Origin of the sequence: Acinetobacter tjernbergiae DSM 14971 = CIP 107465, assembly GCF_000374425.1 — a bacterium.
In the GTDB taxonomy this organism is placed as follows: domain Bacteria; phylum Pseudomonadota; class Gammaproteobacteria; order Pseudomonadales; family Moraxellaceae; genus Acinetobacter; species Acinetobacter tjernbergiae.
Window position 1 is genome coordinate 1 of record NZ_KB894375.1, and the last position, 57,671, is coordinate 57,671.

General features: G+C 38.1%; 57 protein-coding genes and 1 pseudogene (1 of these 58 running past the window's edge). 34 read left to right on the top strand and 24 right to left on the bottom strand.

Features of this window, described 5'->3' with window-relative positions; translation table 11 throughout:
* Nucleotides 1-11: 11 nt before the first annotated feature.
* From tuf to rimI, 4 genes are all read left to right on the top strand, one after another.
* Entirely contained in the window at nucleotides 12-1,202 is a 1,191-nt protein-coding gene (gene tuf / locus C502_RS0115150; protein WP_018679175.1) for an elongation factor Tu, read from the top strand.
* A 203-nt stretch (nucleotides 1,203-1,405) separates the two neighbouring features.
* Nucleotides 1,406-2,287: a metal-dependent hydrolase gene (locus C502_RS0115155; RefSeq protein ID WP_018679643.1), complete on the top strand. Its 882-nt coding sequence runs from the start codon at nucleotides 1,406-1,408 to the stop codon at nucleotides 2,285-2,287.
* Between the two features lie 223 nt (nucleotides 2,288-2,510).
* On the top strand, nucleotides 2,511-3,395 hold the full coding sequence (locus C502_RS0115160; protein WP_018679644.1) for a metal-dependent hydrolase: 885 nt from the start codon (nucleotides 2,511-2,513) through the stop codon (nucleotides 3,393-3,395).
* Between the two features lie 94 nt (nucleotides 3,396-3,489).
* On the top strand, nucleotides 3,490-3,951 hold the full coding sequence (gene rimI / locus C502_RS0115165; protein WP_171067641.1) for a ribosomal protein S18-alanine N-acetyltransferase: 462 nt from the start codon (nucleotides 3,490-3,492) through the stop codon (nucleotides 3,949-3,951).
* On the opposite strand, the gene C502_RS0115170 is transcribed toward rimI, so the two are convergent.
* The 3 genes from C502_RS0115170 to trxB all read right to left on the bottom strand — a co-directional run bounded on the left by C502_RS0115170 (nucleotide 3,937) and on the right by trxB (nucleotide 6,556).
* A complete protein-coding gene (locus tag C502_RS0115170; RefSeq protein WP_018679646.1) occupies nucleotides 3,937-4,752 on the bottom strand; it encodes an arginyltransferase in 816 nt (271 codons plus the stop codon). The genes rimI and C502_RS0115170 overlap by 15 nt on opposite strands.
* Nucleotides 4,753-4,780: 28 nt before the next feature.
* On the bottom strand, nucleotides 4,781-5,512 hold the full coding sequence (gene aat / locus C502_RS0115175) for a leucyl/phenylalanyl-tRNA--protein transferase (protein WP_018679647.1): 732 nt from the start codon (nucleotides 5,510-5,512) through the stop codon (nucleotides 4,781-4,783).
* Between the two features lie 93 nt (nucleotides 5,513-5,605).
* The gene (gene trxB, locus C502_RS0115180; protein WP_018679648.1) at nucleotides 5,606-6,556 is read right to left on the bottom strand and encodes a thioredoxin-disulfide reductase; all 951 of its coding nucleotides are present in this window, start codon (nucleotides 6,554-6,556) and stop codon (nucleotides 5,606-5,608) included.
* Between the two features lie 281 nt (nucleotides 6,557-6,837).
* Here trxB and C502_RS0115185 point away from each other — a divergent pair, with 281 nt between their 5' ends.
* From C502_RS0115185 to C502_RS18980, 3 genes and pseudogenes are all read left to right on the top strand, one after another.
* Complete coding sequence (locus C502_RS0115185) at nucleotides 6,838-9,909, top strand: DNA translocase FtsK (protein WP_018679649.1); 3,072 nt, start codon at nucleotides 6,838-6,840, stop codon at nucleotides 9,907-9,909.
* A 22-nt stretch (nucleotides 9,910-9,931) separates the two neighbouring features.
* The gene (locus C502_RS0115190; protein WP_018679650.1) at nucleotides 9,932-11,143 is read left to right on the top strand and encodes a hypothetical protein; all 1,212 of its coding nucleotides are present in this window, start codon (nucleotides 9,932-9,934) and stop codon (nucleotides 11,141-11,143) included.
* A 109-nt stretch (nucleotides 11,144-11,252) separates the two neighbouring features.
* Nucleotides 11,253-11,570, top strand: a pseudogene (locus tag C502_RS18980) (LysE family transporter).
* A gap of 43 nt (nucleotides 11,571-11,613) precedes the next feature.
* Here the strand turns inward: C502_RS18980 and C502_RS0115195 are convergent.
* The 6 genes from C502_RS0115195 to C502_RS0115220 form a co-directional block, all read right to left on the bottom strand.
* Nucleotides 11,614-11,901 carry a PA4642 family protein gene (locus C502_RS0115195; RefSeq protein WP_018679651.1) on the bottom strand — a complete coding sequence of 96 codons (288 nt, stop codon included), beginning with the start codon at nucleotides 11,899-11,901 and terminating at the stop codon, nucleotides 11,614-11,616.
* Nucleotides 11,902-12,026: 125 nt separating this feature from the next.
* Complete coding sequence (gene minE, locus C502_RS0115200; protein ID WP_018679652.1) at nucleotides 12,027-12,299, bottom strand: cell division topological specificity factor MinE; 273 nt, start codon at nucleotides 12,297-12,299, stop codon at nucleotides 12,027-12,029.
* Nucleotides 12,300-12,301: 2 nt separating this feature from the next.
* Nucleotides 12,302-13,114 carry a septum site-determining protein MinD gene (gene minD, locus C502_RS0115205; protein WP_018679653.1) on the bottom strand — a complete coding sequence of 271 codons (813 nt, stop codon included), beginning with the start codon at nucleotides 13,112-13,114 and terminating at the stop codon, nucleotides 12,302-12,304.
* 65 nt (nucleotides 13,115-13,179) lie between these two features.
* Nucleotides 13,180-13,914, bottom strand: coding sequence for a septum site-determining protein MinC (gene minC / locus C502_RS0115210; RefSeq protein WP_018679654.1), 735 nt, complete (start codon nucleotides 13,912-13,914; stop codon nucleotides 13,180-13,182).
* 118 nt (nucleotides 13,915-14,032) lie between these two features.
* Nucleotides 14,033-15,091, bottom strand: a complete 1,059-nt coding sequence (locus C502_RS0115215) for a hypothetical protein (protein ID WP_018679655.1) — start codon at nucleotides 15,089-15,091, stop codon at nucleotides 14,033-14,035.
* 24 nt (nucleotides 15,092-15,115) lie between these two features.
* Nucleotides 15,116-16,033, bottom strand: a complete 918-nt coding sequence (locus C502_RS0115220) for an acyltransferase (RefSeq protein ID WP_018679656.1) — start codon at nucleotides 16,031-16,033, stop codon at nucleotides 15,116-15,118.
* A 391-nt stretch (nucleotides 16,034-16,424) separates the two neighbouring features.
* On the opposite strand from C502_RS0115220, the gene C502_RS0115225 reads away from it, so the two are divergent.
* From C502_RS0115225 to C502_RS0115270, 10 genes are all read left to right on the top strand, one after another.
* Nucleotides 16,425-17,078: an OmpA family protein gene (locus C502_RS0115225; protein WP_018679657.1), complete on the top strand. Its 654-nt coding sequence runs from the start codon at nucleotides 16,425-16,427 to the stop codon at nucleotides 17,076-17,078.
* 182 nt (nucleotides 17,079-17,260) lie between these two features.
* Complete coding sequence (locus tag C502_RS0115230) at nucleotides 17,261-19,300, top strand: UvrD-helicase domain-containing protein (RefSeq protein WP_018679658.1); 2,040 nt, start codon at nucleotides 17,261-17,263, stop codon at nucleotides 19,298-19,300.
* A 23-nt stretch (nucleotides 19,301-19,323) separates the two neighbouring features.
* Complete coding sequence (gene dut, locus C502_RS0115235; protein WP_018679659.1) at nucleotides 19,324-19,776, top strand: dUTP diphosphatase; 453 nt, start codon at nucleotides 19,324-19,326, stop codon at nucleotides 19,774-19,776.
* Nucleotides 19,777-19,972: 196 nt separating this feature from the next.
* Nucleotides 19,973-21,394 carry a phosphomannomutase/phosphoglucomutase gene (locus C502_RS0115240; RefSeq protein ID WP_018679660.1) on the top strand — a complete coding sequence of 474 codons (1,422 nt, stop codon included), beginning with the start codon at nucleotides 19,973-19,975 and terminating at the stop codon, nucleotides 21,392-21,394.
* A 13-nt stretch (nucleotides 21,395-21,407) separates the two neighbouring features.
* The gene (gene argB / locus C502_RS0115245) at nucleotides 21,408-22,307 is read left to right on the top strand and encodes an acetylglutamate kinase (RefSeq protein ID WP_005056478.1); all 900 of its coding nucleotides are present in this window, start codon (nucleotides 21,408-21,410) and stop codon (nucleotides 22,305-22,307) included.
* A gap of 275 nt (nucleotides 22,308-22,582) precedes the next feature.
* On the top strand, nucleotides 22,583-23,359 hold the full coding sequence (locus C502_RS0115250) for a GNAT family N-acetyltransferase (RefSeq protein ID WP_018679661.1): 777 nt from the start codon (nucleotides 22,583-22,585) through the stop codon (nucleotides 23,357-23,359).
* 97 nt (nucleotides 23,360-23,456) lie between these two features.
* A complete protein-coding gene (locus tag C502_RS0115255; RefSeq protein ID WP_026315817.1) occupies nucleotides 23,457-24,305 on the top strand; it encodes a class II glutamine amidotransferase in 849 nt (282 codons plus the stop codon).
* 276 nt (nucleotides 24,306-24,581) lie between these two features.
* Nucleotides 24,582-25,037 (top strand): bacteriohemerythrin, encoded by a 456-nt coding sequence (locus tag C502_RS0115260; RefSeq protein ID WP_026315818.1) that lies wholly within the window; start codon nucleotides 24,582-24,584, stop codon nucleotides 25,035-25,037.
* A gap of 245 nt (nucleotides 25,038-25,282) precedes the next feature.
* A complete protein-coding gene (locus tag C502_RS0115265; protein WP_018679664.1) occupies nucleotides 25,283-26,365 on the top strand; it encodes a membrane protein in 1,083 nt (360 codons plus the stop codon).
* Entirely contained in the window at nucleotides 26,365-26,688 is a 324-nt protein-coding gene (locus C502_RS0115270; protein WP_018679665.1) for an RnfH family protein, read from the top strand. The genes C502_RS0115265 and C502_RS0115270 overlap by 1 nt, the downstream gene beginning before the upstream one ends.
* Before the next feature lie 53 nt (nucleotides 26,689-26,741).
* Here the strand turns inward: C502_RS0115270 and C502_RS0115275 are convergent, their stop codons facing one another.
* Nucleotides 26,742-27,140: an outer membrane protein assembly factor BamE gene (locus C502_RS0115275; RefSeq protein WP_018679666.1), complete on the bottom strand. Its 399-nt coding sequence runs from the start codon at nucleotides 27,138-27,140 to the stop codon at nucleotides 26,742-26,744.
* A gap of 111 nt (nucleotides 27,141-27,251) precedes the next feature.
* Here C502_RS0115275 and fur point away from each other — a divergent pair, with 111 nt between their 5' ends.
* Nucleotides 27,252-27,689, top strand: coding sequence for a ferric iron uptake transcriptional regulator (gene fur, locus C502_RS0115280; protein WP_004663428.1), 438 nt, complete (start codon nucleotides 27,252-27,254; stop codon nucleotides 27,687-27,689).
* Between the two features lie 96 nt (nucleotides 27,690-27,785).
* Here fur and C502_RS0115285 read toward each other — a convergent pair whose 3' ends face one another.
* Together C502_RS0115285 and C502_RS0115290 are read right to left on the bottom strand one after the other, a co-directional pair.
* Entirely contained in the window at nucleotides 27,786-28,904 is a 1,119-nt protein-coding gene (locus C502_RS0115285; RefSeq protein ID WP_018679667.1) for a PilT/PilU family type 4a pilus ATPase, read from the bottom strand.
* A gap of 24 nt (nucleotides 28,905-28,928) precedes the next feature.
* Nucleotides 28,929-29,966: a type IV pilus twitching motility protein PilT gene (locus C502_RS0115290; protein WP_018679668.1), complete on the bottom strand. Its 1,038-nt coding sequence runs from the start codon at nucleotides 29,964-29,966 to the stop codon at nucleotides 28,929-28,931.
* A 124-nt stretch (nucleotides 29,967-30,090) separates the two neighbouring features.
* On the opposite strand from C502_RS0115290, the gene C502_RS0115295 reads away from it, so the two are divergent.
* Together C502_RS0115295 and C502_RS0115300 are read left to right on the top strand one after the other, a co-directional pair.
* Nucleotides 30,091-30,780: a YggS family pyridoxal phosphate-dependent enzyme gene (locus C502_RS0115295; protein ID WP_018679669.1), complete on the top strand. Its 690-nt coding sequence runs from the start codon at nucleotides 30,091-30,093 to the stop codon at nucleotides 30,778-30,780.
* A gap of 186 nt (nucleotides 30,781-30,966) precedes the next feature.
* Complete coding sequence (locus tag C502_RS0115300) at nucleotides 30,967-31,689, top strand: putative periplasmic lipoprotein (protein ID WP_018679670.1); 723 nt, start codon at nucleotides 30,967-30,969, stop codon at nucleotides 31,687-31,689.
* A gap of 25 nt (nucleotides 31,690-31,714) precedes the next feature.
* Here C502_RS0115300 and C502_RS0115305 read toward each other — a convergent pair whose 3' ends face one another.
* The 5 genes from C502_RS0115305 to C502_RS0115325 all read right to left on the bottom strand — a co-directional run bounded on the left by C502_RS0115305 (nucleotide 31,715) and on the right by C502_RS0115325 (nucleotide 38,506).
* Nucleotides 31,715-32,287 (bottom strand): hypothetical protein, encoded by a 573-nt coding sequence (locus C502_RS0115305; RefSeq protein ID WP_018679671.1) that lies wholly within the window; start codon nucleotides 32,285-32,287, stop codon nucleotides 31,715-31,717.
* A gap of 238 nt (nucleotides 32,288-32,525) precedes the next feature.
* Nucleotides 32,526-32,771 (bottom strand): hypothetical protein, encoded by a 246-nt coding sequence (locus C502_RS0115310; RefSeq protein ID WP_018679672.1) that lies wholly within the window; start codon nucleotides 32,769-32,771, stop codon nucleotides 32,526-32,528.
* A gap of 59 nt (nucleotides 32,772-32,830) precedes the next feature.
* Nucleotides 32,831-36,421, bottom strand: coding sequence for an AAA family ATPase (locus C502_RS0115315; protein WP_018679673.1), 3,591 nt, complete (start codon nucleotides 36,419-36,421; stop codon nucleotides 32,831-32,833).
* A gap of 9 nt (nucleotides 36,422-36,430) precedes the next feature.
* The gene (locus tag C502_RS0115320; RefSeq protein WP_018679674.1) at nucleotides 36,431-37,681 is read right to left on the bottom strand and encodes an exonuclease SbcCD subunit D; all 1,251 of its coding nucleotides are present in this window, start codon (nucleotides 37,679-37,681) and stop codon (nucleotides 36,431-36,433) included.
* Nucleotides 37,682-37,783: 102 nt separating this feature from the next.
* A complete protein-coding gene (locus tag C502_RS0115325; RefSeq protein WP_018679675.1) occupies nucleotides 37,784-38,506 on the bottom strand; it encodes a DUF1963 domain-containing protein in 723 nt (240 codons plus the stop codon).
* A 276-nt stretch (nucleotides 38,507-38,782) separates the two neighbouring features.
* On the opposite strand from C502_RS0115325, the gene C502_RS0115330 reads away from it, so the two are divergent.
* Complete coding sequence (locus tag C502_RS0115330; RefSeq protein WP_018679676.1) at nucleotides 38,783-39,565, top strand: crotonase/enoyl-CoA hydratase family protein; 783 nt, start codon at nucleotides 38,783-38,785, stop codon at nucleotides 39,563-39,565.
* 65 nt (nucleotides 39,566-39,630) lie between these two features.
* Here the strand turns inward: C502_RS0115330 and C502_RS0115335 are convergent, their stop codons facing one another.
* The 4 genes from C502_RS0115335 to C502_RS19165 form a co-directional block, all read right to left on the bottom strand.
* Nucleotides 39,631-40,026, bottom strand: a complete 396-nt coding sequence (locus C502_RS0115335) for an SMI1/KNR4 family protein (RefSeq protein ID WP_018679677.1) — start codon at nucleotides 40,024-40,026, stop codon at nucleotides 39,631-39,633.
* A 3-nt stretch (nucleotides 40,027-40,029) separates the two neighbouring features.
* Nucleotides 40,030-40,683, bottom strand: coding sequence for a hypothetical protein (locus tag C502_RS0115340; protein WP_023274742.1), 654 nt, complete (start codon nucleotides 40,681-40,683; stop codon nucleotides 40,030-40,032).
* Between the two features lie 49 nt (nucleotides 40,684-40,732).
* Nucleotides 40,733-40,954, bottom strand: coding sequence for a hypothetical protein (locus C502_RS18420; RefSeq protein WP_023274741.1), 222 nt, complete (start codon nucleotides 40,952-40,954; stop codon nucleotides 40,733-40,735).
* Nucleotides 40,955-41,120: 166 nt separating this feature from the next.
* Entirely contained in the window at nucleotides 41,121-41,330 is a 210-nt protein-coding gene (locus tag C502_RS19165; RefSeq protein WP_026315819.1) for a hypothetical protein, read from the bottom strand.
* 68 nt (nucleotides 41,331-41,398) lie between these two features.
* Between C502_RS19165 and C502_RS0115355 the strand changes: the two genes are divergently transcribed.
* Together C502_RS0115355 and C502_RS0115360 are read left to right on the top strand one after the other, a co-directional pair.
* Complete coding sequence (locus tag C502_RS0115355) at nucleotides 41,399-41,848, top strand: ABZJ_00895 family protein (protein ID WP_023274740.1); 450 nt, start codon at nucleotides 41,399-41,401, stop codon at nucleotides 41,846-41,848.
* Between the two features lie 72 nt (nucleotides 41,849-41,920).
* Nucleotides 41,921-42,826, top strand: coding sequence for a TIGR01777 family oxidoreductase (locus tag C502_RS0115360; protein ID WP_018679682.1), 906 nt, complete (start codon nucleotides 41,921-41,923; stop codon nucleotides 42,824-42,826).
* On the opposite strand, the gene thiO is transcribed toward C502_RS0115360, so the two are convergent.
* Complete coding sequence (thiO, locus tag C502_RS0115365; RefSeq protein ID WP_018679683.1) at nucleotides 42,812-43,933, bottom strand: glycine oxidase ThiO; 1,122 nt, start codon at nucleotides 43,931-43,933, stop codon at nucleotides 42,812-42,814. The genes C502_RS0115360 and thiO overlap by 15 nt on opposite strands.
* A 305-nt stretch (nucleotides 43,934-44,238) precedes the next feature.
* On the bottom strand, nucleotides 44,239-45,252 hold the full coding sequence (gene hemB, locus C502_RS0115370) for a porphobilinogen synthase (protein ID WP_018679684.1): 1,014 nt from the start codon (nucleotides 45,250-45,252) through the stop codon (nucleotides 44,239-44,241).
* Nucleotides 45,253-45,423: 171 nt separating this feature from the next.
* Here hemB and C502_RS0115375 point away from each other — a divergent pair, with 171 nt between their 5' ends.
* The 5 genes from C502_RS0115375 to C502_RS0115395 all read left to right on the top strand — a co-directional run bounded on the left by C502_RS0115375 (nucleotide 45,424) and on the right by C502_RS0115395 (nucleotide 50,832).
* Nucleotides 45,424-45,921 (top strand): thioesterase family protein, encoded by a 498-nt coding sequence (locus tag C502_RS0115375; RefSeq protein ID WP_004663409.1) that lies wholly within the window; start codon nucleotides 45,424-45,426, stop codon nucleotides 45,919-45,921.
* Between the two features lie 268 nt (nucleotides 45,922-46,189).
* Complete coding sequence (locus tag C502_RS0115380; protein ID WP_018679685.1) at nucleotides 46,190-47,338, top strand: HlyD family secretion protein; 1,149 nt, start codon at nucleotides 46,190-46,192, stop codon at nucleotides 47,336-47,338.
* A gap of 6 nt (nucleotides 47,339-47,344) precedes the next feature.
* Nucleotides 47,345-48,871, top strand: coding sequence for a DHA2 family efflux MFS transporter permease subunit (locus C502_RS0115385; RefSeq protein WP_018679686.1), 1,527 nt, complete (start codon nucleotides 47,345-47,347; stop codon nucleotides 48,869-48,871).
* A 594-nt stretch (nucleotides 48,872-49,465) separates the two neighbouring features.
* Nucleotides 49,466-50,089 (top strand): MarC family protein, encoded by a 624-nt coding sequence (locus C502_RS0115390; protein WP_023274739.1) that lies wholly within the window; start codon nucleotides 49,466-49,468, stop codon nucleotides 50,087-50,089.
* Between the two features lie 218 nt (nucleotides 50,090-50,307).
* The gene (locus C502_RS0115395) at nucleotides 50,308-50,832 is read left to right on the top strand and encodes an acyl-CoA thioesterase (protein WP_018679688.1); all 525 of its coding nucleotides are present in this window, start codon (nucleotides 50,308-50,310) and stop codon (nucleotides 50,830-50,832) included.
* A gap of 120 nt (nucleotides 50,833-50,952) precedes the next feature.
* Here C502_RS0115395 and C502_RS0115400 read toward each other — a convergent pair whose 3' ends face one another.
* On the bottom strand, nucleotides 50,953-51,168 hold the full coding sequence (locus C502_RS0115400; RefSeq protein WP_018679689.1) for a hypothetical protein: 216 nt from the start codon (nucleotides 51,166-51,168) through the stop codon (nucleotides 50,953-50,955).
* Between the two features lie 470 nt (nucleotides 51,169-51,638).
* Here C502_RS0115400 and C502_RS0115405 point away from each other — a divergent pair, with 470 nt between their 5' ends.
* The 6 genes from C502_RS0115405 to pgaC all read left to right on the top strand — a co-directional run.
* Nucleotides 51,639-52,643 (top strand): CobW family GTP-binding protein, encoded by a 1,005-nt coding sequence (locus C502_RS0115405; protein WP_018679690.1) that lies wholly within the window; start codon nucleotides 51,639-51,641, stop codon nucleotides 52,641-52,643.
* Between the two features lie 87 nt (nucleotides 52,644-52,730).
* Entirely contained in the window at nucleotides 52,731-53,261 is a 531-nt protein-coding gene (locus C502_RS0115410) for a YaeQ family protein (protein ID WP_018679691.1), read from the top strand.
* A gap of 38 nt (nucleotides 53,262-53,299) precedes the next feature.
* Nucleotides 53,300-53,641 carry an FKBP-type peptidyl-prolyl cis-trans isomerase gene (locus C502_RS0115415; RefSeq protein WP_018679692.1) on the top strand — a complete coding sequence of 114 codons (342 nt, stop codon included), beginning with the start codon at nucleotides 53,300-53,302 and terminating at the stop codon, nucleotides 53,639-53,641.
* Nucleotides 53,642-54,039: 398 nt separating this feature from the next.
* Nucleotides 54,040-54,432: a hypothetical protein gene (locus C502_RS0115420; RefSeq protein WP_018679693.1), complete on the top strand. Its 393-nt coding sequence runs from the start codon at nucleotides 54,040-54,042 to the stop codon at nucleotides 54,430-54,432.
* Between the two features lie 291 nt (nucleotides 54,433-54,723).
* Nucleotides 54,724-56,673, top strand: a complete 1,950-nt coding sequence (gene pgaB / locus C502_RS0115425) for a poly-beta-1,6-N-acetyl-D-glucosamine N-deacetylase PgaB (RefSeq protein WP_228129348.1) — start codon at nucleotides 54,724-54,726, stop codon at nucleotides 56,671-56,673.
* A gap of 15 nt (nucleotides 56,674-56,688) precedes the next feature.
* On the top strand, nucleotides 56,689-57,671 hold the 5' portion of the coding sequence (pgaC, locus tag C502_RS0115430) for a poly-beta-1,6-N-acetyl-D-glucosamine synthase (protein WP_018679695.1). It continues 274 nt past the right edge of the window; only the first 983 of its 1,257 coding nucleotides appear in the window; it begins with the start codon at nucleotides 56,689-56,691; its stop codon lies off the right edge, out of view.

Genomic DNA, 57,671 nt, shown 5'->3' on the forward strand with positions numbered 1-57,671 from the left:
AGGAAAATCAAATGGCTAAGGCTAAGTTTGAACGTAATAAACCACACGTAAACGTGGGTACAATTGGTCACGTTGACCATGGTAAAACAACTTTAACTGCTGCGATTGCAACTATTTGTGCAAAAACTTACGGCGGTGAAGCGAAAGATTACTCACAAATCGACTCAGCTCCTGAAGAAAAAGCACGTGGTATTACAATTAATACTTCACACGTAGAATACGATTCTCCAATCCGTCACTACGCTCACGTAGACTGTCCTGGTCACGCCGATTATGTTAAAAACATGATTACTGGTGCTGCTCAGATGGATGGCGCGATCCTTGTATGTGCTGCGACTGATGGTCCAATGCCACAAACTCGTGAACACATCCTTCTTTCACGTCAGGTTGGTGTACCATTTATTCTTGTATTCCTTAACAAGTGTGACCTTGTTGATGATGAAGAATTACTTGAATTAGTAGAAATGGAAGTTCGTGAACTTCTTTCTACTTATGACTTCCCTGGTGATGACACTCCAATCATCCGTGGTTCAGCGCTTCAAGCATTAAACGGTAATGACGGTCCTTACGGTGAAGCATCAGTTCTTGCACTTGTTGAAGCGCTTGATACTTATATTCCAGAACCAGAACGTGCAATCGACAAAGCATTCTTAATGCCAATCGAAGATGTATTCTCTATCTCTGGTCGTGGTACTGTAGTAACAGGTCGTGTTGAATCTGGTATCGTTAAAGTTGGCGAATCAGTTGAAATCGTTGGTATCCGCGATACAGTTGTAACGACTGTAACTGGCGTAGAAATGTTCCGTAAACTTCTTGACGAAGGTCGTGCGGGCGAGAACTGTGGTGTTCTTCTTCGTGGTACTAAGCGTGAAGACGTACAACGTGGTCAAGTACTTGCTAAACCAGGTACAATCAAGCCGCACACTAAATTCGATGCAGAAGTATATGTACTTTCTAAAGAAGAAGGTGGTCGTCATACTCCATTCCTTAACGGTTACCGTCCACAGTTCTACTTCCGTACAACTGACGTAACTGGCGCAATCCAATTACAAGACGGCGTAGAAATGGTAATGCCAGGTGACAACGTTGAGATGTCAGTAGAATTAATCCACCCGATCGCAATGGATCCAGGTCTACGTTTTGCAATCCGTGAAGGTGGTCGTACTGTAGGTGCCGGTGTTGTTGCGAAAGTAACTGTATAATCGCCTAAAGTAATAAAAAAACACCCCATTGGGGTGTTTTTTTATGTCTATTGTTCGACAATCTATCTGTAATAGTGTCCTAAACTGATACCTTGCTGTCCTAAACTGCACTTAATTCATTGCAATAAAACCGTAATATAAAACATAAGAAAATGAACAAAAGTACTAAATGGAAAATATTCCATTTAAAAGGAGTCAGCAGCATGAACGCTAAAGTAAATATTTCAAACCGTGCAGGTGCAAGTTTTCCAGTACGTCGTATGAACTTTGATTTTGATCAAGTACCCGAATATTGGATGAATGGTTCTGTTGGTTTAACCCATTTTATGACAGGACTTTCGGCCTTGTTTCCAGATGGTGAAAAATTATTTATTGATTCAGTGCGTGCTGTGCGCTATCACCCAGCAATTAAAGACAATGAAGAACTACAAAAAGAAATTAGTGCATTTATTGGTCAAGAAGCTATGCATACGCAAGAGCATGTCAATTTCAATGCCTCTGCACAAAAATATGGTCATGATGTTGCAACATTAGAAAGACGAACAGGTGTTGTGATCCAAACAGGTCGTAAGTTATTTGCTAAATTAGTCAAGCCGTTTGGTATGACTCAAGAAATGGTGGATTTAACAGCGACTACGGCACTGGAACACTTTACTGCGACAATTGCTTCTGAATTACTGCGTAACCCACATATTCAAGCATTGATGCAAGATGACACCATGTCATATATGTGGTTATGGCATGCTGTAGAAGAAAATGAACATAAAGCAGTTGCTTATGATGTTTATGAAGAAATATTCGGACGAGGTGTTAAAGCTTATGCTTTACGTAATACGGCACTCGTGGTTGCAATGGTCGCAATTTTTTTAACACAATCTTCATTTGTACTTAAATTATTGAAAGATGATGGAAAGCTGAATCTGAAAGAATTAGGTATGATTTATACCTATGCATATAGCCCATCTAAAGGGATTATTGCGGGTATGGCTGGTGAAATGTTGGCTTATTTTAAACCGCGTTTTCATCCAAATGATTTAGATACAGTACAGTTACTGAAGGATTGGAAAGCAAAATTGGGTTTGTAATTTTGCATTAGATCTCTAGTCATATCGTTTTATAGAAGGGCATGAAAGTTGCCCTTTTTTATTTTTAATCTCTGATTTACCCCTATGTTTTCAGGACGATGACATGTCCTAAGATGATGCTTTTCTGACCTTATCTGCACTTATTGAATGCATTTAAAAGAGCGTATAACTAAAGAATAAATCATGATGAGTGAAACATATTCACCATAAAGGAGAACAAAGTATGAATGCGAAAGTCAATATTTCAAATCGAGCTGGTGCTAGTTTTCCTGTACGCCGAATGGATTTTGAATTTGGTGAAGTGCCACGCTATTGGGCAAATGGTGATGCTGCTTTAACACATTTCATGACCGCACTTTCAGCTTTGTTTCCAGAAGGTGAACAATTCTTTGTAAATAGTACTCGTGCAGTACGTAATGATTCGAAACTTACTGATCCTCGGTTACAGAAAGAAATTAGTGCTTTTATTGGTCAGGAAGCGATGCATTCTAAAGAGCATTTGGCATTTAATGCAGCTGCGCAGGCTTATGGTTATGATGTACGTAAATTGGAAGCAAAAACGGGTAAAGTCATTCAATATGGTGTTGCTGTAAGTGCTAGATTATTAAAGCCGTTTGGTTTTACCAAAGAAATGATTGGTTTAACGGGAACTTGTGCTTTAGAACACTTTACCTCAACCATTGCCGAAGAACTGCTGAGTAATCCTAATATTCAATCCATGTTCATGGATGAGACCATGTATCACTTATGGATGTGGCATGCCGTTGAAGAAAATGAGCATAAAGCAGTGGCTTTTGATGTGTATGAAGCGATGTATGGGCAGGGGTTTAAAGCTTATTTTATGCGTTCATTAGCTTTAGTCATTGCAATGGGCTTAATCTTTATTACGCAGTCCTATTTCACTGCAACACTGTTAAAAACCGATGGTAAATTGACATGGCGTGATACCAAATACATGCTCAACTTCATGTATGGCTATAAAGGTTTTATGACGCGTCAGATTCCAACCTTGTTGGCATTTTTAAGACCTAAATTCCATCCAAATGATGATGATACAACTGCATTATTGAATAAATGGCGTGCTGAACTGGGTTTTAATATGAGTTAATTCAAATGGGCAAGCAAAATTGCCCATTTTCTTATTCAAATTTTGTATCGAATTACTGATAATCTACAGCAATATTTTATAAGAGTAGTAGGCCGTGATTCGATTGATGCAAGAAAGCGATTTAGATAGCGTTGTTGCAATTGAGCGTTTAGTGCAAACACATCCTTGGTCGAAGCAACAGTTTCAAGAATCTTTAGCCTCGTATCAATGTACGGTGTATGAGCAAGCCAATCAGGTGGTGGGTTTCTGTATTTTGCAGCCTGTTTTGGATGAAGCAAATTTATTATTGATGGCAATTCATCCAAATCAACAGGGGAAGGGATTGGGATATATATTATTGGATCATTCAATCCAACAATTAAAGAATCATCCGATCCAGATTTTTTTAGAAGTGCGTGAAAGTAATACAGCCGCCATTGGTTTGTATGAAAAAATAGGTTTTCATCAAATTGATTTACGCAAAAACTATTATCCAAATCGTGATGGTTCAAAAGAGCATGCTGTGATTATGGTCAAAACATGCACGGATGATTTTGCAGCCTTATTTAATAATTAAATTATTCCACTCAGAAGGTAGGGTACTCATCAATGAGTTGCCGAGCTGATGGATTTCATTTTCTGAGAGCGGACGATTAAGTCGACGCCATTGCCCATCGAGCAATAATTCCAGTGGTGTATATTGCGATTTATAATTCATTTTGGCTGAATGTGGCACCCAATAGCCTAGATATAAGTAATCTAGATTGAGCGTGCGTACATATTCAATTTGTTTAAGGATCGCAAATACCCCCAATGAACGGCGTTGTTCATTTGGATCGAAAAAGGTATAAACGGCAGAGAGCCCATCATCCATTAAGTCACAGGTGGAGACGGCAATCAGTTTTTGATCATCCCAAAGTTCGATAAAAAAACTTTCAGTACAGCTATGTACAAGGAATTTTTCAAACTGATCCAGTGTCGCTGGGTACATATCACCATCGGCATGGCGCTCGTTAATATAGCGTTCATATAAATCGTAATGTTGTTGAGAGGCTTGCGAGGTTGGCAAGATACTCATTGTTAAATCTTGATTGCGTTTCCATGCCTTTTTCTGGCTGCTATTCATTTTAAATTCTTGAATCGGAACACGACAAGATAAACATTGACGACATAAATGGCATTCAGGGCGATAGACAAAATCACCGCTACGGCGGAAACCGACGCGTGAAAGTTCTGACAATGTCACCACATCAATGCGGTGAATCGGGTCTAAAAATACCATCCGAGCTGACTTGTTATCAAGATAGCTACAGTCGTGTGGCGGCGTAATATAATACTGTAAGTCATTTAAAAGGGACTTGGGTTGGTATGATTTCATGAATCTGTCCCTCCAAGGTGTTAATCCATTAACCGTCTAATTTTGCACAAAGTGCTATTGTTTTACTTGAAAATACACGTTCTTGATAACTTTTCCAATTGATAGAGGGGGCAATAATTACATCTTGTAACGATTTTAGATAGACTTGGCGAGAAAGTGTACAAGCACCTAAGCTTAAAAGATGTTCATTGACCAATTGGCAATCTATCCAAGGTAATTTATTTTCCTGACCAATCAACATCAGTGTGTAAAAAGCCATTTTAGAAACGTCGGTTTCAGTACTAAACATGGACTCACCAAAACAACCTTTTCCAATGGTTACACCATATAAACCACCAACCAATTTTTCTTGGTGCCATACTTCTACACTATAGGCATAGCCTGCTTCGAATAAGGCACAGTACCCCTGAATGATGTCTTCACTAATCCATGTTTCATTGGCATAACTACGTGGGAGTGAACATGAGCGAATGACATCTTCAAAAGCATGATTAATCGTAATGTGATAATCATACTTTTTCATATTTCGAATCAGTGATTTACTTGGTTTGTACGCATAAGGCTCAATAATACAGCGAGGCTCTGGACTCCACCAACAAATCGGCTCATCTTCGTTGAACCAAGGGAATAGACCGTGTGTGTATGCTTCAAATAAGGTAGAAGGGGAAAGATCTGCACCTATGCAAATAAAGCCATGTCCTTCTGGATCGGCTTCAATAGGATCTGGGAAAATATATTGTGATAAAGGCAGCGCTTGCATAGTTGCTAAAGTGAATAAGAATGATTCTAAATTAACGCAACTAGAGCGCGTTGACAATCTATTCTAAATTGTCAACGCAAGGGAATATAGAGATTAGTTCAAATTATCGAGATATTTTTCAGCATCCAAAGCAGCCATACAGCCTGAACCTGCTGAAGTGATTGCTTGACGATAAATACTATCTGCTACATCACCTGCAGCAAATACGCCTTCAATAGAAGCGGCTGTTGCATTGCCTGAAGTACCACTTTGAACTTGAATATACCCATCACGCAAGTTCAACTGGTTTTCAAACATGCTGGTATTTGGCTTGTGTCCAATTGCAACAAAGAGACCTTGAACTTGAATATCTTGAGTGCTTGCATCTTGTGTGGACTGAATTCGAACAGCAGTTACACCCGTTTTATCACCCAAAACTTCATCGACTTGATGATTCCAAATAATACTGATTTTGCCTTCTTTTTCTTTTGCAAAAAGATGATCTTGTAAAATCTTTTCAGAACGCAAACTATCGCGACGGTGTACTAATGTGACATGTGCAGCGATATTGGAAAGATAAAGTGCTTCTTCAACGGCAGTATTACCGCCACCAACCACCATGACATTTTGGTTTTTATAGAAGAAACCATCACAGGTTGCACAAGCACTTACACCTTGACCCATAAATGCAGTTTCAGATTCAAGACCTAAATATTGCGCAGTTGCCCCTGTTGCAATAATAAGAGCATCACAAGTGTACTCTTCCATATCACCTTTTAAGACAAATGGACGCGTTTTAAGGTCTACTTCATTGATATGGTCATAAACAATTTCTGTACCGAATCGTTCTGCATGAGCTTGCATACGCTCCATTAATACAGGACCAGTTAATCCTTCAGGGTCGCCTGGCCAGTTATCAACTTCAGTTGTCGTTGTTAATTGACCACCCAATTGCAGACCCGCAATGAGTGTTGGTTTAAGATTTGCACGCGCTGCATAAACTGCTGCGCTATAACCAGCAGGACCAGAACCCAAAATAATTAACCGTGAATGGCGAGCGCTCATTAAAGAACATCCTTTTTATATTAAAACTGTTAAAATTATACGTTAATCCACATCAAAGTGGGGTGGATAATATTGATAAACCTAATCGAATTGAGCTATATCATGGAGAGCATTTACTGATATTTCATCAATGTTTGCAACAACTATGGATGTTAACAACAACAGTAAACAATCGTGCATCTTTTTTGTAAGAACGAGTGCATAATATAAAACTTATTGATCAAGGTCAGTTAGACCTTAATCGATACCTACAAATAACAAATTGGGTTACAGGACTGTATATGGCTGCGGTGTCAAGTGTTTATGCACAACGCTTTTTAATGACATTATTTTTGATTTCTTTTGGCATTTATCTATTTCTTGCCACAGTAACCTACACACCTTTCGATCCTGGTTGGATGCATATTTCAAGTGATACGCAACAGGTCTCAAATGCAAGTGGTGTTGCTGGTGCTTGGATTGCAGATTTGTTATTTGGTTTTTTAGGCTGGGCAAGTTTATTTATTCCTCTATTCTTGTTTATGGAAGCGATTCAAGTTTGGTGGCCTAGAAGTTTTTTAAATCGTCCATTTCGTTATGCAGCTCAGTTTTTCTTGATTCTGTCTATTTCGAGTTTATTGTATTTGCATTGGAATGTCCCTGCGGATACTTTAGAAAATGCGGCAGGTGGAATCATTGGTTATGAATTAGGTCAGAGCTTGTCTCAACTTTTGACGATTTATGGCGCAACATTTTTTTTACTATCCTTTAGTATTTTATTACTGACTTTGGCTTTTGGCATTCAGTGGAACAAAACATGGGCAACATTAAAAAATATGCCAGCCTATTTACAAGATTTATTCTATAAAAATATACCGCAACATGAATCTGCATATGATCTGACTGAGCAATTGGCTGTAGCGCAAACGCCTGTTTTAAAGACCAAGTCTTCGCTACCTGCTGATGAAACAAAGACTGTAGAAACTGGGGAAATAAGTCAGAAGGTAGAACCGAGCGTTCAGCCTAAATCTACGGCAGTAGATAATGCTCATCATCAACTATTAGCAGAAAAGTTGTTTGCTGATGTCGTTGCTAAGGAACAGCAAAATGCTCAACAGCAAGACGTATTGTCAGCAGAAGACTTTGAACAAACTTTAAAACATGCCCATCAACTAGAGGCCGAGAGTCAGCGTTTAGTTCAAACAGGGGAGGTGTGGCGTGCATTACAACACGATGATGCGAGCCATAAACAAGAAATTGATGCGCTTTTAAGAGCGGCTGATGATGCCGAAACTGTTCCATTTCAATATTCACAATCAGATAGCGCATCTTTAACTCAGCGTTCGAGTCAAAGTCATGTTGATTGGAATGATGACCAAATCTTTGATGAGTTATTGGCTGCTGTGCCAAATAGTAAAACTGCAACTGATCTGCATAAACCATTTACTCAAGACTTATCATCAAATCCCCATACAGAAATAGATGAAATTGAGTTTGAAATAGATACTGAAGTAACCGTTATTGATTCTACTCCACCATCAAATGTCATTCATTCACATGCCACTGCTGTTAAGGAGATGGGACATGATGATAAACATGCTTTTGCAAGTGATGATTTCGATGATCTTTTAATTGATGATAAAGATGAAAAAACTGAGCTTCAAACGACAAGCTATGCTCAGCCTCAGACTTTTGTAAAAGCACCCATTGAAGTTGAAGCGCCTAAAGAAACATTATCAAAAGAAGCATTTATTGAGGCATGGCAAGAGACTGCGGGTAAAGTTGAAGAAAATTTTGATATTGAAGATGATTTTGACTTAGATGCACCCTTAACAGATTCATTTGGTCGCCCAATGTCTCGTGCAATGCAAGTGGCACAAAAACGTCGTGACTTGCCAACTTTACCTGGTTTAGAGTTGTTAGATAAGGTCGATCCGAATAAGAAGGTGAATTTTACTGCTGAGCAATTAGCGCGATTATCAGAACTTTTAGAAATTAAACTACAAGAATTTAATGTTAAAGCCCAAGTTGTAGAGGCTCAACCTGGTCCAGTGGTGACTCGTTTTGAACTTGATCTTGCGCCGGGTGTGAAAGCATCTAAAGTCACCAATATTTCGCGTGATTTGGCACGTTCAATGTCGATGGCATCTGTTCGTGTGGTCGAAGTTATTCCAGGCAAACCTTATATTGGCATTGAAGTTCCGAATAGTAGCCGTGAAATGGTACGCTTGATTGAGTTGTTAAAAACGCCTGCATTTGAAGATCCTGCGGGCTTGCTCTCGATGGCGATGGGGAAAGACATTTCTGGCAATCCTGTGATTACCGACCTCGGCAAAGCACCGCATATGTTGGTTGCAGGAACAACGGGTTCAGGTAAGTCAGTTGCAGTCAACTCAATGATTTTGTCGATGTTATTAAAATACACGCCTGATCAATTACGCTTAATTCTAATTGACCCAAAACAGCTTGAATTAGCCAACTACAATGATATTCCACATTTATTAACACCTGTTGTTACTGATATGAAAGATGCTGTAAGCGCATTGAATTGGTGTGTCAATGAAATGGAGCGTCGTTATAAGCTAATGTCTTTTCTTAAAATTCGTAAGTTAGCAGACTATAACCGTAAAGTGGAAGAAGCAATTGCAAATGGTGACGATCTGATTGATCCGACATGGAAAGCCAGTGATTCGGTTGTCGGTGAGCGTGCGCCGCGTTTGGCTCCATTACCATCGATTGTGATCGTTGCCGATGAATTCGCCGACATGATTATGCAGGTCGGTAAAAAAGCAGAAGAAATGATTACACGTTTAGCACAAAAATCACGTGCGGCAGGTATCCATTTACTACTAGCAACCCAACGTCCATCTGTAGATGTGATTACAGGTTTGATTAAAGCGAATATTCCAACGCGTGTTGCTTTACGTGTAAACAGTAAGATTGATTCACGAACGATCCTCGATGCAGGCGGGGCAGAAGACTTATTGGGACATGGTGACATGTTATTCTTAGGGCCAGGTAAAATTGAGCCTGAGCGTGTGCATGGTGCTTTTATTAGTGATGATGAAGTGAACCGTATTTGTGATGCATGGCGTGAACGTGGTGAACCAGATTATGTTGATGAAATCTTAACGCCATTTGATGAAGAACCAACGTCACGTGGTTTTGAAGATGGTGATGGTGACCCAAGTCGTGATGCACTTTATGATCAATGTGTTTCTTTTGTTTTAGAAACTCGTAAGGCTTCAACTTCATCGTTACAACGCAAATTTAGTCTTGGCTATAACCGTGCGGCGCGTATCATTGATCAGATGGAAGAGAATGGGATCGTGAGCTCGATGGGAGCAAACGGTAAGCGCGATATTTTAGTTTAAAATTTTTAGATATCGGATCAAAATGAAAAAGACCTTAAATTTTTTTAAAATTTCCATTTGTGTTTTTGCGGGGATTTTATTTTGTGGGTGTGATAATAGTCGTGCAAATCAGATGAAATCAGATAATTTAGAAATTGATAAGAAAAATCATGCATCTGATATTGTAGAAGTTGATGAGGAAACTCATCAATATGATGTGAGTAGAGTTAGAAATAATGAAATATTAGATAGGCAAAATTTTCAGGAAAATATTCAAGTATTGTTTGAAAATAACAAATTTGATGAGTTGAATAAAATTTATATTCAACTTTTAAAAAGTGAAGAACGGACGTCAAGTGGTTTATGGAAACTAACAGTCTTTTATGATAGTTTTGACAAAATTCTTACTGCTAAAGAGGAAGAACAGTCAAAGAAGATATGGGAGTCTCACTATAAAAAAATATCAAAATGGAGTTCAGAATACCCGAATATTGCACTGCCTGAAATTTTAAAAGCAAAATTACTTTTAGCAAGAGCTTGGCAATATCGAGGCGAAGGATATATTTCAACCGTATCAACAGAAAATTTAAAGCAATGGAATACATATCTGACTAAAGCTAATGATTATTTAAATCATAAAATACCAAGTTTATCTAATGTAGATCCTGAATGGCATGTAGTTAACTTAGATGTAAAAACTTTCTTGAATAACTCTGAGCTAGAATATAAAAGTGCATTAGAGGATGCAACTAATCGTTTTCCTTATTATTATCCAATCTATTTTAATGCAGTCGTTTCTCATTACTCTCCTAAATGGGGAGGAGACTATGAGGAAATAGAAAAATTTGCTCATTTTGCTGTATCAAAAACGAATGCTAAAGAAGGTACTGCAATCTATTCTAGAATATATTGGGTTGTTGCAGACAATATGGAAATAGATAAATTAAGAAAAGAATCATATATAGATTGGCAATATTTTCGTAAATCAGTAAGAGAAGTTTTAAAACAATACCCAGATCAATGGAATTTTACTAACTATATCTATATATCATGTCAAGTTAAAGATAAAAAATTTACATCTGAACTCTTCCAAGGAATATCATTTCATGATCTTAATAATTGGAAGAATGAGTATGCATATGAAAATTGTCTTGCTTTTGCAAAAGGTACAGAAGATGAGTTAATGAAAGAACGAGAGCAAAAGTATATGGAACAGTTGAAAAAGGATTATCCTGAATATTTCCAAGTGAATTAAGTTTTAAACAATTACGAAAAGATTACTTTAATTCTACGATAGAAATATTTTCTTTAATTTACTCTATATAAATTGTAAAAAATTTAGGCTAAGTTATGTTCGTTGCATTATGTACACTAATTTTTGTGCATTGATTACGCCAGACCTAGATTTCTTTTGGTTTCACAAACTGCAATCAGTCGCTCCCGTAAAGAAGCTGTGTTGGTTTTTTGGGTATTTGCCTAGGTGCAATGCTATGGTCTTTATTGGCATTAATGGGACTGAATATTATTTTTGAGAAAATGGCTTGCTATGGTTTTTAGTGGTGGCTTTTGTATTCTCATTACCTACATTCAGAACTGCATATCAAAATTTTGCAAAATGGATTGATGGGATCTCTGGTGGAATTTTTACCCTATTAGGGATGTATCTGATTGGAAGTCGATAACAATAATAGAGCTAAAAAAGCCTGCTTGATGCAGGCTTTTCTATTAAGCAAATTTTGCTAAAACTTCTAAGAAACCATCTTTCTGACGTGGAAATTGAGCGATCACGTCATGAATACGCTGTCCTTCAGGATTAGTTGCATTCAGGTCACGACCATCAGCTAAAAATTGAGTAATCAAGCGCTCATAATCGAAAGGGCGCATATGTTTGAATGCATGATAGAGTACATGAAAGTCAGCATTTACATCTGCGGGTGGAAGTTGGTTGAGGTAGGCAAAAACACGCTCATCTGACCATTCTTCATTGAAAGTTGCTGGCTGTGATAATGCCATGACAATCTCCTCAGTCTTAAAATAATAAAGGCAAAATACGAGACTGAATAAATAACAAAGCATCGCTTTGTCCAGTCGTAAGGTATTTTGCCTTTATTTGCGAAAAATCGCTAATGAAAAAACTTCTATCGATCTTCAGGTAAATTGATATTCATTTCTAGCATTTCGATATTTGCTTCAGAACGAACTTGCATTTGAATATGCTGTTCATCTACACCACGAACATAACGACTGACCACTTGCATGATTTCTTTTTTCATTTGGTCAATTTTGTCTTGGCTTAAACGACGGCCTAAACCTTGTTCTGATGCAACAATAACTTTCAAGCGATCTTTGGCGGTTTGCGCACTTGATGGTTTTTCATCATTGCTGAATAGTTTACTCCAGAATCCTGCCATAATTACGCTCCAAATAGTCTAGCTAACCAACCTTTTGGCTGTACTGCAATGTGTCGATAAGGACGATCTTCGCCGAGGAAACGAGCAACTAAATCATCATAGGCTTGCCCAGCTTTAGTTTCATCATAAAGAATTACGGGTTTACCTTCGTTAGATGCTTGTAGTACGCTTGGACACTCAGGAATAACACCCAAAGTCGGCACACGTAAAATATCTTTAGAAATATCATCAATCGTTAACATTTCTTGTTTGTCAGCACGTTCAGGGTTGAAACGTGTGATACAGAGATGTTTACGGATACGGCCTTCGTTGTGTTCAACTTTTTTAGTTTTACTATCAAGCATACCAATAATACGATCTGAGTCACGCACTGATGAAATCTCAGGGTTTGTCACAATGATTGCTTCATCAGCATGATACATTGCCAAGATCGCGCCACGCTCAATCCCCGCAGGTGAATCACAGATAATATAGTCAAACTCTTGAGCAAGCTCATCAATCACACGAGCAACGCCTTCATCACTCAAAGCATCTTTATCACGTGTTTGTGATGCAGGGAGAATGTACAAGTTTTCGATTTCTTTATCACGAATCAATGCTTGTTGTAAGCGAGCTTCATTATTGATGACATTCACAAAGTCATAAACGACACGGCGTTCGCAGCCCATGATCAAATCAAGATTACGTAAACCTACATCGAAATCGATCACAACAGTTTTATGACCACGTAGGGCTAAACCTGTTGCAAAAGATGCACTTGTTGTAGTTTTACCTACACCACCTTTGCCTGACGTTACGACAACAATTTTGGCCACCGAATCCACTCCTATTTATGGTCATACGCCCCTAAAAGGGCTTTTTTGGTGTTTAATAAGTTAAATTAAAACTGTAAGGCTTCAAATTCAAGCTCTTGCTTGTTATTTAAATAAATATGTACGGGTTTTTTGATCATATCCTTGGGAATATCATCTGCGACACAATACGTCCCTGCAATAGAGATCAATTCAGCTTCTAATGAATGACAAAAAACTCGAGCTGAAGTATGTCCGCCTGCACCTGCAATGACTCTACCACGAGCATTGCCATAAATGTGAATATTTCCAGATGCAATGACTTCAGAACCACTGTTCATACCTGCATTGAGGATAATATCACCTTGATCTTGTACCAAACATTGCCCAGTACGCAAAATCTCATCATGATAAGAGGTGATATGTGTGGTTGATGTTTGTTTTTGCGGTGTTTGTATTTCTGGATTTTCTGGTACTTTTTCAGCAGTCGTCTTTTCAGGGGTATGATCAACGATCTGTTCTTTCGATGCTTTGATACGTTGCAAAGGTTGGTCAGCAGGTAGGACAGGGAATTGAATGGCACGAGCCTCATCACCCAAGAGACCATCAATCACCGCCATTGGTTGTAAACCCAGATCGATGAGGAGCTGAATTAATGCAATCAGCTCTTGTTCAACAGTACTATCAATAATGACTAGAGTTCCAAGATAAGAACCTTCATTGAGTGTGCTTGAAAGTTGCTGGCGGATTGCATTATGGTCATTTGTGTCGAACGTGAGTCGACTAAAATTTACCATTCTGCCCGTAATCCGTATATCAGCCATAATTTATCCTTAAGGGCTTTTTGAAGCACTCTATTGTGTTAAAGCATGTTGTAAATAAACGCAGATGCTAGAACAAATTACAGGAATTCTCTAGCTAGATTGGTAAATTTTCTTGTAATCATTCTGCTTTTTTATCCAATTGATCATATTCATGCAAGGTTTGCTGCCATTGTTTGATTTTTACTTGTTTTCGTATGGCTGCAAGGCTCTCAAATACAACTGATTCAACCAATTCTTCTAAGTATTGATTATCAATATTTAGCTCACTGACTTTTTCTGCAATCAATTGATAATTTTCATTTGGGTTGTGCGCAGAGCCCGCTGTAAAAGGTTCAATTAAACCGATACTAATATTTTCACCTAGGCGTTGCCCAATAGTTTGAATTTGTTGTTCAATTCTTCCACCAACAAGAGGAATTAAACGTAATAACTGGGTTAGTTCAGGCGTATCTTCAATGGCTTGATTGACAATAATGCCAACTTTTTTAGTAATCATAGGTTGTTGTTCTTGCAACGTTTTTGCTAATGATTCTTGTAGTAAAGAAGATAGCGCTACGGTAAACAACTGACGATGATGGTCAACGAGATCATGAATAATTTTTTTATGACTTGAACTGGTTTCAAGTTCTTGTCGAACGCCATCTATGACCGAAATGACAACGCGATCAGAGAGTTCTTCCATGATAACACTGTAGTAAAACGCTGCTTTAATACGAACGTTGTCAGGTACAACCTTGTAACCAAGTTCATGCAGGCGATATGCAATAATGCCTGCGCGGAATAAACGAAGAAAACGTAGATGGGGAATAATGGCTAAGATTTCATACCAATGAATAAATGGGAAAAACCACCAACGAGTGTGGTGTTTATTTACAATTGCAATTGTCCAGCGGACGACAAGCTCAGTGATTAAAAAAATAATAAACCATGCTTCTGTCGTAATCACCCAAGGGTGTAAGTAACTACGATAAAACTCAAGCACATTGGGTAAATGAATTGTATTAAAAAACCATTCGCCAATATTACTCATTAAAAAAAAGTTCATGCCTAAGCAGAACAAATTAAAAACAATAATAAACACCATGAAAATGTCATAAACAAGAAACAGTTTAAAAAACTTACTGTTTGGATTTACAAGGCTATATTTAGAGTTTTGTTTTGAGTCCTGCTGAGTCATGTGGCGAGTCAATTCCTAATGAGACTATTGATAATATTTAGATTTCATTTGTGAAATCAATTGGTCTTTTTCTGTCCAGATTTGATCGACCCATTGCTGAAAACGCTCGCGGTAAATCGGATCATCTTCATAATTGCCATGAAGCAACCAATCTGGAATATCAATCTTACGCAAATCTACAGCAATACGTGAGACATCACCTAACCAAAAATCACCATAATCTGGCGCACCGTCTGGATAAACAATGGTCATATCGACTAAGGCATCGATTTTATCGCCTAAAATATTTAAAGCCAATGCTAAACCACCGGCTTTTGGTTTGAGTAGATTCTGATAAGGCGATTGCTGCTCAGCATGTTTTTCGGTAGTAAAACGTGTTCCTTCGAGATAATTAAGTAAGGTAAAAGGCTGACTTAATAATTGTTCACAGGCTTTACGTGCTTCTAGCATATCACGGTGTTTCAGCTCAGGATTTTTTGCCACTTGTGCTTTGCTATGGCGTTTCATCATTGGGAAGCCCAAAATCTTAAATGCTTGTCCAACAAAAGGAATAAAGATGAGTTCCCATTTGGTAAAGAAACGAGTGAGCGGCATACGAGTCAATCCAAAATATTGATTGACAGTTGTGTCCACCCAACTTTGATGATTACAAATCATCATATAACGACCGTCTAAATTGAGGTCAAGTGCTTTATCAATGCTTATATCCCATTTTAGATTGGGAAGAACTTTTTCAATCAACTGGTTGTTAATACCAATCCAACTATTGGCCAATTGAATATTGGTTTCATCTATTTTTTTTAGATTTTTGAATAGCTTGGTGATACCTAATGTCAGGATAGGGGGCCCATGAAAAAAAGTGTTTCCAGTAATCACTGAACCAACCGTAAGTCCTTTACCAAGCTTTTGCAGTAAGGATGCTTTTTTATTTGTGGTAGACATAAATCAAACCTTGAGTGCAGATTTTTGAAAAAAGAGGTCTTTCAACTATAAACAACAGATATTTAAATACAACTGTATATTTAGTGATGTTCACATTTTTTATATATTTTCAGCACTTTTAGATACAAATTCTAAATTAAGCCGAATTTTTCAAATCAAAGATAGCATACGTTGGCGTAATTTTTGTTCATGTGATTTTATCTCATCTTATTGGTATTCTACGAAATATAAAATATTGAAGAAAATGTGAGGATGTATTCAAGAAAAGTGCATCAAAATATTACAAAACTACAAATAAACTGTTTATTATTAACAAAATATCAATGGTCTAGCTTGATTTTCTCATTCATTATTTGTTCAGACAACAAAATACATAGACAGGAGCTACGCAATGCGTGCATTAGTAATTTCAACACTGGTCGGGGCTGGTTTGGTACTTTCAGGTTGCCAAACTACGGGTAATAATATTGGCGGCGTTGAATATGATAAAGCTGCTTTAGGTGCTTTAATTGGTGCTGCTGCGGGTTATGGTGTATCTAGAGGTAATGCTAACTCATCATCTCAAAACAACCGTGCTGCTGCTATTGGTGCAATTTTAGGTGGTGCAGGTGGTTTATATCTCGATAACAAAGAGAAAAAATTACGTGAACAAATGGCGGGTACAGGTGTTGATGTAGGTCGTAATCCAGATGGTTCTGTTCAATTAATCATGCCGGGTAGCATTACATTTGATACCAATAAATCAAATATTAAACCTAACTTCTATGGCACTTTAAACAAAGTTGCACAAGTTTTGGCTGAAGACAATAAGAGCGCGATTTTGGTAACAGGTTATACTGATAATACAGGGAATGATTCTATCAACCTCCCATTATCTCAAGCACGCGCACAGTCAGTGAAAAACTATTTGTCTAGCCAAGGTGTTTCAGGTGGTCGTATTGATGCACAAGGTCTTGGTTCTGCAAACCCTATTGCAAGCAATAGCACCGCTGCTGGACGTGAGCAAAACCGCCGTGTAGAAATTAGCATTTATGCGAAACAGTAATTTTTACTGAGTTCTAAAACCACCTTCGGGTGGTTTTTTTATCACTTTAAAAATATAGCGACAACTTATGGCGCGTTATTGAGATAAGGCATCATAATTTATACATATCCCAAGATTTACTATTGGGATTCTAAAACAGAGATGTCTATAATCATGCTCGAAAACGAGAGAGGTATTCCGAGATGTCATCTGCCAGTCAACTCAATGACAAGCAACTTGAAGCTATGAAATATGTTCAAGGGCCATTGTTGGTGCTTGCAGGTGCAGGTTCAGGTAAAACCTCCGTAATTACTCGAAAAGTTGCTTTCCTTGTACAGCAATGTGGTATTCCTGCACATCGTATTACTGCAATGACCTTTACCAATAAAGCTGCGCGTGAGATGAAAGAACGTGTAGGTAAATTATTGTCTCGTGAAGAAGCCAAAGGACTCTCAGTTTCGACTTTCCATACTTTTGGCTTGAATTTATTACGTTTAGAATTAAAAAACCTACCACTTAAAGCCAACTTCTCGATTTTAGATGCGGATGACTGCAAACGAATTCTGATGGACTTAATGCAACGTGACAATTTGTCGGGTGCAGAGAGTAAAGAACTCATCGCAAAAGCAATGAAGAAAATTTCAGATTGGAAAAATGATCTAGTCTTACCTGAGCAAGCCCATTCAACTTGTGAAACTGTTGATGATGTACAGTTGGCGCATTTGTATCAACTTTATGAACGTAACCTACGTGCCTATAATGCAGTTGATTTTGATGATTTGATTGTAATGCCAGCTCGCTTACTTCAAGAAAATGCTGAAGTCAGAGATAAATGGCAAAACCGTGTGCGCTACTTATTGGTGGATGAGTATCAGGATACCAACACGGCACAATATACTCTGGTAAAACTTCTTGTTGGCGTGATGGGGCAGTTCACCGCAGTAGGTGATGATGACCAATCGATTTATGCATGGCGTGGCGCAAAACCTGAAAATATGGCTTTGCTCAAAGAAGATTTTCATAATTTAAAAGTCATCAAACTTGAGCAAAACTACCGTTCAACGAGCCGTATTTTAAAAGCAGCAAATGCTGTGATTGAAAACAATCCACATATTTTCGATAAGAAATTGTGGAGTGACAAAGGGCATGGCGAAAATATTCGTGTGATCACGTGCCTAAATGATGATGATGAGGCCGAGCGCGTTGTCAAAGACCTCATCACGCATAAGTTGATGAATGGTAAAAATTGGAAAGACTATGCCATTTTATATCGTGGTAATTTCCAAGCGCGGGTATTAGAAACCCAACTGCGTCAAATGCAAATTCCGTATAAATTATCAGGTGGGCAATCTTTCTTTGCTCGCGCTGAGATTAAAGATGTGATGAGTTATTTACGCCTCATCATTAACCCTGAAGATGATAGTGCTTTTTTACGCATTATTAATACACCGAAACGTGCGATTGGACCTGTCACTTTAGAAAAATTAGGTTTATTTTCCCAAGAAAATACTTTGTCGTTGCTCACTGCTGCTTCTGATCAGCGTTTAGCGATGGTGTTACCCAAAAAAGCAGCGACACAATTACATGAATTTGCTGATTTTATTGCTACTTTTACACGTGAATTGTTAGATGATGATGAGCCTGTACCTAAAGTTCGTCAAATGATCAATGAAGCAGGCTATATTGATTATATCCGTGAACAAGCGGCGACTCCTGCACAAGAAAAAACCAAACTCGACAGTATTGAAAGCTTATATAGCAGCATTCAAAATCTACTGAATCGTACAGATGATGTTGATGAAAAAAATATTGAAAGTGTGATTCGTAAACTGGTATTGCTCGATATGCTGGAGCAACAGCAGGAAGAAGAAGATACTGATAAAGTCAATTTATTAACATTACATGCGGCAAAAGGTTTGGAATTTCCTTATGTGTATATGATTGGCTTAGAAGAAGAGCTATTGCCACATAAGAACTCAATTGCTTCTGAAACCATCGAAGAAGAACGCCGTTTGATGTACGTTGGTATTACTCGCGCTCGCCAAGGTTTAACTTTGACGCTTGCTGAACAACGTAAGAATGGTGGTCAAATGCGTCAAATGACACCAAGCCGTTTTTTGGATGAATTGCCACAAGATGATTTGGAATGGCATGGGCGCAAAAAGAAACTTGCGCCAAATGTTGATCCCAAAGAACAAGCTCAGCAATATCTTGCAAATTTAAAAGCATTATTGAAACGTTAAGAAATAGTCAGTAGGAAGTTGTAATGAAAGTCCAAGTTAAAGTATTAGATGCGCGTTTAGGTCAAGAGTGGGCACTGCCTTCGTATGCGACTACAGGTTCAGCAGGTTTAGATCTACGTGCATGTCTAGATGAAGCCATTGAAATTGCAGCAGGTGAAACGGTCTTAGTGAAAACTGGCTTAGCAATTTATATCGAAGATCCAAACTTTGCAGGTTTAATTTTACCGCGTTCAGGTTTAGGTCATAAGCACGGTATCGTATTAGGAAACTTGGTGGGTTTAATTGATTCTGACTATCAAGGCGAGTTGATGATTTCGGTTTGGAATCGTGGGCAGAACACCTTCCGTTTAGAGCCAGGTGAGCGTTTAGCTCAATATGTTTTAGTGCCTGTGGTACAAGCTGAGTTTGAACAAGTGAGTGAATTTGTCGCAACTGAACGTGGTGCAGGTGGCTTTGGACATACAGGTCAGCACTAAGTTTCGTTAATTATCACTTTAAATGCAATGCTTTACTGAAAAGCGTTGCATTTGTCATATTGATTGTTCCCTAGATTTGTATTAAAAAGCAGCTGATGAATTACTTTAATTTTTCTGAATAAGGGTTATTTAATTTCTTAATAGTTTCTGTTTTCTTTTTTGAATCAGCTAATGATTATAAAAATAGGGGTTTACTGTGGATATAAAACATACATTTCCTCTGAACATTTTTCGCGCTTATGATATCCGTGGAAAACTGAGCAACTTAACACCTGATGTGATTTATTCAATTGCTTATGCTTTAGCACTACAATATAAAAATGCAGGACAAGATCGCGTTGTAATTGGTTATGATGCTCGTTTAACTAGCCCTGCTTATGCCAACATCATTCAAAAAATCTTTGAGCAACAAGGTTTCGTTGTGATCAATATTGGGTGTTGCTCATCCCCCATGATGTATTACATTGCTCGTGATTCTGGTGGAAATGGAATTATGGTGACTGCAAGCCATAACCCTAAATCGGATAATGGTATTAAATGGATTTTAAATGGTGAACCCCCAACGCCAGACGTGATTCAACAGGTTGGACAACTTGCACAAGTTTCTTTGCCAAATGTTCAGCAGATGATTGATTCTGATCATGTGCTCCATCAAATTGTACCTTTGTATTGTTTGCAGTATCAGCAATCCTTATTAGATGATATTCAATTATCACGGCCTTTAAAAATTGTATTGGATGGTTTGCATGGATCAGCAGGTCGCTGTGCAAAGTTGGTTTTAGAAAAGTTAGGTTGTCAGGTTATCGCTTTACGTTGTGAAGCCAATGGGAATTTTCCTGATCATGCCCCAGATCCCTCACATGCTGAGCATTTAACAGATTTACAAGCAGCCATTCTTTTAGAAAAAGCAGATCTAGGGATTGCTTTAGACGGTGATGGTGATCGCTTGGTGTTAGTCGATGAGCATGCCCATATTATTAGTCCAGACCGCTTATTGTCTTTATTTGCACAAATCTGTTTACAACAGCATCCACGCAAAGAAATTGTATTTGATGTGAAATGTTCTCAAATGGTGGCTGATACCGTACAACGTTTGAATGGACAAGCTAAAATGATTCGTACAGGAAGTAGTTTCTTGCGAACGTATTTATCGCAGTCCAAAGGCAGTGCGGTATTTGGTGGTGAATATGCAGGTCACTATGTCTTTAATGATGGTCGCGGTTTCGGTTATGACGATGGGCTATATGCAGCATTGCGTGTGATGGAATATTTCACGCATTCAGATACGGCAAGCTTGTCTTCATTATTGGCGATATATCCTGAGCGTTATTGTACCGAAGACACATATATCAGTACCCACGATGCTAATCCAAACCAAGTTTTAAATGATATTGAAATTCTAAGTCACCGTTTAGGCGCTCGTTTAAGTAAAATAGATGGGGTAAGGCTTGATTTTGACGATGGTTTTGGCATTATTCGAGCATCTAATACAGGTGAGTATTTCACAGTTCGTTTTGATGCAGATAATCCAAATCGATTACGTGAAATTCGCCAAGAATTTGTTTCTATGATGCAAGGTCAATATCCGCAAATTGCACAAGAACTCGCACAGGCTTAATAAGGAGAGGCGCATGCCACACGAGCATATCGGCATTGATAAAGCAAAAATTTTGATTGAAGCTTTGCCGTATATTCAACGTTTTGCAGGTAAAACGTTGGTTGTAAAATATGGTGGCAATGCAATGACTGATCCAGAGCTAGAAAGCTCGTTTGCTCGCGATATCGTATTATTAAAAACAGTAGGTTTAAATCCAATCGTCGTGCATGGTGGTGGTCCACAAGTTGATTCACTGCTTAAACGTTTAGGGCAAGAGTCTGATCGTATTGATGGGATGCGAGTCACCGATCAAGCCACGATGGAAGTGGTTGAAATGGTTCTCGGTGGTAGTGTTAATAAATCGATTGTCAATCTGATTAACCAACATGGCGGTCGTGCGATTGGTTTAACAGGTAAAGATGGCAATTTACTTCGCGCACGTAAATTGCTCATGGAGAAACAAGAAGCTGATGGCTCCATTTCTCAAATTGATTTGGGCATGGTCGGTGAAGTGACAGGCGTTAAAACCGATGTATTGGAAATGTTTACCCAAGGTGATTTTATTCCTGTAATTGCGCCATTAGGTGTGGATGAAGAAGGTAACACTTATAATATCAATGCTGATCTTGTCGCTGGAAAAGTTGCAGAAGCATTGGGTGCTGAAAAACTGATTCTATTGACCAATATCACGGGTGTATTAGACGAAAACAAAAACTTACTGACTGGATTAAGCACCCAAGAAGTTGATCGTTTAATTGAAACGGGTGTGATCTATGGCGGTATGATTCCTAAAGTGGGTTGTGCATTGGATGCAGTCAAAGGCGGTGTGATTAGTGCGCATATTGTTGATGGTCGTGTACCTCATGCAACTTTATTAGAAATCTTTACTGATCATGGCGTTGGTACATTGATTACCAATCGAGCAAAGCATTAATTTTTGAAAAGTTTGCACAACCTCATGGAATGTGTAAGATCACATATCTTGTGTATAGGTATTTCTTTACTTTTCAAGGATGAAAAGTAACAAAAATCCTTTGTTTGACTGACGGCACGTCCTTGATACCGCAGTCAAACGGGCGGCATCCATGCCGCCTCCGCGATAGTTAATAGATGTTGATATTGAATTTAAGTCATGATCTGTTCATCTTTTATTCATTGAAGTGTCATTGAAGCGATTTAAGGTAACTCTAGACATAAGGAGCTTTCATTATGCTAGAAAAATTAAATCATTATCGCCAGACATTAACTTCACCTTTACGTCAAAAGCCGTCACCAAACCAATTCCGTTTTGGGTGGGTGGATAATCTAAAAGAATTACAAGAAGTACAACGTTTTAGAGCAAATCAATTCTCTCATCAATTTGGTATCTCTTTTGAAGATGGGCTAGATCAAGATCTTTATGATTTTGGTTGTGAACATGCGGTGTTACGTGAAAAATGGACGGGTGAAATTGTTGCCTATACACGTCTTAAATTGTTTCAAGGTCATGAAATTGGGCAAAGTTATAGTGCTAAAGAGTTTGATGTTGTTCCAAACTTTTCACATTTGCCAAGTATCTTGGAAATAGGGCGGACGTGTGTACATCCGCAATTCCGTTCTGGAAAAGCATTATCAATGCTGTGGTTGAATTTGGTGCCAAAGGTACTGTGGTCTATGCGTGCGAAGTATGTGATGGGATGCGTGAGTATTCATCTTGAAGATAACTTGGCGCGAGCTTATTACACCCATCGTCAAATTCAACAATTGGCTGATCATCAGATTATTGATATCCGTTCAAACCGTGCATTTGAACCAGAACGCCCTGAATATAGTTTTCCGCAAGATGAACGTATGCCAAAGCTTTTCGATACCTATCTTGGCATGCAATCCAAGCTTTCAAAACAAGCATTTTATGATGAAGATTTTAAATGTTTAGACTATTTTGTGTTCTTAGAAATTAACAAGATCGCAACTTCTTTTGTGATGAATAAAATGGTGCAACGTTAGTTATATCATTGTTAATCTAATACTGAGCACATATTGAGATTTACAAGATGTCTGTACCTCATGCACAATAGGCACAGATGTTAGATAGTTAGAAGATATGTGCCAGCTATTAGGAATGAATTGCGCGACTCCGACGGATATTACCTTTTCCTTTCGTGGATTTTCCCAACGAGCAGGGGTCACGTCTGATCATTGTGATGGTTTTGGTATAGCATTTTTTGAAGACAAAGCATGTCGTTTGTTTGTTGACAATCAATCGGCAGTTGAATCTCCGATTGCGGACTTAGTGCGTAATTATCCAATCAAATCGCGTAATGTGATTGCACATATCCGAAAAGCAACTCAGGGTAAAATTACCCTAGAAAACTCACATCCTTTTTTACGTGAGTTGTGGGGCAGACATTGGATTTTCGCACACAATGGTGATCTACACGATTTCAATCCTCGTTTGAGTGGACGTTTTGAACCTGTTGGTAATACCGATAGTGAACGTGCTTTTTGCTATTTGTTAGATCAGATGGTTGAAGCATTTGGATATACAGAGCCATGTATAGAAAAAGTTTTTTCTCTTTTAGAGCGGATTTCGCCTGAAATTGCTGAGCATGGTACGTTTAATTTTTGCTTGTCTAATGGGCAAGCATTATTCAGCTATGCAACGACCAAACTACATTGGTTAGTACGAGAATATCCATTTCAACCTGCACATTTAATTGATTTAGATGTAAAAGTTGATTTTAGTGAAGTGACCACACCACAAGATCGGGTTGCAGTCATCACGACTGAACCTTTAACACATAATGAGTCATGGACTGCCTATCAAGCTGGTGAAATGATTTTATTTCAGCATGGTCAACCCATTAAGCATGCACTCACTCGAGTTGAACGTCTCATTCGAGAAGCAGAAAATCCAAACCTAAAACGCGTGACGAGAGCGGATCAATATTAATCAGTATAATAAAAATTAATAGATGCTATATCATTTATTTATAGTATCTATTCTTAACTATTTATATTTTAATGAAATTATAATTATTTTTCTCGAATTGGTTAAAAAATACTTGAGTGTTTTAATCGGTTAAAATATTTAAATAAATATAAAACAATAGGTTAATTTATTTTATTGAAAATATTTGAAATCTGACAAAAATGCTGTGTTTTTATTTAATTGTTTAGCCGATATTATGTCCTTATTCAATAAATCACATTGGTTTTAGGGATAGAGATAGGTATGAAATGGTCTGCCGAATATAATACAGGAATAGAAGTTATCGATGATCAACATCGACGTATTCTGGATTATATTAATGAAATCGCTGATTTAAAATATTCCCATGATCGTGTCAAAATGAAGAGTGTATTAGACAATATTATTGATTATACACAGTCACATTTTACCTTTGAAGAAAGCTTGCAAGAAGAAGCAAATTATAAATATCGTGTGCCACATAAACGTGTGCATGATTTATTTATCAAAAAGATAGAGACTTATCGTGAACGTTTTGAATTAGGGCATGAAATTGATAAAGAATTGCATGAAGCACTTTCAAAATGGTTAATCAATCATATTCGGCATGATGATGCTGATTATGTAGGTGCTGTTAGAGAAAATATGGTTGGCATTATTAAAGAAAATGAAAAGAAAAAAGGCAAGAATTGGTTTTCACGGTTCTTTGCTTGACAATAAAATAATAACAATAAGACCTCTTATGGTAGAAAAATAATAAGGTGAAGATGAGTAAAAAATAAGAGGTCAGATTTATATAATAATAACTAGGCGCGGCAAGTCATCTTTATGGTGATTTGCCTTTTTCTTTGGGCATCTTTTGTTTTGATTTTCAGACGTGACAAAGGCAAAATAGATTGAATATTTCATTGTAAGCTCCATAAAGCACAATGAGTTCAAAGCTTTTTAAGGAATGCAGTATGCAGGACATAACTCTGTCACGCTGGCTTACACCAGTGATGGCGTTTTGCTTATCTTTTGTCATGATTAGCACATTAGCACCAACTGTGGGTATCCAAATTGATCGTCAATTTGATTTTTGGCTTTTGTGGTTGGGAAGCATGCTTTTATTAGCATTACCGATTGGTTATCTTGAAATTGCTTTGGCAAAACGTTCACAGACAACCGCGCTACAAGCGCTTTCTACCTTAACACGTGATGCAGATGCTTCACCAAGATGGCGCGTAGTCGGGTGGTTAGCCGTTGTTTTTGTTCCTTTCTTTGCGGGTAGTATTGTAAATACATCGGCTCATGTTGTGAGTCAGCAGCTTGGATTAAATCTTCCGACTCAAATTATTTTTGCGATTTTTGCCGTTATTGCATTGGGATTGTCTTTTATCCCTCGTCAATTTTTGATTGGTTTGACAACAGTTGGTGTTATTGCCGCTTGTATTCTTGCCAATGTAATGGGAACTCATTTAGCCGCTTGGCATTGGACGGGGATTGAGTTTAAAGAGTGGGGCAATGCCACTGTTCTTACTCTAGTCGCAAGTGGTTTAGGGCTAGGACTATATTGGCAGAGCAGCCTATCGACTTTAAGCAAACAACAATCAGCAACAACGTCAGCACTTCCTATTTGGATTGCACAATTGCTTGCGGTTATTGCTTTTGGTTTCTTCTCTGTTCAAGCACAACTTCCTGCTTTGGTCTGGGGCTTTGCTGCAACGATATCTACTGCTTTGCTTATTCAATGTGCAAAAGAACAGTTAGCACAGCGTCAACTTGCAATCGTGATTCAATGGGTTATTGTTCTTGCTGCAATTGCAGTTTGGGCTGTACCACAAGTTGAGCAAATTTTTAATACGCTATTGATGCTATGGGGATTGGCGATTTGTTTGATTTATGCCGTATTTGCAGGTTGGATTATGAAGATCAGTCATCTTCGTAAAGCCATGGGCTTTAGTAATGAACTATTTTATAACGTTTGGCGTATTGCGGTACGTTTAGTTTTACCGCTTTCAATTCTGATTGCGATTGTCGCGGTTATTGGGCAAGTGTTGTAATGGAACATGCAAAACAAGTTTGGGTTGCTTTTACAACACCTAAACAGCAATTCCATATTGCTGTCACCTTTAATGAAGGGATGAATGCGCAGCAAGCGATTGATGCAAGTGGTATCGCAGAACAGGTCACACTGCCAGAAGTTCTGAATCTTGGGGTGTTTGGTAGCAAAATTGAAGCGGATACTGTTTTGCAAGTGGGTGATCGGGTTGAAATCTATCGTGCTTTGACCATTAATCCAAAGGATATTCGACGTAAGCGAGCTGCACAGAACCCTGTTGGGCGTTTTATTAAAGGTAATCGTTTTAGATCATCAGCTCCATAAATAAAACCCCTCACGAATGACTCGATGAGGGGTTTCTTTTCTTTAGAAAGCAATTATAGTGGTGGCGCAGTCAAAATCGCTTCTTTTGATGCAGGTAAACCAGGTTGTGATTCAGGGATTGTATCTAGACCTTCTAAACGTTCAACGTTGCCATTTGCATCAAAATAAATTTTTAAATGTTGACCACGGGCTGCTGGTATTTTTGCTTTTTTCGCATAAGTACCAGGCGTATAGTTGTAGATATAGTCCCAGCGTAAAGGATTCAATGGGTCTGTAACAGTTGGGCTGCCCAGTAGGAAACGAACTTGCTGAAAGCTCATGCCGACTTGTACTTGAGATGCTTGGGCTTTGGTTAATGGTGTTCCTTGTGGAATATCAACTTTATAAACACCAAAGACTGAACAACCGCTAAGTACTGAAGTGACGAATAACGCCAGCATGATTTTTTGCATTTTGCTACACTATCCTGATAAATGATGATGCATTTGATTCAAGGATAGATCATACTGCATCTAAACTCTATTGCCTATTCCAACTTAAGATTTGTTGAGAGACCTTTTTACATGCCTATTTCCAATCAAGACTTACGCAAAGCTGGACTTAAAGTCACCCTTCCTCGTATTAAGATTTTGGAATTGTTAGAAAATTCAAAGCAACATCATTTAAGTGCTGAAGATATTTATAAAACTTTGCTTGAGCAAGGTGAAGATGTTGGTTTAGCAACGGTTTACCGTGTGTTAACACAATTCGAAGCTGCGGGTATTATTCAGCGTCACCATTTCGAAAATAATCATTCAGTTTTTGAAATCATGCAAGAAGATCATCATGATCATTTAGTTTGCCTAAACTGTAACAAAGTCGTTGAATTTACGAATGATATTATTGAGAAAGAGCAGCATGCTGTTGCAGATCAGCACAACTTTGCTTTAACTGGACACTCTTTAAACTTATATGGTTATTGTAGTGATTCTGAATGCCAAGATGCTTATCGTAAAAAATAAGTCTTATTGATTTAAAAATTAATAGTTCACTAAAAGTGAACAAATAAAAAAAGGAAGGTTACAAAAACCTTCCTTTTTTTATAATCTTAAGATGGATTATTGACCATCAAAGGTAATGTTTCTGCTCGCATTCAATAACTGATCTGCACCTTCTTCAGAAAGTTTAATTGTGAGGCGTAAGTCATTTGGTGAGTCAGCATGTTTTAGTGCATCTTTATAAGTGATTTCACCCGCTTTATACAGATCAAATAATGCTTGGTCAAAAGTCTGCATACCTAATTCACGAGAGCGTTTCATCAAATCTTTAATTTCGTGAACTTCACCTTTACGAATATAGTCAGCCAATAATGGTGTGTTGATCAAAATTTCAATTGCCGCACGGCGTGAATTTCCATCTGGAGTAGGAATAAGCTGTTGTGCAACCATTGCTTTTAGATTGAGGGATAAGTCCATATACAATTGGCTGTGACGGTCTGCTTCAAAGAAATGAATAATACGATCAAGTGCTTGGTTAGCATTGTTTGCATGCAGCGTTGCCAGTACTAAGTGACCCGTTTCAGCAAAAGCAATCGCATAATCCATAGTCTCACGTGAACGAATCTCGCCAATTAAGATCACATCGGGTGCTTGACGAAGTGTATTTTTTAACGCGACTTCAAATGAATCTGTATCAATCCCGACTTCACGCTGAGTGACGATACAACCCGCATGTTGATGTACAAATTCAATTGGGTCCTCAATCGTAATGATATGTCCTTTAGAATTATGATTACGAAAACCAATCATTGATGCTAAAGAAGTTGATTTACCTGTACCTGTCGCCCCCACAAAAATAATGATGCCACGTTTGGTCATGGCAAGTTCTTTTAAAACTGTAGGGAGTTTTAGATCATCCATAGTTGGAATTACTGTTTCAATACGACGTAAAACCATGCCAGGCATATCACGTTGTTGGAAAGCACTTACACGGAAACGTGAGGTCTTTTCACGATTGACGATTGCAAAGTTACACTCTCGTGTTTCTGCAAATTCTTTACGCTGTTTATCAGTCATGATTGAGTTAAGTAATTGACCAACAACATCACCAGACAACTTAGTTTTTGCAACAGGTACAATCTGTCCATTGATCTTCATTGACGGTTCAACATCTGCAGTGACAAATAAATCAGATGCATTTTGTTGAATCATGAGATTCAGTAAATCATTAAAGTCCATGATATTTCTCTAATCCTTTTATTATTATAGGAATGATTCAGGTTGTTTTGCCGCAGTACGGGCACTTTGAGGACTAATAATACCTTTCGAAACCAAAGTTTTAAGACTTTGATCGAGTGTGGTCATACCGTAGTTTGCACCCGTTTGGATGGCAGAATACATTTGAGCAACTTTATTTTCACGAACAAGGTTACGAATGGCAGGAATTCCGATCATGATTTCATGCGCTGCAACACGACCACCCCCATTTTTCTTTAATAGGGTCTGAGAAATAACAGCCTGTAATGATTCAGAAAGCATGGCACGAACCATGTCTTTTTCTTCGGCAGGGAATACGTCGATAACACGGTCAATGGTTTTCGCAGCAGAGGTCGTATGCAGTGTACCAAAAACCAAGTGACCTGTTTCAGCTGCAGTTAATGCAAGTCGAATGGTTTCTAAGTCACGCATCTCACCGACAAGAATAATGTCAGGGTCTTCACGAAGTGCAGAACGAAGTGCGGCATTAAAGCCATGGGTATCACGATGCACTTCACGTTGGTTAATCAAACATTTTTTCGATTGATGTACAAATTCGATTGGATCTTCAACCGTTAAAATATGGTCATAACGGTTTTCATTAATGTAATCGATCATCGCTGCAAGTGTGGTTGATTTACCAGAACCCGTAGGTCCTGTGACCAATACAATACCACGTGGATAATCACAGATTTCTTTAAAAATTGCACCTAAACCAAGGTCTTCCATACTTAAAACTTTAGATGGAATGGTACGGAATACTGCACCTGCACCACGGTTTTGGTTGAATGCGTTTACACGGAAACGGGCAATATTGGGTACTTCAAATGAAAAGTCCGTTTCTAGGTCTTCTTCAAAATCACGACGTTGTTTATCATTCATGATGTCGTATACCAAACGGTGTACATCTTTATGTTCTAGTGCTGGTAAATTAATACGACGGACTTCACCATCTACACGAATCATTGGTGGCATACCTGATGAAAGATGTAAGTCTGAAGCACCGTTTTTTACTGCAAATGCTAGTAATTCTGTAATATCCATGATTTCCCCGAAACAATCAAAATGTCTCATTCTTTTATAGAATAATATACGGCTTTCACTCTGTGTTACCAACATATTATAGAATGTGAAAGAAAAAAAGATTTTGTAAGTGAGAACTGTGTCAATGAATGAATCTGAACAATCCCGCCAACATGTTTTAACTCAGATAGAACAAGCGTGTTTGCGCGTTCAACGTGAGCCGACTTCTGTACAATTGTTAGCAGTATCAAAGACACACCCAAGTCAAGCTTTACGAGAAATGTATGCAGTTGGGCAGCGTTGTTTTGGTGAAAACTATTTGCAAGAAGCATTAACTAAAATTGATGAATTACAAGATTTGGATATCGAATGGCATTTTATTGGTCATGTACAACGAAATAAAACTAAGCATTTAGCTGAAAAGTTTGCTTGGGTGCATGGTGTTGATCGTTTGATGATTGCAGAGCGTTTGTCGAGTCAGCGTTTATCGAGTCAGCAGCCTTTAAATATTTGCATTCAAGTGAATATTGATGGGCAAGATTCTAAAGATGGTTGCCAGCCAGCAGAGGTCATTGAACTAGTTCAGCAAATGAGTCAGCTTCCGAATGTCCGTTTACGTGGATTGATGGTTATTCCTGCTCCTGAGAATAAGGCAGCTTTTGCAGATGCAAAAACCTTATTTGAGCAAGTAAAATCTCAGCATGCACAGCCGCAAGACTGGGATACTTTAAGCATGGGCATGTCGGCTGATTTGGAGACAGCGATTGCGGCAGGCTCAACCATGGTGAGGGTAGGGACGGCATTGTTTGGTGCGAGAGATTATTCAAATATTTAATAACAAGGTGGAAGCTTCTCTATTTCACGAAATAGAGAAGTAATTACCATTATATAAAATTTATGTACTGCTGAAAAAAACAGCTTAATTTAGAATAATTTTTTGATCGTTTATATCGTATTTGTATAACCTATTAAAAATTATTTACTCACAACGATAAAAACTGAATGTAGGGTTAGTTTGAAAATGAAGAAATTCTATTTTTTAATCTCTTTTATTTTATGTCTATTTTTAGCTGCATGCAGTAAAAAAGAAAGTGAAATCGTTACTGAGCAGAATGCTCAAGTCACAGCAGATGAAAAATTGGGTACAAAATTGGGAGATGAAGTTACGTCACATGTGACTGAGGTGAATTTAGCTCGTTTATCTGACCAAGCGATTGCTGAATCACAAGTCCATTATGCTAATAAGCAATACCAAGGTAAAACAGTGAATAGTATTTCTTTGGCAGCAGGGAAGATTAGTTTCTCTATTGTTGATGATGCCGATCATGTACTCCCTTTATTTCGAGATGGTCAGAGCTATTATCTTTCAGGTCAAGACGGACAAAGCTATCAATTAAAATATGAGAACAACACAGATAATACTTTCGAAGTGGTTGCAAGTGTAGATGGTATCGATGTACTCAATGGTAGTACGGCTTCACAAAATAACGCTGGTTATGTATTACATCCGCACAGCGCAATTCAGATAGAAGGTTTCCGTAAGAGCGACTCCGCAGTGGCATCTTTTACTTTTAGTCAGCCTGAAGATGCTTATGCTGCAAATTCGGATCATGGTACAATTCAAAATACAGGCATTATTGGAACAGCAATTTATCAACTTGAATCTCCTGATTCAAAAGATGACATAAAAGATTCATCTCAATATGCACCGCCACCTAAAGCCTTTCCTGCGGACAAAGAATAATTTAATTTAAATAATACCTTGTTTTTTACAAGGTATTAATCTGCTGATTAATTGTGCGCTCAAAATCTAGAAATAGTGTGGTTTTGAATTTGTCACCGTCAATAAAATGAATCAAATTTTCATTAATGTCTGGTAATTGATATTTTAAAAAATAAATCAAAGAATCCACTTGACGATAAATTGTAGGCATAGCGGAAAAATTTGGAACTTCAAATGGATTTTTAAGACAGAAATGATATTTTTTTTCGGTTTGGATATCAAAAAAGTCATAGGTCCTTAGATAAAAATCAGTCGTAAAATAAGTCCGGCTGATTTCATCTCCTTTATTTTTTTTATTCCAATAATAATCTATCGTGGCTCGTATATATAAATGAATATTAAAATATCGTTTTAAACGAGGCTGAAAATAAGAAAATTCAATCCGAAAACGCACAATCACAGGGATATGAGCACCTTGATTTTGCTTGGAATATAAGGCAGCTTGATAAATTTGTTCTTTTAATATTTCTGGATGAAGAATCGTGAAAGGGTGATTTTTGCCAACTTGTTCTGTAAAAAAATTGCTAGCTTCCTCATCACTCAGCTTAATTGCAGCCATAAAAATTCTCATATTGAATTGATGTTTTTTGATAAAATAGTCAAAATTATGAGAAATAACAATCTCTTTCTAAGTAAATACGACATGAGATGTCGTTTTTAAAAATAATAATTAAAGTAATTCAGTGCTAATGCTATTGGTTGAGTTTATGAGGAGAAATAATAACTTTTAGCTGAATCGGTTAGTATATTTATGAATATGTGAAGAGAAACTGATTTTTTTATTTGATTAAAAATAATTAGCTGAAATCTAAATCATGTTGCTCAATCGCTTTTTGAATTGAAGAAAACCATTTACAACGAGACAGAGGTGACTCTTCAAGTAACAACTCAACAGTTAGTTTTTTAAAATAAGCATGATCCTCATTTGAGGAAGTTAGGCTATAAAAATTAGTGCATAAGACAGCGTATTGTTTTGTCTCTAAGCTATATAAACAAATGTATTCTGCAAGTTGTTGGTCAGAAATACGCTTAAATATTGGCATGAGTTGAAATAGATCATTTTATTCCATTTTTTATTTCCATAATCATGATTATATTTATCCTACACTTCAATCCGACTTGAACCTGATCCAAGTGGTTGTACTTGAATTTGTACAGGAATACGTTCATGCATTTCCTGAATATGCGAGATCAATACCACTTTACGCCCTTGGCTTTGTAATTGATCCAGAGCATTCATCACCATATGCAACGAAGAAGCATCCAGCGTCCCAAAACCTTCATCAATAAATAGCGATTCAATTTTCATGGAACCCGAGGCCATATTGGCAATTGCCAAAGAAATTGCAAGGGCAGTCAGGAAGGACTCACCACCAGACAGTGAAGCTACTGAACGGGTTTCACCATCCATATCGTGGTCGATAATCGCCAAACTAAGTGAGTTATCCAAACGTTTTAAAGTATAACGCTGTGACAACATGCTGAGTTGTTGGTTGGCATATTCAAGCAGAATATCTAGATTATATTGCTGAGCTAAATCACGGAAATCTTTACCTTTAGAATCACCAATCAAACTGGAAATTTTATTCCAGCGGTGTTCCTGCTGCTGAATCTGTTGGATTTGATCTGCAAATTGTTTTTGTTTCGCTAAGTTTTGCTGATGCAATTCGATTTGAACTTTATATTGATCTCGTTGTCCAGTGAGTTGTTCTAGTTGAGTTTGATTTAACTGGATTTGTTCAATCAGTTGTGCTTGATTAATTTGAGGTTGCTGTTGTTGATGTATCTGTAATTGCTCTTGCAGTGTTTTGAGTACCGCAGTTGCTTCATTCAGTAGACGATCAGCATTTTGTAAGAAGATTCGAATTTGCTGTTCTTGCTCTGAACGAATTGCAAGTAATTCAGATAATTGGCTTCCTACAAACTCAGGATGTTGTACCAACCAAGTCTGAATGTCATTTTTATATTGGTCGAATTCAGTTTGTTGTCGTTGTTGCTGTGCTTGAAGCTTTTCTACTTCATTTTTTTGCTGTTCAAAGCTTTGACGAGCCTGTTCAAAATGCTGCTTGATCTGCTGATATTGATTTTGGAGTTGCTGACGCTGTTGATCGTTTTGGTTTAACCATTCATTGGCTTTGAGTTCGGTTAAACCTGTCATTGCCACAATCAGTTGATGCGCTGACTCTGTATTTTGTTTACCTTTAATCTCGACATCTTTCAGTTGCTGGCTAAACTCGGTATGTTGAGTGATTAAGCTGGTTAAATTGGACTTTAATAGATTCAGTTGCTGTTCAAGCTGCTGCTGTTGTTTGCTGAGTGTTTCAGCTTGTTCAAGGTGCTGGACACGTTGCTGTAAACGTTGTGCTAGCTGTTGAGCAGAGCTTAGCGTTTGCTGTTGCCATAAGTTTTGTTCATCAGTCGTCAGACAATCTACAACATGCTGAATCTGTTGCTGTGACTGCTGTACGCTTTCGAGTTGATAGTGGATATGTTGAATCGTTTGGGTCAGGTGATAGTGGTCTTTATTGGCCTGTTGCAGTTGCTGTAACTCAATTTCAATCTGTTGTTTGAATTGGGTTGCCTCATTGATGCATTGCTGTTGGGCTCTAGTCGTTTCCGCATGCGCTTGAGTTAAATCTAACTGGATCTCGAACTGTGCTGCATGTTTGACTAATTCTTGATGTTGTAGTTTGAATTTGTCATCCGCTTGTTGCATGGCAGATTGCAATTGCATCAGTTCGGTACGAATCTGGGTAAATTGCTGTTGTGTGTGTTGCCAATGCTGAAAGTATTGTTGTTCCTGTTGAATCGCCTGTTGCTCTTGCTGTTGTTGCAGCTCATACAAGGCTTTGGAGAGCTGACTGGCATCATCACGATAGGGGTGTTCGGTGCTGCCACAGACCAGACAGGCTTCGCCGTGTTTGAGTTCTGCACGCAGATGTTCAATATTTTCAGCATGTAATAAACGTTGTTGTTGCAACATTAGCTGCAACTTTTCCCGTTCATTTTTGGCAGATTGGAATGCGCCTTGGCTAGTTTGCAATTGCTGTTCAAGCTGCTGATGTTGTTGCTGTGTGCTACTGAGCTTATCGCCTAGCTCATCACGTTCTTTTTTAAGCTCAAAATAATGCTGTAACTTTTGCTGAATCAGATCCAGTTGATTCAGTCGGGCTTGTTGCTGTTCTCTGAGTTTTTGTTTCTGTTCAAGCTGGCTTTCAATCTGTTGTGGTGTACCAAATTTTTGAATGAGCTCATTCAACACGATCTGATCTTGTTCAAGCTTGGGCTGAGCCTGTTGAATCGAACCTAAATTCTGTTCGACTTTTTGGTATTGCTGAATAAATTGCTGCAGTTGTTGAAGGTGTGCATTCAAGCCTTTATCTAAAGTGGAGAATTGCGCGCTCTGTTGCAGTTGTTCAGAGCAGCTTTGTTGTTGTATGGATAGACTGTGGCGACTTTGTTCAAACTGCTGCTGTTGCTCAAGTAATGGTTGTTGTTGCGCTTCGTTTTGGTTTAGGCGGACTTTGGTTTTTTTATATTCATCGGCAATGTATTCACGTTCCTGTACATATTTACGCACTTGAGTGAGTTCATGTTGATGGTTTTTTTCAAAACTCTGAAATTGTTGTAAGGCCGTTTCAGCCTGTGTATAAGCTATTTTTTCTTGCTCAAATTGGGTGCTTACAGCGGTAAATTGCTGCTGCTTGTGTTGAATCTGCGGTTCAAGCTGTTGCAGTGCTTTTTCCAGTTGTTGCTGTTGGAACACAACAGGACGAATGCCTGAGAAGGTTTCGAGTTGGCTGAGTCGACTGCGATCTGCTGCTAACGCTTCATGTGCTTGAATTTGAACGTCATGTTGTTGTTGTTTCAGTGTGATTTCAGTTTGAAGTTTCTGTCGCTGTTCAAACCATTGTTGCTGTTGATTGAGCTGAACTTTGTCGGCTTCCAACTGTTGAACCTGTTGTTGTATCTGCTGAAATTGAGTCTGTAATTCAGCAACTTCTTCATCTGAGCGAATTTCAATATGACCTAAAACATTTTCCAGTTGTTTGCGTTGGTTGCTAATTTCACGGGTCTTTTCAAAAGCCAGTTGTCCAATTTTGGCAAAAATACTGGAGTTGGTCAGATATTCGAGTAATTCACCACGCTCATTATCGCGTGCTTTTAAAAATGCGGTGACTTCGGACTGCGCCAACAGTACCGCACGGGTGAATTGCTCAAAACTCAGTTGAGTAATCTGTTGAATATGTACTTCAACCGCTTTGGTTTTATCAGCAATCACTACACCGTCAGTCAGGCATTTGAGTGAGCGTTGTACACTTTGCAGTTTGCCACTGGCATTTTCACGGGCACGTTTAATTTCCCAGCGTGCGAGGTAGTGTTTCTGATCTTGTGCCACAAAACACAGTTCGGCAAAACCATGTCCTGTGCCACGACGTAGAACCGTTAAAGGGGAGTTGGTCAGCAGTTCAGAGCCATCGACATCTAACAGCTTGCCGTCACTTTCTTTCAGACGGGGAATTTTATTAAATAACGCCAGACACATGGCATCTAAAATGGTGGATTTACCCGCGCCAGTTTTCCCGACAATGGCAATCAGCCCAGCACTGGCCAAAGGTTCACTTTCAAAGTCGATAAAATGTTCACCTGCAAGAGATGCCAAATTTTTCAGCCGAATCGATAAAATTTTCATGGCAGGTCCTTAAACAGTTTGATCATCTTCAAGTTTTTTCTGTGCTTCAGCAACGAGACTTAAAAAGTCTTTGGTCACTTCATCATCGGCGTGATAGCCTTTTTTCTCCCAAATTTGTTGGAATAATTTTTCAGGTGTCGGTGGTTCTAAGCTAATACTTTGCTTGCTCTCTGCATTGCTTTCATTGGAGAGATATTGTCTGGAAATACGGACTAAACGATAACGATCTTTAGGTAGCGCATCCTCAAATTGTTGTCGTAGATTGGGTTGTGGCGGTATCGCCGTATGATATTCAATATCTACATATTCACGGTGGTCGATATTGTCTATGGGTTGATTGGGGAGACTTTTAAGATGCTGCATCACTTCAGTCAATTCACCCTTAATTTTATGCAGTTGAATACTTCGAGGTATCGCTAAAGCTTCAAAGCTAAATGGGACTTCACTTTTTTTAGGATCAATCGTAACTTCAACCACTTGATGTTTATAGTTGATCTCGCTAAATGACAGTGGAATGGGGGAGCCGCTATAACGAATATGAGGATGTTGTACTTTTTGTGGTTTATGCAGATGTCCAAGTGCTACATAATCAATGCTGTCATCGAACAGAGCCGTAGATAGGGCTTCTTCATTACCAATAATAATCGGTCGTTCTGAGTCGGAGGTTTCCCCGCCTTGCATATGCGCATGTGACATTAGAATTAAGGCTTGATCATCAGTTTTACGGCGTTTCGCTTCAGCAATCAGTTGTTGATGTAGGTACGCAATCGCATTTTGGCTGTTGGTGGTGTGCTCATTAAAGCCTGTGATTTCAGCTGAACGTAGGAATGGCAGGGCAATACACCACGCCACGATCTGCTTTTGTTGATCATAAATCGGCAAAATTAAACGTTCTAAATCGAGGCTTTTATCTTGATTCCAGCGAATCACACCGACCGTTTTGGCATTGTATTTTTCTAATAATGGCTCAACTTGTTCAATGCGATAACCTGAGTCATGATTGCCTGCAATCATTAAAGTTTGCATGTGTGGGGCAAGCTCATGTGCATCGGCAAGGAATTGATACAGTTGTTTTTGTGCCTGTGAGCTCGGGTTGATCACATCAAAGATATCACCCGCAATTAATAATGCATGCGGCTGTTTGGCTTTGATCTGCTCAAGTAACCATGCCAAGAATTGTTCATGTTCGTAGTGGCGGGAATGATTATAAAAAAACTGCCCCAAATGCCAGTCAGACGTATGAAAAAAACGCACGGTCATGAAATAGAAAATCCCTATTTTTGAATAGGGATAAGGTAGCATAAATTAAGGATAAAATTTGAGTGGATAAGGCAATTTAACTTTTGTTGTTTGATAATGATTTTAGCTTTGTGCCCAGATAAATTCGCAATTTTCGAAGTTTAAATTCTTTAAATCTTCTTTGGATATGAGAACAGTAAAAACACCTTCATCATTAAATCCATTTTCTCCAATTTGTAGCAAAATGGTTCGATCCGAAAATGTAATGTGTTCAACTTCTTCTTGTCCAGACTGACAATTGGTATAAATACCAAAGATTTTAGATGTGTTACAACCTATAAAACTGTCCCAAACTTGACCATTTTCATTCATTTCTTCTTGTTCATATTCATCTTCTGGTTCTCGGAAACGTTCATCAAATGTTTCTGTATCAGCGAAAATATCCTGAATTAGAACACCTGAGAAAAAATTATCTTCATGCTCTTTTATAACTCTGACTAATTTTTCATTTGGTGTATCTGTGTAAATGACTTTACCTTTGTCATTCATAATATCTGCAAAGAAAATAAGTTGTCCTGTTTTAGGTAAAAGCCCTGATTTGTCAAATGGGGAAAATTGAGTTAAATCGAGTTGTGCTGCAAAACATAAGTCTTCTGGATATTCAGATCCATTTGGTAAATCAACAATTGCTCCGCCATATCGGGATTGCCCTAATAAGATATTCATTTCGGTATGGGCGACATTATTTTCCCTCATCCAACTTGGACTGCCGAGTGATGCTGGATAATATTGTTGGTTGTCTGCTGTGAATCTTATGATTTCAAATATTTGCTTAGTTTTGATCATAAATTTTTCTTAGGATTGAGTTGTAGAGTGAATGAAAATTGAAGTAAGCATAAATCATTGGTAAAGATTTTAGTTGTTCGAAAACACCTGAGTGTAGAAGATTATTATCTAGTATTAATAAAAATCAATGATTCTAGGATAATAAACCTTTATCGAACTCTCAACCAAGAAGTAGTTTTTATGGTGAGAAAATACCTACAAGATGTGCCTTGATCATTCTTAAACGATCAACTAGTTTGGTATCAAAGACATCATTATAAAATGAGGAAATAGAAAATGAGCTTAGGAAAAGTCAGCCGCGAAATCAAGGATCATATTATGTTGATTGGCTTAGACCGAGTGGCAAAACGAAATGCCTTTGATAGCCATATGATTGCGGATTTGTCTTTAGCTTTAACTGAATATGAAAATAATCCTGAATTACGCTGTGCTGTCATTTTTGCACATGGTGATCATTTCACGGCGGGTTTAGACCTTGTTGAATTACAACCCAAAATCCCTCAAGGAATTTTTAGTTTCGAAGAAGGTCAAATTAACCCTTGGGGTGTCGGTGGTCGGCATCGAACTAAACCTGTGGTCGTAGCTGTACAAGGAATCTGTTATACCGCTGGGGTAGAGTTAATGTTGAATGCAGATGTCGTTGTCGCTAGCGAAGACACGATTTTTGGTCAGCTTGAAGTGCTACGTGGAATTATGCCTTTTGGTGGCGCAACCGTACGTTTTGTGCAGGCTGCAGGTTGGCAAAAAGCCATGCCGTATTTATTGACAGGGAAAACTTTTGATACTCAGAAAGCCAATGAACTGAATTTGCTTTCTGAGGTTGTTGCTAAGGGCACAGAGCTTAATCGGGCTATCGAGATTGCCCAAGAAATTTGTATTGCTGCGCCACTTGCAGTGCAAGCATTGTTGGCTTCTGCAACAGATGGCGTGATTTTAGGACAGACGGTTGCTTTTGAAAAAATGGATAATTATCTCAAACCTTTATTTGAATCTGAAGATGCTCAAGAAGGGGTTAGAGCCATGCTTGAAAGACGTCTGCCACAGTTTAAGGGTAAATAAGTCCAAAATTCTATTTTAATCATCAAGTAAAAATACGATAAGTTGATTTAGAGTTTTTAGGGAGGCTATACCAATTTTTTAAAATCTAAATCAACTTGTTGGATTTCGTTCGTGCCATGAAACCAAATATAGACTAGATCTGAAAGCGTATGTTGGTCGTGTACCTGTGGAAGAAAAACTAAATAATCTCCACATCCATTACGGGCGATTGCAATTGCATGTAATGGAAAACCAGTCCATTGTTTCGCAATTTTTGTTTCATGCAAGATATGATTGCATGTGCGTATTTTTCTTTTTTGATTAGATTGATCGAAAAATGGGAAAATTTGCCAGTCATCATCTTGAACAAAAACATCACCACCATTTTCGATCATCATTTTATTTTTAAAAGATGTTGGAAATACAAGGTTGAGTTGTTTCTCAGCCGCTAGAATATATTGTTCCTCAATTGGAAACGCCATGAATTATCTTCGCTCAGGCTTATATTGTGATTGTATTTTTTTCAATGCATGAAATAGGTAGTGGTATCTTTCTGGAGGAAGCCCTAAGCCGAAACTAATTGGTTGATTTGCATCAATTACGATTTGAGCTTGCTGTTTATTGGATGAGTTCGTTGAACGGTTTTCTCTAATTCGACTAACGTCATGCCAATTAAAATATTTTGATTTTCCTATTCTGCCAATTCCAGTAAAAACACGTCCACCTTGTTGATTAATGGTGAGCTCGATTTTACCGAATAGCATCATCAGTGTAAGTGAACCAAAAATGATGGTTCCAATCAGAAAGGGGATACCAAATAAACTTTGTAAAAGGCTAAATTGTTGTTTTGCGATTTGAGTACCATAAATGCCACCCAATGAGCCACCAGACCAAATCAACATAAAGGGTACTAAAAAGAAGGCAATCGGGCTTCTTAGTGTTGCACCCAATTTGATTTCTTGCAGATTGTTTTTATACCAAGTACCACGTGGCGGTTGATTGATATCAAACGCATATGTTGGCGTATCAAAATTCTCTGAAACACGGAAAATATGGTTACAAGCTTGGCATTTCCCCATATCCGTTTGGATATTTATATTCTCATTTATGACGTCAACTTGGCAGTTTGGACATTTCATTTTTATAGGGCTTAACTCGCTTAATTTTATGAATTTTAGTATAGCATTGTCATTTTGCATTCTCATCAATTTCATATCGAGCAAAGACGTAATGATCTAAATTCATGAAATAGTCTTGCCAACAACAGTTATGGATTACACGTTTATTCAGCGTGACAATACCACTTAAAGTTAAAATACTCATTGCAGTTTTATCAAAGTTTTCTATTGCAATATGACCCATAAATGCATTTACAGCACCCAGTGGATGGCATGGCAACGAGGTTTGCAATACGCTGTCGTGAACACTTTTGTTTTAATAGGATAATATTCAATTGAAAGATTTCCTATTTTTCTAAAGTCTTAACTGAACATAGATGTGTATTGCATTGTGAACTTGAAAATTGAATTTCAATAGATATGACATGGTTTATATTCTGATTTTTTATTTTTGAGCATTATAAAAAATAAAAACCGACGATTCGAGTGATGAGAAATCGTCGGTCAAAATCTTTATCAACGGTTTTGGCTGCTAACAAAACCATAATTAAAGATAGAAAGTCATAATGAAAGGTCACCGAAAAATATTGCGGATGCCGTGCAATCAACATTCGGTTGCTGCGACCTTGTACCCTATATAACGCTGCTAGATGTGGATTGGTTGACATAAAAATGAAAAAAAAGTGAAAAAAATTTATAATTATTTTTTGAAGTGAATTAGATTTGGTTTATTTATATGATTTCATTGCGTTTGTACTATCTTTGGTTTTTTATTGTATGCCTAATTTCTAGTCTAGTTGCTGGAGTTATGGCGGCAATTTTACCCAATAGCATTGGTGGTGTACTTACTGCAATACCTTATTTGATTGCAATGATTTTTGTTTTATTTAAATTTCTAAAGCAACAACGTCGCGCACCGACGAGTTCAGAGAAAAGAAGATTTAGCCTCGCATTTAGTTTAATTTTTTGGGGCTACAACTTATGTGGTTTACTACTGGGTTTGTTTATTTTTGCACGTAAAGATCCCGAAGTTTGGCAAAATTTTATCTTATATTTCAAACAACCTGAATTTTTACTGACTGTTTTTGCGATATGGTTGATGATTGCTGCACCGTTATTTTTAATTACGTATTGGTTTTATGGCGCACAAGCACAACGAATGGCGAACAAGATGTTTAAGATGTGAGTAAAGTTCACTTATAATTCACCTGTATTCTGCTAAAACTTTTAATACAATTCATTTTTGATAGATCAATCCATGAAAAAAATGACGGTATTGGTGACAGGTGCAAGTGGATTTATTGGTTCTCATCTTTTACCTTTTTTATTGAAAAATAATTTTCACGTGATTGCGCTGACACGACAAAAAAATAAAGCTTCTCATCATTCAGATTTGACATGGGTAAATCATTTCGATGCAATTACATCAAATGAGATTGATTATGTAATTAATCTCGCAGGAGAAAATATTGGTCAAAAACGTTGGACTGATCAAAGAAAGAAACAACTGATTCAAAGCCGAGTTGATATGACTGAACAGCTTTATCAATGGTTGCAGCAAAAAAGTATTTTCCCCCAATGTATTATTTCTGGTTCGGCAATTGGTTATTACGGGATTGATCCTCAAGAAAAGTGGATGGCGATCTGTGATGAAAATACACAGCCACAAGCAATTTTTATGTCTGAGCTTTGTCAGGCTTGGGAACAAACAGCACTTAAATTCACTCAACAAAATACTAAGATTATCCGTTTAGCTGTTGTTTTTGGTGATGGTGGAATCTTGCCACAAATGTTATTGCCGATTCGATTGAATATGATTGCTAAAATTGGGTCAGGCAAACAACCTGTTGTTTGGATTCATATTCAAGATGTTTTAAGAGCAATTATTTTTTTACTTCAATTACAGGCTGACCAAAAAGTTTACAATTTAGTTGCTCCAGAACAAATCAATCAACAAGGTTTTGCTGATGTTGCTGCACGAGTTTTGAAACGTAAACCTTTTATGACAATGCCTAAATGCGTGTTTGAATTAGCATTAGGGGAGCAGTCACAATTGATTTTAAATGGCCAATATGTAACGCCTCAGGCATTATGCAGTCATGGTTTTAAATTTCAGTATCCCAATTTAGAGCAAGCCTTAACTGAAATTTTATTGGGTCACTAAATTTTGTTTCTTCAAACGACTTGGTGAATATGCACTTGGGTCAACAATTGGTGCTTGTTTTAAAATGAGTTGGCGTAACAATTGCGCTGAACTAGCACCCATGCATAGACCATTGCGGAAATGCCCGAAATTTGCCCATAAGTTGGCTATATCAGGCATTTCACCAATATAAGGAATTCCCTGAGGTGAACTAGGACGTAAACCTGCCCAGCGGCTCACGATGGGGAATTGTTTTAACTCAGGCACCATATCTAAACATGCGCTTAAAATATTTTGCTGTGTTTGCTCATCCACAGCCGTACTAAAACCACAGTCAGCCATACTCGAACCACAGACAATATGACCATCTTGACGTGGAATGAGATACATCACACGGTTCATACACATGGTAGGTAACCAGTTTTCAGGTGTTTTGAACAGCAGCATTTGCCCCTGTATGGGATGCACAGGAATTTTTCGATGTATGTGTTCTTCCCAATATTGACTCCATGCGCCTGAGGTCAGAACAACATGATCAGCATGAAAAACTTGACCGTTTGGGGTTTGTATCCCGTGTACCATTTTATTTTTAACAATCAGTTGATCAATCGGGCAGTGTTCAAAAAAACGAACGAAAGGATGCTGTTTAAGATAGCTGATGAGAGATTGTAATAAACGAGGATTACGTACATTCGACAGTTGCGGAAAATGGATGGCTTGTTGAAATTTTTCTGAAATATGCGGATTAATTTGTTCAAGTTGTTTGCGATCTAACAAATCACACTGCTGCATGGCTTCTTGATATTGATTGGCATAGTTCAGCCCTACATCAAAGTCTTCCTGATCGAAAATCAGCATGCCTGTATTGTGGATTTGAAAATCAATCCCCGTGATAGGCAGAAGTTTTTCATTCCACATTTGATACAGCGATTTACCGTATTGTGCAAGTTGGTTCACTTCTGGTGCATAACGCCACGGATACATCGGGGAAAGAATTCCACCACCTGCCCATGAAGCAGCTTGACCTGCTTGTTGTTGATCAAAAATATCAACAGAGCAGCCTTGTTCAGCAAGTTCTAATGCTGACATCAAGCCGCTAATACCCGCACCAATTATGGCAATATGCATACTTTAGCCCAAGTTCAAGAAAATTAATCCTGAAATTTGATACTCGGAGACGTCATCCGCAACCTGCGTGGTATAAACAAGATAATGTTTTTGCAATAAAATTAAATAAATGCAAGAAATGAACAGGTTTTGCGGATGACAATGGTTTTGCCTACTTTTGTCGAAACAAAAGTAGGGCGAGCCTGAGCAAACCAAAGCGACTAAAGCTTTGGTATAGCGCAAGACGAAGTTGCTTATCCTGAAAATAAGATGAGAACTCAGCAAGACTCTGTTGTATATATTATCATATTAAAATCAATTAGATATTATCTCATCTCTTTGAGTTTACGTGCAGCATCTTCGGCAAAATACGTCCAAATACCATCTGCACCCGCACGACGACAGCACATCAATGACTCTAAAATCACGCTTTCAGATAACCAGCCATTTTGAATCGCCGCTGCAAGCATGGCGTATTCACCGCTGACTTGGTAGATAAAAGTCGGCACACCAAAAGTATCTTTCACTTCACGGACGACATCCAGATAAGGCATACCCGGTTTTACAATCACCATATCTGCACCTTCCTGAATATCAAGTGCAATTTCATGCAATGCCTCGGCACGATTGCCAACATCCATTTGATAATTATATTTATTTGCACCTTTTAAATTACTTGCTGAACCCACTGCATCACGGAAAGGGCCATAGAAGCTTGAGGCATATTTTGCTGAATACGCCATGATATTGGTATAGATAAAACCATTCTGCTCAAGTGCTTGACGAATCGCACCAATGCGTCCATCCATCATGTCACTTGGTGCAACGACATCAGCACCCGCTTGTGCATGGCTGAGGGCTTGTTTGACTAGGCATTCAACCGTTTCATCATTTAAAACATAACCAGTTTCATCAATGATACCGTCTTGACCATGTGTGGTATAAGGGTCAAGTGCACCATCGGTAATCAGTACCATTTCTGGTAATTCTTTTTTCAGTAAGCGACATGTAGTTTGAACCAAACCATCTTCATGCCATGCAGCTTCCGCTGTTAAACTTTTGTCTTCTTGTGGCGTTACTGGAAATAAAGCAAGCTTTGAAACGCCAAGCTCGAGCAAGCCTTCTGCTTTTTTGAGTAATAAATCAGCAGATAGACGCTGTACATTTGGCATGCTTGGAATATCTTGAGTTTGTTGTTGTCCTGGTAATACAAATACTGGATAAATCAAGTGATTAGCTGTGAGTTGTGTTTCGCTGACCATGGCACGAAGTTGGTCATTTTTACGGATACGGCGCATGCGAGTCGCAGGAAAAGCAGGACGATTGAACGTATAAGTCATAACAATCTCGGTGTTCAGTATTACACTATAGGAATAATTGAAGTATTTAAGTCATGCTAGGGAGAACTTAGCGGCTAAGTTCAATTAAATATCCTCGCTATTGTAGCCCCATAATTTTAGATTTGTACAAAATAATGGGATGTTTATCGTTCCTTTGGATTCAGGCAGCGTATGAATGATGTAAAGAAAAACTGGACAGGCAATATTCAGTTAGGTGCTAAAGCCGATCATGACGTGGTATTAAAGCAGCTTTGTAAAGCATTTAATTCTTCACCATTTTTTAAGCATTGTGGCATGAGCATGCGCGTTGTTGATGATCAAATTGAAGGTTATATCGAAATGCAGCCTGAGTTGGTTGGTAATGTTGCCTTCCAAATTTTGCATGGTGGTGTTGCTGCGACCTTACTGGATAGTATTGGTGGTGTGGTTGCAATGGAACAACTGTATCGCCGTGCAACTCCAGAAGATCTTCCTGACACGATTAAAAAAGTATCGCGTTTAGCAACTGTGGATATGCGTGTTGATTATCTTGCACCTGGTCGTGGGCAGTTTTTTACGGCACGTGCGGAAACATTACGTTTAGGACGCAAAGGCTGTACCATGCGTATGACCATGCTCAATGATGAAGCTAAACCAATTGCAACAGCAATTGCTTCTTACGCATTCTAAGTACAGTATTCGATATGAAAGCGTCTTTTGACGCTTTTTTATTGTTTAAATGAAAGTGAAGTAAAAAATAATTATCAAAATATAAGAATTGAACGCATCAGTTATTTTTTTTATTCTCGCCATATGATTTTTTATCGTTAAAATGCGATTTAAATTTTTGTTTGTATTTTGATCTTAGGTTTTAACAATTGGTTAAGTTAAAAAAACTAGACTGATCGGCTGATTAAACCAAAAGTTAAAAATCCCTTTAATTTTTCAGGAATAACATATGACTGACGCCCAAGCTAATCAACAAGATATTGCTGCTAATTCGGCATCAGATGATGCAATGAAAGCAAAACGTAAAAAGTTTTTAGGATTTTTCGCACTTATTCTTATCCTTGCAGCAATTTTGTATGCTATTTGGGCGTTGTTCTTTAACCATGCTGTTAGTACCGATAATGCCTATGTTGGGGCGGAAACGGCACAAATTACTTCAATGGTCAGTGGGCAAGTCGCTGAAGTTTTGGTGAAAGATACGCAACAAGTGAAAAAAGGTGATGTGTTAGTACGCCTTGATGAGCGTGATGCCAAAATTCAATTGGCACAAGCACAAGCCGAATTGGCAAAAGCGCAGCGTCAATACAAGCAAAGTCAAGCCAATAGTAGCTCATTGAATTCTCAAGTTGTGGTTCGCAATGATGAAATTACCAGTGCGCAGGCACAAGTAACTAAAGCACAAGCAGATTTTGATAAAGTTAACTTAGAATTAAAGCGTCGTAATGAACTTGCTGCTTCAGGGGCAATTTCTAAAGAAGAATTGAGCAAAGCGCAAAGTGCTGTATCGACAGCACAAGCAAGCTTAGATTTAGCCCAAGCGGGTTTGGCGCAAGCAACTTCAAGCCGTAAAGCCGCAGAAAGTACACTTGCGGCAAATGAAGCATTGATTCAAGGGGCGAATGAAGCATCAACACCTGATGTCTTGGTTGCAAAAGCACATGTCGAGCAGGCTATGCTTGATCTAGAACGTACCGTTATTCATGCGCCTGTTGATGGTGTGGTGGCGCGTAAAAGTACTCAAATTGGGCAACGTGTTGCACCTGGGACTGTGATGATGTCAGTGGTGCCTGTCGCTGCACTGTATGTCGATGCAAACTACAAAGAAAGTCAACTTGCTAAAGTGAAAGCAGGGCAGAAAGTAACGTTGCGTTCAGATCTGTATGGTGATGATGTGGTTTATCATGGGACAGTACAGGGCTTCTCTGGCGGGACAGGTGCAGCATTTGCCTTGATTCCAGCACAGAACGCGACAGGAAACTGGATTAAAGTAGTACAGCGTTTGCCTGTACGTATTACGCTTGATCCAAAAGAACTTGCAGAACATCCATTGCGTGTAGGGTTGTCGATGCAAGCGGACATTGATCTCGCATCGAAGTAATCAGCCATGAAAACGCAGAATCCTTTTGCAGAACTCAGCGGTGGGCGATTACTGCTTGCTGCTTTTGTCATTGCACTTTCAAATTTTATGGTGGTACTCGATACCACCATTGCCAATGTTTCAGTGCCTCATATTACAGGTAACTTAGCTGTTTCCAGTTCACAAGGGACGTGGGTGATTACCTCCTACGCCGTTGCGGAAGCCATTTGTGTTCCTTTAACGGGTTGGTTGGCAGGGCGGTTTGGTACAGTCAGAGTTTTTGTCTTTGGACTGATCGGCTTTACCATCTTTTCATTTTTATGTGGTTTAGCAACCTCATTAGAAATGTTGGTATTTTTCCGTATTGGTCAAGGACTTTGTGGTGGTCCACTTATGCCACTCAGTCAAACCTTGTTAATGCGAATTTTCCCACCAGAAAAACATGCACAGGCAATGGGGCTTTGGGCGATGACAACCGTCATTGGACCGATCTTAGGACCAATTTTAGGCGGACTGATTAGTGATAATCTGTCTTGGCACTGGATTTTCTTTATTAATATCCCTGTTGGAATTTTCTGTGTTTTAGCTGCAATTCGTTTATTAACCGTTGCTGAGACTAAAACTGAGAAATTACGAATAGATGCAGTTGGTTTAGGTTTGTTAGTCCTGTGGATTGGTGCTTTACAATTGATGCTAGATCTCGGGCATGAACGAGATTGGTTTAATAGCACCAGTATTATTGTATTAGCATTGACAGCAGTGATTGGTTTTATTGTCTTTATGATCTGGGAACTGACGGAAAAGCATCCTGTGGTCAATCTGTATGTGTTCCGACACCGTGGTTTTGCAGTTTCTGTGCTTGCACTCGCTTTTGGCTTTGGTGCATTTTTTGGCAGTATTGTTTTAATTCCGCAATGGCTACAAATCAATTTGGGCTATACCGCGACATGGGCGGGGTATCTAACTGCAACCATGGGGTTTGGTAGTTTAACCATGTCACCGATTGTGGCAAAACTTTCGACTAAATATGATCCACGAGCATTGGCAAGTTTTGGTTTGGCTTTGTTGGGTACAGTGACAATTATGCGGGCATTTTGGGTCACGGATGCGGACTTTATGGCATTGGCTTGGCCACAAATATTGCAAGGTTTTGCCGTACCATTTTTCTTTATCCCACTCTCCAATATTGCAATGGGTTCGGTTTTAGCTCAAGAAATGGCATCAGCCGCTGGTTTAATGAATTTTTTGAGAACGATGGCAGGAGCGATTGGTGCTTCAATTGCAGTAACAATTTGGGATGATCACACGAAGGTAGCACGTAGTGAAATGGTGAATAATTTGCATCCACAAGAAGTGCAAAATACGTTGCTTCAAAATGGTTTTTCACCTGATGCAACACTAGCAACCATTGCAAATTTAGTTGATAAAGAAGCGATTACTATGTCAGCAAATCATGTGTTTATGCTTCTGGCAATTGTGTTTATTTTTGCGAGTGCGTTAATTTGGATGAGTCCAAAACCGAAACCGATTATAGGTGGACCTGCACCACATTGATTTGAACGAAAAGATCGTTATTTCTGTTCTAAAAACTCTCGGATCTATGCATCCGAGTTTTTTATTTAAATTTGGTCTGAAGGTTCATTTAGCCCTTTTAATCGAGTCTGAAAGCTTCTTTTTGATGACTTATACGATCTAATATAATATTTGTAGATCTTCAGAATAGAAGCACAATGATTGGGAATTTTATTTCAATCATTTAAACTTAAGTATTAGAAAAATATCTATTGATACCTGATGTAGATCATCTCTTAAATTCTGTTTAAAAAATAAGTATATTTTTACATTTTCACAACTTCCCATATACATGCGATGCAAGTTAAAAAATATTTTGATCTGTAAAATTAGAGACGTCATCTTTTTCTATTGCGATGGACTCTATATTTTACTCGCTGGCTATTGATGGCATGCATAAATATGAGTTCACATAAATGGTAATAGTAAGTTCCTATGTCTAACCTGTAGCTAAGTTTGAAAAATGAGTCAGTCAAATTTCATTTCCACAAAAGTGGTTCATCTAAAAATGTGATTCGGATTGTAAGCTCATTTTGATTCTTTAAATCATTTATTTTAAACGGCAATCAACGTCTTATGTTTTCTCCTTATATTCATGCATTTGCATTGTTTTTTTCATTATTGAATCCCTTTTTAATGAGTGTTTACATGGTCGGGATGATCCGTAACACCGATGTAAAAGTCTTTAATAAAGCCCTGATTCAAGGAAGCCTGATTGCTTTTGCTGTTTTTGCATTATTTGCATGGGGAGGTGAGAATATTTTTAGTCGTTATCTAAATGTACGCTTTGAATCATTCCAAATTTTTGGTGGATTAATTTTCCTTGTTATTGGTTATCGTTATGTATTTCAGGGTGCTGAAACAATTGGGGAAATGCGAGGTGCTCCTGAGCATTTGGCAGGAACGATTGCCATGCCGTTTATGATTGGGCCAGGTACGATTAGTGCTGCAGTTGTAACCGGTGTAAGTGTTCCATTCACAGGTGCAATCGCTGTTATTGCGGTTACGCTTGCACTGACGTGTAGTATTTTAATTGCGATGAAATATGGGCATGATCATTTACGTTATAAACATGCCAAGCACATTGATCGTTATTTTGACATTATGGGGCGTTTATCTGCTTTACTGATTGGTACGATTGCGGTTGATATGATCGTCAATGGTGTTATGGGATTGATGCAATCAGCAAATTTGCATTGAGTTTTTTGATATGTAATTTTGTATATATGGTATTTATTTTTGAAATGTATTTTTATTAAATTTCAGTAAATTCAATAAAAATACTGTTAATGTAATCGTTCTGAAATAATCCCCCGAGATACCATAAAAATCGTTGATGATGTTTTATGGATTTATCCGTATTTTTACGGAGGGGAATGAACGATAATAGCCACGTTGTATTCTCTATGAGTTCTCCTATGTATCCATTAGATCAATTGAACCAAGCACCTGACGACCAGTCAGAGCTTACAATGTCAGTTTTGATGACACCTGATATGGCAAATTTCTCAGGTAATGTTCATGGTGGAGCAATTTTAAAACTGCTTGACCAAGTTGCTTATGCTTGTGCAAGTCGTTATTCAGGTAGCTATGTTGTTACCTTGTCGGTTGATAAAGTAAATTTCAAAGAGCCGATTTACGTTGGTGAATTAGTCACTTTTTTAGCGAGTGTTAATCATGTTGGGCGTACTTCTATGGAAGTGGGTATTCGCGTAGAAGCACAGAATATCCAGAAACGTACCATTCGACATACCAATACGTGTTATTTCACGATGGTTGCTGTTGATGAGGAACGAAAACCAAAAGCAGTTCCGATCTTGAAATTAGATACAGATTGGAAACGTTGCCGTTTTGAAGCTGCTGAGCAGCGTAAAGATATGCGCTTACAAGAGGTTCATCAACCTTCGTGCAGTATTTTTAAAAAACCGAGCAGTGTTAATTAGTTTATAAAAAGACTTTAAAAAAAGATCGAACCGCAGCATGGTTCGATCTTTTTTTTATTTGTAATTTAAGATTGCGAAGATCCTTACAAAAGTTGTGTGAGAGTAAATGTTAAGACCGCTTTAATTTGTTGTGGTCGTCGCAGAGCTTGCACTTGCTTCACTTGCAGTTACATCCGTTGTTGCTAGATCTTGTGTTTCAGGTTGTTCCTGAGTGGATACAACGACTTTTTCTTCCGTTACGTCGGCACGATGTGATTCCTTATGATTTGATGCAGCGAACGCTGTTGCCGCAGCAAGCGTTAGTGTTGTAGCAATTAAAGTTTTGATAAGTTTCATGTTTGGCATCCATATTTCAATTTGATTTAAGTTTTAGCCAAAATTTAAGTCATCAATGAATATGAGATCTCAAACCTTGGCATGGAGTTCATGCTAAGTGCCAAACTTTTTTACAGCAATATTTTTAACAATCTTTTACGTTGATCTTAACAATAGTGCAGCATAAATGAGCCTTATGTGGTTTCTCGGTAAAACTTTAGCTTTTAAGAGAGCGTGATAATGTATCTAAATATATTTTTGTGGTTGAAAAATAAGCTAGAAATTTACGTGTTTAGAACAATCCTGAGATTCGATGCCGCTTCTCATGATTGAATAAAGTTATTGGTATGCCTGAATTGAGAATATTTTTAGATGTCAGTACAGGCCAGGAGAGATGCTGAGCTTTTAGTTTGTTAAAGCCATGATGAAAACTATTCCATTCTTAGAAATTTTATCTATAAAATAAAACAAAGTTCAATTTAGAGAACCATGTGAAGATTCTTGCTCCTAAACCTGTTCCAACACATATTATTTCTGGTTTTTTAGGTGCGGGTAAGACAACTTTATTACAGCATTTATTAGCACAAAAGCCTGAACATGAAGTCTGGGCGATTCTTATGAATGAGTTTGGTCAAATCGGTGTCGATCAGCAATTGATTGCACAACAGCAAGGCTATGCCGTTAAAGAATTATTAGGTGGCTGTTTATGTTGTAGTAGTCAATTGCCCATGCAAATCGCACTGTCTCGATTACTGAGTGAGAGTAAGCCTGATCGATTATTTATTGAACCTACAGGCTTGGGGCATCCAGCTCAATTATTAGAACAACTCACCGAGCCACATTGGCAAAGCAGTTTGAATATGCGTGCTTTGGTGATTGTGGTTGATGGTAGTCGTTTACATGATCGTGAATGGGTACAACAGAATTTATATACCGATCAACTTAAAGCTGCACAAATTGTTGTCCTTTCACATGTTGATTGTATGAATGATGCGGATTGGCAGGCGTATTCGGCGTTAAAACAAGAATATCAAACCTATGTACAGTATTGGATTGAGGCTGAAAATGGACAAGTTGGATTGCCTCAACTTGATATTGTGCAACAACCTGTGCAACGTAAAATTCAACCACTATTAAAATTGCAAAAAATACAGTCAAATGATGAAAAGAGAGCTGAAATAAAACAACTTCCTTATCATTATGTAGAGACAACCCAAGGCTATACGGTTGGGGGGTGGAAATTGCCGAAACGTTGGCAATTCAACTTTTATAATTTATTAGACTTACTCTGTGCCCAACAAGATTGGGTCAGAATTAAAGGGATTTTTAATACTGATCAAGGGTGGAAGAGCTTTAATTTTAATCCTCAACAGTTTAACTATAAGTCTGCTGATGAAAGCATTGATAATCGAATTGAAATCATTACCCAGTCACATCAAGATTGGTTCGCATTTGAAACGCAGTTATTAGCGTGTTGCCGTAATATTGATCAATAGCGATGTTAACAAAACAGCGCATTATATTCAATAAATAGAGTATGCTTAGCGCCAAATTTGAGAACACAGTATCGAAGAGTATCGTTTATGGCGTTGAAAGCAACAATATATAAGGTAGACCTGAATATTGCCAATATGGATGAGCATATCTATGCGGATTATCAACTAACGCTTGCTTTGCACCCATCGGAAACGATTGAGCGTTTAATGGTACGTATTTTGGCTTATGCTCGATATGCAGATGAACGCTTAGAGTTTACCAAAGATCTATTTGAAACAGATGAGCCAGCGTTGTGGCAAAAAGACCTGACAGGGCTTTTAGAAAAGTGGATTGAAGTGGGTTGTCCATCTGAAGATAAAGTGAAAAAAGCCAGTGCGCGTTGTAAGAAAGTAGCCGTGGTGACTTACGGCTCTCAATCTGATGATTGGTGGCAAAAGAATACCAAGATTAAGACCTTAAGTAATGTGGACGTTTGGCAGTTAGTACCTCCAACGACACAAGCACTTGAACAGTTATGTGAACGCACCATGCAATTACAATTGAATATTATGGATGGGGAGTGGACACTGTTAAGCGACAAAGGGCAAGTCGAGATTCAGTGGCAACAATTGCAATAATTTTCAATAGAACTGTGTCTACGTTTGGAGTGAAATAAATGAGTACTGAATTAGAGATTATTGATTTAAAGATTGGTGAAGGTAAAGAAGCTGTTAGAGGGGCTTTAATCACAACGCATTACACGGGGTGGTTGGAAGATGGTACTCAGTTTGACTCTTCAATTGATCGTGGCAATTATTTTGAAACAGTGATTGGTACTGGTCGAGTCATCAAAGGTTGGGATCAAGGCATCATGGGAATGCGCGTTGGTGGAAAGCGTAAGCTTATCGTACCTGCTCATTTGGCTTATGGCGCACGTAAGATGGGAAAAATTATTCCTGCAAATGCCAATCTTACATTTGAAATTGAGCTTTTTGATGTAAAGACTCGAGACGAGTAATTCAATCTGAAATTTTACAAAGCATGGATCGTGTTGATTTGCTGAATGAGTCCTTGCTTTGTAACTAAATTACAAAAAATTACAATAATAGTACGAATTGCATTTTTAGATTAATGATAAATAATTGAATTTAATCACTTTTACTTTTTTCTATTTGTTCTGACATTCTTCTGAAAATTGTTGATTCTATAGACGGTTCTGTATATCTTTTAGATAAAGAGCAATGTATTTTTAATCAAATTTTTTTAAAAAAATGTGATGTTAATTTACCTTTTGGAGAAATTGCTTTTAATCATTGCCATCGGTGATCAGTCTAGTCACAACAATGGCTCGGTAAATTATAAAAATTCGATGTCTGTATTTACAGGCACTAAAAATTTGAGTGAGTAGAGGTAGCTATGAATGACTATTTGGATATCACCGCATCGGAACTATTAAAAGAGCTGCATAATTTTTTCTTGATCAATACATATAATGGTGCTGAAGCTGGTTTTTGGGTCAATGAGAAAGCATTGATTGATAAACATTATTGGATGGATGGGGAAAATAAAGTCGAAATTGTAAGAGAACTGAGTCCTTCACATCAGCATGCACCAGATTACCAAATCACCTTACTATCACCCTTGGATGGTCATGTTGTATTGCTAGAATATGATGGTGTAGGTAAAAAAATTCAAACCTTCCGCCGTGGAGAGTGGGTCAATCGGTTATATAAATATTTCTATCAAAAAGAACGCTATTATTTACAACAATTGTCTGAACACCCCAATTTTCAATTAATTCAATATTAATAGAGTTTTGAAGTGCTCAACATGCAGAATGTTGAGCACTTTTTCTTTTGTTGTGAAAAAATCATTTTATATTGCTATATATTTCATAAAATAAACTTTTAAGATTATTTTCAGATTCTAAAATTATAAATACAATCCTCACTCCCAGTTGGCGCACTAGAAGCTCTTACTTGTCCATAAATTGTAAGATGATTCATGCATGATTCGCGATCAGCCATTTTCTAATATTGAGACGATATCTCTATGACAACACGTTTAGTGTCTTCGACCTTTAAAAAGTTTTTAGGTCTAATGATTGGTGTGGTTGCGACTACGGCAACTTTTGCAGAAAATTCCAAAATTGATGCGACAACGTTAACCGTCATTGGTTATCATGAAATTACTGATCATAAAGATGCACTTATTCCAAGCTATGCGGTAACAACACAACAATTTAGTGAACATATTGATTGGTTACAAAAGAATGGCTATCACTTTATTAATGTTGATCAACTCCTTAAAGCTCATCAAGGCAAATATACGTTACCAACGAAGCCCGTTTTATTGACTGTTGATGATGGTTATCAGTCTTTTTATCAAAATGCTTATCCAATTATCCGTGCAAAAAAAATTCCAGTGGTGTTGGCTGTGGTTGGTTCTTGGTTAGAGCCAAAAGCCGATCAGAAAGTTGATTTTGGTGGTGATGAGATCGCACGGAATAAGATTTTAAGTTGGAATGAACTTAAAGAAATGCAAAATAGTGGTTTTGTTGAAATTGCGAGCCATAGTTATCATTTGCATCGTGGTGTCACCGCAAATCCTCAAGCTAACTCAGAGCCTGCTGCGATTACTCGAATCTACGATCTAAAAACCAAAACCTATGAAAGTGATGCGAGTTACCGAACACGTGTTTATCAAGATTTAAAAAAGAATAATGACTTATTAAAAGCACATGGTTTGCGTTCACCACGTGTCATGGTTTGGCCTTATGGTCGGTACAATATGCAATTAGTACAAATCTCCAAGCAATTGGGTATGCCGATTACAATTACTTTGGATGATGGTGCTGATCATGCAAAGCAATCGATTCAGAATATGGGACGTATTCTCATTCAAGGTAATATGTCGACCAATGCATTGGCACAGGAAATTAAAAATCGCGAACTCAATTTCAATGATAATAATCGTCCACAGAAAATTATGCATGTTGATTTAGATTATATTTATGATCCAGATCCACAACAACAAGAGCGTAATTTAGGTAATCTTTTAGATCGCATTAACGGAATGGGTGTAAAAACCGTTTATTTACAAGCATTTTCTGATCCTGACGCCAATGGTTCTGCGGATATGGTATATTTCCCAAATCGTCATATTCCAATGCGTGCTGATTTATTTAACCGAGTGGCTTGGCAAATTCAAACGCGTACGCCAGTACAACGTTTGTATGCTTGGATGCCTTTGCTTGCATGGGAATTACCTAAATCAGACCCAGTATCAAAAGAGTTGGTTGTAACACAGCAAGCCAAAGCAGATGAACATTTGAATATGGGTTATATACGTTTAAGCCCATACTCACCTAAAGCAAGACAAGCCATTAAAGAAATTTATCAAGATCTTGCAAAATCAACGCCTTTTGATGGTCTATTATTCCATGATGATGTGACATTGTCAGATTATGAAGATGCAAGTCCTCAAGCCTTAGCTGCTTATGCGAAGCAAGGTTTACCAACAGATCTTGCTCAAATACGGGACAATGATGACAAATTGCAGAAATGGACAGCATATAAAACGCGGACATTAGACGATTTTGCAATGGAGCTTGCAGGTGAAGTGCGTCAATATCAACCTTATTTGATGACGGCACGTAATTTGTATGCACAAGTTGCACTGAATCCATATGCGGAAAATTGGTACGCACAATCTTTGGAAGAGTCATTAAAACGCTATGATTTCACAGCGATTATGGCAATGCCTTATATGGAACAAGTGGATAATCCAGAGAAGTTTTATACTGATATTATGGATCGTGTAAAACAGTATCCAAATGGGATTAAAAAGACGGTCATGGAGTTACAAGCAATTAATTGGCGCAATGATCAGAAGATCCCTTCAGAAGAAATGGCTGCAACGATTAAATCACTTTATCAACAAGGTGCGATGCATATTGCGTATTATCCTGATGATCCGATTAAACAACATCCAGATGTAGAAACGATGCGTAAGGCTTTTGCTTTAAAATCATCACAATTAGTACCATAACGGAGTAATGTGTCGATGAGTATAATTGCTTTATTATGGGCTAATGCCATTAAATTTGTTTTTTATTATCCATTATTTATGTCGTATTTATGGATGGTAGGGGCAATTATTTTCTACTGGAAAGAACGCCAAGATCCACCTTATCAACAACCTGCAGCTTTGTCTGAATATCCTAAGGTTGCTGTTCTTGTTCCTTGTTTTAACGAAGGCGATAACGCAGAAGAAACCATCAGCCATGCTCTAAAATTAGATTATCCGAATTTTGAAGTGATTGCGATTAATGATGGAAGTTCAGATAACACGGGTGAAGTGCTGGATCGTCTAGCTGCACAGCATGAAAAATTACGTGTGGTACATCTTGCACAAAACCAAGGTAAAGCTATGGGGCTGCAAGCAGGCAGTTTAATGACGGATGCAGAGTTCCTGATCGGGATTGATGGAGATGCTTTACTTGATCCACATGCGGCACAGTGGATGATGCGCCATTTCCTAGAAGATCCAACTGTGGCAGCCGTAACAGGGAATCCACGTATTCGTACACGTTCAACATTATTGGGACGAATTCAGGTTGGTGAGTTTTCTTCAATTGTGGGCATGATTAAACGAGCGCAACGTACTTTTGGTCGTTTATTCACAGTCTCTGGTGTGATTACAGCCTTTCGTAAAAGCGCCGTGCATCAAGTCGATTATTGGTCTCCCAATATGCTGACTGAGGATATTGATATCACTTGGAAATTACAACGTGCTGGTTGGGATGTCCGTTTTGAGCCAAATGCCTTGGTTTGGATTTTGATGCCAGAGACTTTTAATGGTTTATGGAAGCAACGTTTGCGTTGGGCGATGGGTGGGGCACAAGTTCTGATTAAGAATATTGATGTATTTTTTAAACCGAAGCTCAATTTTCTTTGGCCATTAATGTTAGAGCTTTGTTTGACATTGGTTTGGTCATATTTGATGCTTATTATGGCTGTCATGTGGTTGTTACATTTTGTATTTAC

Excerpts from the sequence above, each read along its gene's own strand:
- trxB (WP_018679648.1), bottom strand. The coding sequence starts at position 6,556 with ATGAGCGCTCGCCATTCACGGTTAATTATTTTGGGTTCTGGTCCTGCT.
- C502_RS0115155 (WP_018679643.1), top strand. The coding sequence starts at position 1,406 with ATGAACGCTAAAGTAAATATTTCAAACCGTGCAGGTGCAAGTTTTCCA.
- pgaB (WP_228129348.1), top strand. The coding sequence starts at position 54,724 with ATGATTGGTGTGGTTGCGACTACGGCAACTTTTGCAGAAAATTCCAAA.
- C502_RS0115380 (WP_018679685.1), top strand. The coding sequence starts at position 46,190 with ATGACTGACGCCCAAGCTAATCAACAAGATATTGCTGCTAATTCGGCA.
- C502_RS0115185 (WP_018679649.1), top strand. The coding sequence starts at position 6,838 with ATGGCTGCGGTGTCAAGTGTTTATGCACAACGCTTTTTAATGACATTA.
- C502_RS0115385 (WP_018679686.1), top strand. The coding sequence starts at position 47,345 with ATGAAAACGCAGAATCCTTTTGCAGAACTCAGCGGTGGGCGATTACTG.
- C502_RS0115220 (WP_018679656.1), bottom strand. The coding sequence starts at position 16,033 with ATGTCTACCACAAATAAAAAAGCATCCTTACTGCAAAAGCTTGGTAAA.
- fur (WP_004663428.1), top strand. The coding sequence starts at position 27,252 with ATGCCTATTTCCAATCAAGACTTACGCAAAGCTGGACTTAAAGTCACC.
- dut (WP_018679659.1), top strand. The coding sequence starts at position 19,324 with ATGAAAGTCCAAGTTAAAGTATTAGATGCGCGTTTAGGTCAAGAGTGG.
- C502_RS0115225 (WP_018679657.1), top strand. The coding sequence starts at position 16,425 with ATGCGTGCATTAGTAATTTCAACACTGGTCGGGGCTGGTTTGGTACTT.
- C502_RS0115215 (WP_018679655.1), bottom strand. The coding sequence starts at position 15,091 with ATGACTCAGCAGGACTCAAAACAAAACTCTAAATATAGCCTTGTAAAT.
- C502_RS0115250 (WP_018679661.1), top strand. The coding sequence starts at position 22,583 with ATGCTAGAAAAATTAAATCATTATCGCCAGACATTAACTTCACCTTTA.
- C502_RS0115290 (WP_018679668.1), bottom strand. The coding sequence starts at position 29,966 with ATGGATATTACAGAATTACTAGCATTTGCAGTAAAAAACGGTGCTTCA.
- C502_RS0115160 (WP_018679644.1), top strand. The coding sequence starts at position 2,511 with ATGAATGCGAAAGTCAATATTTCAAATCGAGCTGGTGCTAGTTTTCCT.
- C502_RS0115390 (WP_023274739.1), top strand. The coding sequence starts at position 49,466 with ATGTTTTCTCCTTATATTCATGCATTTGCATTGTTTTTTTCATTATTG.
- C502_RS0115295 (WP_018679669.1), top strand. The coding sequence starts at position 30,091 with ATGAATGAATCTGAACAATCCCGCCAACATGTTTTAACTCAGATAGAA.
- C502_RS0115285 (WP_018679667.1), bottom strand. The coding sequence starts at position 28,904 with ATGGACTTTAATGATTTACTGAATCTCATGATTCAACAAAATGCATCT.
- minE (WP_018679652.1), bottom strand. The coding sequence starts at position 12,299 with ATGGCAGGATTCTGGAGTAAACTATTCAGCAATGATGAAAAACCATCA.
- C502_RS0115315 (WP_018679673.1), bottom strand. The coding sequence starts at position 36,421 with ATGAAAATTTTATCGATTCGGCTGAAAAATTTGGCATCTCTTGCAGGT.
- hemB (WP_018679684.1), bottom strand. The coding sequence starts at position 45,252 with ATGACTTATACGTTCAATCGTCCTGCTTTTCCTGCGACTCGCATGCGC.
- C502_RS0115170 (WP_018679646.1), bottom strand. The coding sequence starts at position 4,752 with ATGAAATCATACCAACCCAAGTCCCTTTTAAATGACTTACAGTATTAT.
- C502_RS0115230 (WP_018679658.1), top strand. The coding sequence starts at position 17,261 with ATGTCATCTGCCAGTCAACTCAATGACAAGCAACTTGAAGCTATGAAA.
- C502_RS0115300 (WP_018679670.1), top strand. The coding sequence starts at position 30,967 with ATGAAGAAATTCTATTTTTTAATCTCTTTTATTTTATGTCTATTTTTA.
- tuf (WP_018679175.1), top strand. The coding sequence starts at position 12 with ATGGCTAAGGCTAAGTTTGAACGTAATAAACCACACGTAAACGTGGGT.
- C502_RS0115395 (WP_018679688.1), top strand. The coding sequence starts at position 50,308 with ATGTATCCATTAGATCAATTGAACCAAGCACCTGACGACCAGTCAGAG.
- C502_RS0115355 (WP_023274740.1), top strand. The coding sequence starts at position 41,399 with ATGATTTCATTGCGTTTGTACTATCTTTGGTTTTTTATTGTATGCCTA.
- C502_RS19165 (WP_026315819.1), bottom strand. The coding sequence starts at position 41,330 with ATGTCAACCAATCCACATCTAGCAGCGTTATATAGGGTACAAGGTCGC.
- C502_RS0115190 (WP_018679650.1), top strand. The coding sequence starts at position 9,932 with ATGAAAAAGACCTTAAATTTTTTTAAAATTTCCATTTGTGTTTTTGCG.
- C502_RS0115335 (WP_018679677.1), bottom strand. The coding sequence starts at position 40,026 with ATGGCGTTTCCAATTGAGGAACAATATATTCTAGCGGCTGAGAAACAA.
- C502_RS0115415 (WP_018679692.1), top strand. The coding sequence starts at position 53,300 with ATGAGTACTGAATTAGAGATTATTGATTTAAAGATTGGTGAAGGTAAA.
- thiO (WP_018679683.1), bottom strand. The coding sequence starts at position 43,933 with ATGCATATTGCCATAATTGGTGCGGGTATTAGCGGCTTGATGTCAGCA.
- C502_RS0115400 (WP_018679689.1), bottom strand. The coding sequence starts at position 51,168 with ATGAAACTTATCAAAACTTTAATTGCTACAACACTAACGCTTGCTGCG.
- C502_RS0115270 (WP_018679665.1), top strand. The coding sequence starts at position 26,365 with ATGGAACATGCAAAACAAGTTTGGGTTGCTTTTACAACACCTAAACAG.
- C502_RS0115330 (WP_018679676.1), top strand. The coding sequence starts at position 38,783 with ATGAGCTTAGGAAAAGTCAGCCGCGAAATCAAGGATCATATTATGTTG.
- aat (WP_018679647.1), bottom strand. The coding sequence starts at position 5,512 with ATGCAAGCGCTGCCTTTATCACAATATATTTTCCCAGATCCTATTGAA.
- C502_RS0115305 (WP_018679671.1), bottom strand. The coding sequence starts at position 32,287 with ATGGCTGCAATTAAGCTGAGTGATGAGGAAGCTAGCAATTTTTTTACA.
- C502_RS0115275 (WP_018679666.1), bottom strand. The coding sequence starts at position 27,140 with ATGCAAAAAATCATGCTGGCGTTATTCGTCACTTCAGTACTTAGCGGT.
- C502_RS0115195 (WP_018679651.1), bottom strand. The coding sequence starts at position 11,901 with ATGGCATTATCACAGCCAGCAACTTTCAATGAAGAATGGTCAGATGAG.
- C502_RS0115320 (WP_018679674.1), bottom strand. The coding sequence starts at position 37,681 with ATGACCGTGCGTTTTTTTCATACGTCTGACTGGCATTTGGGGCAGTTT.
- minC (WP_018679654.1), bottom strand. The coding sequence starts at position 13,914 with ATGGCTGATATACGGATTACGGGCAGAATGGTAAATTTTAGTCGACTC.
- C502_RS0115255 (WP_026315817.1), top strand. The coding sequence starts at position 23,457 with ATGTGCCAGCTATTAGGAATGAATTGCGCGACTCCGACGGATATTACC.
- C502_RS0115340 (WP_023274742.1), bottom strand. The coding sequence starts at position 40,683 with ATGAAATGTCCAAACTGCCAAGTTGACGTCATAAATGAGAATATAAAT.
- C502_RS0115410 (WP_018679691.1), top strand. The coding sequence starts at position 52,731 with ATGGCGTTGAAAGCAACAATATATAAGGTAGACCTGAATATTGCCAAT.
- C502_RS0115265 (WP_018679664.1), top strand. The coding sequence starts at position 25,283 with ATGCAGGACATAACTCTGTCACGCTGGCTTACACCAGTGATGGCGTTT.
- C502_RS0115375 (WP_004663409.1), top strand. The coding sequence starts at position 45,424 with ATGAATGATGTAAAGAAAAACTGGACAGGCAATATTCAGTTAGGTGCT.
- C502_RS0115310 (WP_018679672.1), bottom strand. The coding sequence starts at position 32,771 with ATGCCAATATTTAAGCGTATTTCTGACCAACAACTTGCAGAATACATT.
- C502_RS0115325 (WP_018679675.1), bottom strand. The coding sequence starts at position 38,506 with ATGATCAAAACTAAGCAAATATTTGAAATCATAAGATTCACAGCAGAC.
- argB (WP_005056478.1), top strand. The coding sequence starts at position 21,408 with ATGCCACACGAGCATATCGGCATTGATAAAGCAAAAATTTTGATTGAA.
- C502_RS0115420 (WP_018679693.1), top strand. The coding sequence starts at position 54,040 with ATGAATGACTATTTGGATATCACCGCATCGGAACTATTAAAAGAGCTG.
- C502_RS0115360 (WP_018679682.1), top strand. The coding sequence starts at position 41,921 with ATGAAAAAAATGACGGTATTGGTGACAGGTGCAAGTGGATTTATTGGT.